The sequence below is a fragment of the Erythrobacter sp. QSSC1-22B genome (assembly GCF_001678665.1).
Taxonomy (GTDB): Bacteria; Pseudomonadota; Alphaproteobacteria; order Sphingomonadales; family Sphingomonadaceae; genus Qipengyuania.
This window is the reverse complement of sequence record NZ_LZRP01000010.1, coordinates 1-57,671: the sequence shown is the minus strand read 5'-3', so window position 1 is coordinate 57,671 and position 57,671 is coordinate 1. Positions and strand designations below refer to the sequence as shown.

Annotated in this window: 53 protein-coding genes and 1 pseudogene (1 of these 54 running past the window's edge); 23 read left to right on the top strand and 31 right to left on the bottom strand. The window is 58.5% G+C overall.

Translation table 11 applies throughout. From position 1 onward, the window contains the following. The 7 genes from A9995_RS16185 to A9995_RS14210 all read right to left on the bottom strand — a co-directional run. Positions 1 to 109 carry the 5' end (the start) of an alpha-hydroxy acid oxidase gene (locus A9995_RS16185; RefSeq protein WP_082992756.1) on the bottom strand. 1,028 nt of this gene lie to the left of the window's left edge, so the window shows 109 of its 1,137 coding nt (coding positions 1–109); it begins with the start codon at positions 107 to 109; the stop codon falls past the left edge of the window. After that, complete coding sequence (locus A9995_RS14235; protein ID WP_082992755.1) at positions 106 to 1,440, bottom strand: MFS transporter; 1,335 nt, start codon at positions 1,438 to 1,440, stop codon at positions 106 to 108. The genes A9995_RS16185 and A9995_RS14235 overlap by 4 nt, the downstream gene beginning before the upstream one ends. A 4-nt stretch (positions 1,441 to 1,444) precedes the next feature. Beyond that, positions 1,445 to 3,820 (bottom strand): TonB-dependent receptor, encoded by a 2,376-nt coding sequence (locus tag A9995_RS14230; RefSeq protein ID WP_145916975.1) that lies wholly within the window; start codon positions 3,818 to 3,820, stop codon positions 1,445 to 1,447. A 103-nt stretch (positions 3,821 to 3,923) separates the two neighbouring features. After that, positions 3,924 to 4,691 (bottom strand): DeoR/GlpR family DNA-binding transcription regulator, encoded by a 768-nt coding sequence (locus tag A9995_RS14225; protein WP_067614187.1) that lies wholly within the window; start codon positions 4,689 to 4,691, stop codon positions 3,924 to 3,926. Positions 4,692 to 4,716: 25 nt separating this feature from the next. Then, complete coding sequence (locus A9995_RS14220) at positions 4,717 to 7,341, bottom strand: alpha-L-rhamnosidase N-terminal domain-containing protein (RefSeq protein ID WP_233998228.1); 2,625 nt, start codon at positions 7,339 to 7,341, stop codon at positions 4,717 to 4,719. After that, positions 7,278 to 8,564 (bottom strand): L-rhamnose isomerase, encoded by a 1,287-nt coding sequence (locus A9995_RS14215; RefSeq protein ID WP_067614183.1) that lies wholly within the window; start codon positions 8,562 to 8,564, stop codon positions 7,278 to 7,280. Before A9995_RS14215 ends, A9995_RS14220 begins: the two co-directional genes overlap by 64 nt. Beyond that, positions 8,561 to 10,636, bottom strand: coding sequence for a bifunctional rhamnulose-1-phosphate aldolase/short-chain dehydrogenase (locus tag A9995_RS14210; protein WP_233998227.1), 2,076 nt, complete (start codon positions 10,634 to 10,636; stop codon positions 8,561 to 8,563). Before A9995_RS14210 ends, A9995_RS14215 begins: the two co-directional genes overlap by 4 nt. Positions 10,637 to 10,691: 55 nt before the next feature. Between A9995_RS14210 and A9995_RS14205 the strand changes: the two genes are divergently transcribed. The 3 genes and pseudogenes from A9995_RS14205 to A9995_RS14195 all read left to right on the top strand — a co-directional run bounded on the left by A9995_RS14205 (position 10,692) and on the right by A9995_RS14195 (position 14,228). After that, the gene (locus A9995_RS14205) at positions 10,692 to 12,077 is read left to right on the top strand and encodes an FGGY-family carbohydrate kinase (RefSeq protein ID WP_168157408.1); all 1,386 of its coding nucleotides are present in this window, start codon (positions 10,692 to 10,694) and stop codon (positions 12,075 to 12,077) included. Between the two features lie 554 nt (positions 12,078 to 12,631). After that, a pseudogene (locus A9995_RS14200) lies at positions 12,632 to 12,898 on the top strand (transposase); the annotation flags it as partial. Between the two features lie 88 nt (positions 12,899 to 12,986). Next, the gene (locus A9995_RS14195; RefSeq protein WP_067614177.1) at positions 12,987 to 14,228 is read left to right on the top strand and encodes an IS701 family transposase; all 1,242 of its coding nucleotides are present in this window, start codon (positions 12,987 to 12,989) and stop codon (positions 14,226 to 14,228) included. Positions 14,229 to 14,330: 102 nt separating this feature from the next. Here A9995_RS14195 and A9995_RS14190 read toward each other — a convergent pair whose 3' ends face one another. The 5 genes from A9995_RS14190 to A9995_RS14175 all read right to left on the bottom strand — a co-directional run bounded on the left by A9995_RS14190 (position 14,331) and on the right by A9995_RS14175 (position 18,031). Beyond that, positions 14,331 to 14,621 (bottom strand): type II toxin-antitoxin system RelE/ParE family toxin, encoded by a 291-nt coding sequence (locus tag A9995_RS14190; protein WP_067614175.1) that lies wholly within the window; start codon positions 14,619 to 14,621, stop codon positions 14,331 to 14,333. A gap of 2 nt (positions 14,622 to 14,623) precedes the next feature. Further along, positions 14,624 to 14,863, bottom strand: a complete 240-nt coding sequence (locus A9995_RS16180; RefSeq protein WP_082992751.1) for a type II toxin-antitoxin system ParD family antitoxin — start codon at positions 14,861 to 14,863, stop codon at positions 14,624 to 14,626. Positions 14,864 to 15,004: 141 nt separating this feature from the next. Continuing rightward, a complete protein-coding gene (locus tag A9995_RS14185; protein WP_067614173.1) occupies positions 15,005 to 15,562 on the bottom strand; it encodes a recombinase family protein in 558 nt (185 codons plus the stop codon). A 604-nt stretch (positions 15,563 to 16,166) separates the two neighbouring features. Further along, complete coding sequence (locus tag A9995_RS14180) at positions 16,167 to 16,526, bottom strand: response regulator (protein WP_067614171.1); 360 nt, start codon at positions 16,524 to 16,526, stop codon at positions 16,167 to 16,169. Further along, positions 16,523 to 18,031, bottom strand: a complete 1,509-nt coding sequence (locus tag A9995_RS14175; RefSeq protein ID WP_082992750.1) for a PAS domain S-box protein — start codon at positions 18,029 to 18,031, stop codon at positions 16,523 to 16,525. Before A9995_RS14175 ends, A9995_RS14180 begins: the two co-directional genes overlap by 4 nt. A gap of 664 nt (positions 18,032 to 18,695) precedes the next feature. On the opposite strand from A9995_RS14175, the gene A9995_RS16175 reads away from it, so the two are divergent. After that, a protein-coding gene (locus A9995_RS16175; protein WP_145916979.1) for an IS630 family transposase occupies positions 18,696 to 19,759 on the top strand; the annotation gives its coding sequence in 2 pieces (ribosomal slippage) (positions 18,696 to 19,187 and positions 19,190 to 19,759; 1,062 coding nt in all). A gap of 16 nt (positions 19,760 to 19,775) precedes the next feature. On the opposite strand, the gene A9995_RS14160 is transcribed toward A9995_RS16175, so the two are convergent. The 16 genes from A9995_RS14160 to A9995_RS16790 all read right to left on the bottom strand — a co-directional run bounded on the left by A9995_RS14160 (position 19,776) and on the right by A9995_RS16790 (position 34,243). Beyond that, the gene (locus A9995_RS14160) at positions 19,776 to 20,213 is read right to left on the bottom strand and encodes a MucR family transcriptional regulator (protein WP_067614167.1); all 438 of its coding nucleotides are present in this window, start codon (positions 20,211 to 20,213) and stop codon (positions 19,776 to 19,778) included. A 696-nt stretch (positions 20,214 to 20,909) separates the two neighbouring features. Continuing rightward, on the bottom strand, positions 20,910 to 21,698 hold the full coding sequence (locus A9995_RS14155; protein ID WP_145916973.1) for an LPD7 domain-containing protein: 789 nt from the start codon (positions 21,696 to 21,698) through the stop codon (positions 20,910 to 20,912). Then, the gene (locus A9995_RS14150) at positions 21,688 to 23,565 is read right to left on the bottom strand and encodes a type IV secretory system conjugative DNA transfer family protein (protein ID WP_067614163.1); all 1,878 of its coding nucleotides are present in this window, start codon (positions 23,563 to 23,565) and stop codon (positions 21,688 to 21,690) included. Before A9995_RS14150 ends, A9995_RS14155 begins: the two co-directional genes overlap by 11 nt. After that, positions 23,558 to 24,574: a P-type DNA transfer ATPase VirB11 gene (virB11, locus tag A9995_RS14145; protein ID WP_067614161.1), complete on the bottom strand. Its 1,017-nt coding sequence runs from the start codon at positions 24,572 to 24,574 to the stop codon at positions 23,558 to 23,560. Before virB11 ends, A9995_RS14150 begins: the two co-directional genes overlap by 8 nt. 12 nt (positions 24,575 to 24,586) lie before the next feature. Further along, on the bottom strand, positions 24,587 to 25,765 hold the full coding sequence (gene virB10 / locus A9995_RS14140; RefSeq protein WP_067614210.1) for a type IV secretion system protein VirB10: 1,179 nt from the start codon (positions 25,763 to 25,765) through the stop codon (positions 24,587 to 24,589). Then, positions 25,765 to 26,637, bottom strand: a complete 873-nt coding sequence (gene virB9, locus A9995_RS14135) for a P-type conjugative transfer protein VirB9 (RefSeq protein ID WP_067614159.1) — start codon at positions 26,635 to 26,637, stop codon at positions 25,765 to 25,767. The genes virB10 and virB9 overlap by 1 nt, the downstream gene beginning before the upstream one ends. Then, positions 26,634 to 27,326: a virB8 family protein gene (locus tag A9995_RS14130; RefSeq protein ID WP_067614156.1), complete on the bottom strand. Its 693-nt coding sequence runs from the start codon at positions 27,324 to 27,326 to the stop codon at positions 26,634 to 26,636. The genes virB9 and A9995_RS14130 overlap by 4 nt, the downstream gene beginning before the upstream one ends. 6 nt (positions 27,327 to 27,332) lie before the next feature. Beyond that, positions 27,333 to 27,662, bottom strand: a complete 330-nt coding sequence (locus A9995_RS16800) for a hypothetical protein (RefSeq protein WP_145916972.1) — start codon at positions 27,660 to 27,662, stop codon at positions 27,333 to 27,335. Between the two features lie 34 nt (positions 27,663 to 27,696). Further along, positions 27,697 to 28,725: a type IV secretion system protein gene (locus tag A9995_RS14125; protein WP_067614154.1), complete on the bottom strand. Its 1,029-nt coding sequence runs from the start codon at positions 28,723 to 28,725 to the stop codon at positions 27,697 to 27,699. An 8-nt stretch (positions 28,726 to 28,733) separates the two neighbouring features. Beyond that, positions 28,734 to 28,970 carry a hypothetical protein gene (locus A9995_RS14120; protein WP_067614152.1) on the bottom strand — a complete coding sequence of 79 codons (237 nt, stop codon included), beginning with the start codon at positions 28,968 to 28,970 and terminating at the stop codon, positions 28,734 to 28,736. Then, a complete protein-coding gene (locus A9995_RS14115; protein ID WP_067614150.1) occupies positions 28,967 to 29,701 on the bottom strand; it encodes a type IV secretion system protein in 735 nt (244 codons plus the stop codon). The genes A9995_RS14120 and A9995_RS14115 overlap by 4 nt, the downstream gene beginning before the upstream one ends. Before the next feature lie 11 nt (positions 29,702 to 29,712). Beyond that, complete coding sequence (locus tag A9995_RS14110) at positions 29,713 to 32,103, bottom strand: VirB4 family type IV secretion/conjugal transfer ATPase (protein WP_067614148.1); 2,391 nt, start codon at positions 32,101 to 32,103, stop codon at positions 29,713 to 29,715. Further along, complete coding sequence (locus tag A9995_RS14105) at positions 32,093 to 32,437, bottom strand: type IV secretion system protein VirB3 (RefSeq protein WP_067614146.1); 345 nt, start codon at positions 32,435 to 32,437, stop codon at positions 32,093 to 32,095. Before A9995_RS14105 ends, A9995_RS14110 begins: the two co-directional genes overlap by 11 nt. After that, positions 32,434 to 32,790: a TrbC/VirB2 family protein gene (locus tag A9995_RS17420; protein ID WP_067614144.1), complete on the bottom strand. Its 357-nt coding sequence runs from the start codon at positions 32,788 to 32,790 to the stop codon at positions 32,434 to 32,436. The genes A9995_RS14105 and A9995_RS17420 overlap by 4 nt, the downstream gene beginning before the upstream one ends. A gap of 1 nt (position 32,791) precedes the next feature. After that, positions 32,792 to 33,496 carry a lytic transglycosylase domain-containing protein gene (locus A9995_RS14095; protein WP_067614142.1) on the bottom strand — a complete coding sequence of 235 codons (705 nt, stop codon included), beginning with the start codon at positions 33,494 to 33,496 and terminating at the stop codon, positions 32,792 to 32,794. Positions 33,497 to 33,946: 450 nt separating this feature from the next. Further along, entirely contained in the window at positions 33,947 to 34,243 is a 297-nt protein-coding gene (locus A9995_RS16790; RefSeq protein ID WP_145916970.1) for a hypothetical protein, read from the bottom strand. A gap of 157 nt (positions 34,244 to 34,400) precedes the next feature. Between A9995_RS16790 and A9995_RS14085 the strand changes: the two genes are divergently transcribed. The 13 genes from A9995_RS14085 (at position 34,401) to A9995_RS14025 (ending at position 46,775) form a co-directional block, all read left to right on the top strand. After that, the gene (locus A9995_RS14085; RefSeq protein ID WP_067614138.1) at positions 34,401 to 35,267 is read left to right on the top strand and encodes a toprim domain-containing protein; all 867 of its coding nucleotides are present in this window, start codon (positions 34,401 to 34,403) and stop codon (positions 35,265 to 35,267) included. 578 nt (positions 35,268 to 35,845) lie between these two features. Beyond that, complete coding sequence (locus A9995_RS14080) at positions 35,846 to 36,250, top strand: DUF3768 domain-containing protein (RefSeq protein ID WP_067614136.1); 405 nt, start codon at positions 35,846 to 35,848, stop codon at positions 36,248 to 36,250. Positions 36,251 to 36,323: 73 nt separating this feature from the next. Further along, the gene (locus tag A9995_RS14075) at positions 36,324 to 36,518 is read left to right on the top strand and encodes a hypothetical protein (protein ID WP_067614134.1); all 195 of its coding nucleotides are present in this window, start codon (positions 36,324 to 36,326) and stop codon (positions 36,516 to 36,518) included. Further along, positions 36,518 to 36,709 (top strand): hypothetical protein, encoded by a 192-nt coding sequence (locus A9995_RS14070; RefSeq protein ID WP_145916969.1) that lies wholly within the window; start codon positions 36,518 to 36,520, stop codon positions 36,707 to 36,709. The genes A9995_RS14075 and A9995_RS14070 overlap by 1 nt, the downstream gene beginning before the upstream one ends. Before the next feature lie 33 nt (positions 36,710 to 36,742). Further along, positions 36,743 to 38,560 carry a ParB/RepB/Spo0J family partition protein gene (locus A9995_RS14065; protein ID WP_067614130.1) on the top strand — a complete coding sequence of 606 codons (1,818 nt, stop codon included), beginning with the start codon at positions 36,743 to 36,745 and terminating at the stop codon, positions 38,558 to 38,560. A gap of 242 nt (positions 38,561 to 38,802) precedes the next feature. Continuing rightward, a complete protein-coding gene (locus tag A9995_RS14060) occupies positions 38,803 to 39,999 on the top strand; it encodes an AAA family ATPase (RefSeq protein ID WP_067614128.1) in 1,197 nt (398 codons plus the stop codon). A 72-nt stretch (positions 40,000 to 40,071) separates the two neighbouring features. Continuing rightward, positions 40,072 to 41,154, top strand: a complete 1,083-nt coding sequence (locus A9995_RS14055) for a ParB/RepB/Spo0J family partition protein (RefSeq protein WP_067614126.1) — start codon at positions 40,072 to 40,074, stop codon at positions 41,152 to 41,154. 112 nt (positions 41,155 to 41,266) lie between these two features. Then, positions 41,267 to 42,502, top strand: coding sequence for a replication initiator protein A (locus tag A9995_RS14050; RefSeq protein ID WP_067614124.1), 1,236 nt, complete (start codon positions 41,267 to 41,269; stop codon positions 42,500 to 42,502). A gap of 1,012 nt (positions 42,503 to 43,514) precedes the next feature. Then, entirely contained in the window at positions 43,515 to 43,847 is a 333-nt protein-coding gene (locus A9995_RS14045; RefSeq protein ID WP_067614208.1) for a single-stranded DNA-binding protein, read from the top strand. A 163-nt stretch (positions 43,848 to 44,010) separates the two neighbouring features. Further along, positions 44,011 to 44,385 carry an antitoxin Xre/MbcA/ParS toxin-binding domain-containing protein gene (locus tag A9995_RS14040; protein ID WP_233998224.1) on the top strand — a complete coding sequence of 125 codons (375 nt, stop codon included), beginning with the start codon at positions 44,011 to 44,013 and terminating at the stop codon, positions 44,383 to 44,385. Further along, complete coding sequence (locus A9995_RS14035) at positions 44,382 to 44,918, top strand: RES family NAD+ phosphorylase (RefSeq protein WP_067614120.1); 537 nt, start codon at positions 44,382 to 44,384, stop codon at positions 44,916 to 44,918. The genes A9995_RS14040 and A9995_RS14035 overlap by 4 nt, the downstream gene beginning before the upstream one ends. Positions 44,919 to 45,126: 208 nt before the next feature. Then, positions 45,127 to 45,711: a plasmid mobilization relaxosome protein MobC gene (gene mobC / locus A9995_RS14030; RefSeq protein WP_082992749.1), complete on the top strand. Its 585-nt coding sequence runs from the start codon at positions 45,127 to 45,129 to the stop codon at positions 45,709 to 45,711. Positions 45,712 to 45,872: 161 nt separating this feature from the next. Further along, complete coding sequence (locus A9995_RS14025) at positions 45,873 to 46,775, top strand: relaxase/mobilization nuclease domain-containing protein (RefSeq protein WP_168157407.1); 903 nt, start codon at positions 45,873 to 45,875, stop codon at positions 46,773 to 46,775. Positions 46,776 to 46,837: 62 nt separating this feature from the next. On the opposite strand, the gene A9995_RS14020 is transcribed toward A9995_RS14025, so the two are convergent. Further along, a complete protein-coding gene (locus A9995_RS14020) occupies positions 46,838 to 47,413 on the bottom strand; it encodes an SOS response-associated peptidase (protein WP_067614116.1) in 576 nt (191 codons plus the stop codon). Between the two features lie 185 nt (positions 47,414 to 47,598). Here A9995_RS14020 and A9995_RS14015 point away from each other — a divergent pair, with 185 nt between their 5' ends. From A9995_RS14015 to A9995_RS16170, 6 genes are all read left to right on the top strand, one after another. Further along, the gene (locus tag A9995_RS14015; protein WP_067614114.1) at positions 47,599 to 48,219 is read left to right on the top strand and encodes an ImuA family protein; all 621 of its coding nucleotides are present in this window, start codon (positions 47,599 to 47,601) and stop codon (positions 48,217 to 48,219) included. Then, the gene (locus tag A9995_RS14010; protein WP_067614112.1) at positions 48,122 to 49,681 is read left to right on the top strand and encodes a DUF6504 family protein; all 1,560 of its coding nucleotides are present in this window, start codon (positions 48,122 to 48,124) and stop codon (positions 49,679 to 49,681) included. The genes A9995_RS14015 and A9995_RS14010 overlap by 98 nt, the downstream gene beginning before the upstream one ends. After that, positions 49,681 to 53,109 carry an error-prone DNA polymerase gene (locus A9995_RS14005; RefSeq protein WP_067614110.1) on the top strand — a complete coding sequence of 1,143 codons (3,429 nt, stop codon included), beginning with the start codon at positions 49,681 to 49,683 and terminating at the stop codon, positions 53,107 to 53,109. The genes A9995_RS14010 and A9995_RS14005 overlap by 1 nt, the downstream gene beginning before the upstream one ends. A gap of 452 nt (positions 53,110 to 53,561) precedes the next feature. Continuing rightward, positions 53,562 to 55,160, top strand: a complete 1,599-nt coding sequence (locus A9995_RS14000) for a patatin-like phospholipase family protein (RefSeq protein WP_082992747.1) — start codon at positions 53,562 to 53,564, stop codon at positions 55,158 to 55,160. Further along, a complete protein-coding gene (locus A9995_RS13995; protein WP_067614106.1) occupies positions 55,150 to 55,347 on the top strand; it encodes a hypothetical protein in 198 nt (65 codons plus the stop codon). The genes A9995_RS14000 and A9995_RS13995 overlap by 11 nt, the downstream gene beginning before the upstream one ends. Positions 55,348 to 55,404: 57 nt before the next feature. Further along, entirely contained in the window at positions 55,405 to 55,788 is a 384-nt protein-coding gene (locus A9995_RS16170; protein ID WP_082992746.1) for a holo-ACP synthase, read from the top strand. Here the strand turns inward: A9995_RS16170 and A9995_RS13990 are convergent. Together A9995_RS13990 and A9995_RS13985 are read right to left on the bottom strand one after the other, a co-directional pair. Then, positions 55,734 to 56,651, bottom strand: coding sequence for a nucleoside triphosphate pyrophosphohydrolase family protein (locus A9995_RS13990; protein WP_067614104.1), 918 nt, complete (start codon positions 56,649 to 56,651; stop codon positions 55,734 to 55,736). The genes A9995_RS16170 and A9995_RS13990 overlap by 55 nt on opposite strands. After that, the coding region (locus A9995_RS13985) for a nucleotide kinase domain-containing protein (protein WP_199797276.1) at positions 56,648 to 57,671 on the bottom strand (1,024 nt) is incomplete at its 5' end. The genes A9995_RS13990 and A9995_RS13985, both read right to left, overlap by 4 nt.

Here is a 57,671-nt window from a genome sequence, read left to right as displayed (position 1 = left end):
TCTTCTCATCATCGGCACCCCCATCTATGTAATCGAAAACCATTTTGTGAGCCCGCTTCTTCGCAAGCATGCGCAGATCTTCGATCGACTGGCAATCCTGTAGCTTCATGCAGTGATATCGGGTGTCATCGCCAGTCGATGGCGATCATCGGGGTGCGCGAACATGATCGCAGCGATCGCAAGGTGGCCGAGAATCGGCGGAGTGAACGTCAGGAACGCCATTCGCAATGGCACACCATCGATCTGCTCGATGGCACCGGGGACGAACCCGATCTCGGAATAGATCCAGAACCCGATACCGACGGCTGCTGCCTGACCCAGTTTTGTAGACAGTGTGACGAGAGCGAATGCGCTACCGGTTTGGATAAAGCCGCTCTGTCGGCGTTCCAGTTCGTCGATATCTGCGACGATCGCGCGGGTTAGGAAGATCCAAACACCCATTGTTGAGCCGAAGCCGATAATTGCAAGTAAAGCACCTGAGAGACTACCTGGCGTGACGAAGAAAAGTGCTGCGACGAAAGGAATCGTGAACAGGGACGACCACATGATCGTCATGCTCTTGCCTAGACGTTTCGCGACAATTCCCCATAGGGGAACGAAGACCAGCCCAGAGGCCATGAATGCGAGCAGCAGCAGACCTGCGCGGTTACCCAGATCGAGATAGCTGTCCATCGTAAAGACGAAGCCGCTGAGCAACATGCCGCCGGCGATGCCTTGTATGAAGTCTGCTGCAAGCAATCTACGGAACTCAGGCCGCATGAACAGTCGGCGCATAGCGTCTGTAAATTTGCTTTCTCGGTGTGCAGAAGCATTTCCTGTAGGAGCAGCCCAGACCGCGATTGCGATCGCAGGGATCGTCAGCGCCAGAACATACCATCCCAGCGCTTCCACTCGTGCCCGTGCCGGGTCGACAGCACCGACCTCTACGATCGCGGGCAGTAGCATCGCGGTGAGCAGACCTGCGATGCTGGCGAGCAGAACACCTCCCTGCAACCTAGATCGTTCGTCGTAGGTTTGTCCGAGATCGGCAGCCCACGCGAGCTGCGTGATTGTCAGCATCGTGTAGCCAAGATAGGTTATGAATAATGCGATCAGCAGCATGGCAATGCTGGGCGACGCCGAAGGAAAGAAAAGCAGGTATGTGCCAAGCAGCAGGATGGGCGCAGCCGCTACGATCCAAGGTTTCCTTCGCCCCCAACTGGATTTCGTGCGATCCGTCAGCGACCCCATCAACGGGTCGGTGAAGATGTCCCACAGCCGTGCCAACATGAATATCAGCCCGATCGTCGCGAGGTCCACGCCCATGCGTTCTGCGTAGTAGGGCGGCAGGTATGCACCGATCGGAAAACTGAGCGCCGCCGCCGGTAATGCCGGCAGAGCGAACAGCATCAGCCGTCCAGTCGACAGGCGGCCGGCTGATGATAGGCTTTGCGGAAGCATAATCTTAGAAGCTTGCGCGGACTTCGACACCCAATCGCCTGTCGTTTGCGATAAACTGTGAGTACCCGCCTAGGACAGGGGTTGAGAATATGCTTTCCGCATAATCAACATCGAACAAATTACGCCCGAACACCGCAACTGAATAGCGTTTACCTGGGGCGGTCAATTGAAGGCGACCGTTCACCAGCGCGTATCCGTCCTGGATTGTGTTGGGATCCTGCGTCAACGAGTACAGCGTATCAGACTGGAAACTTACCTCTCCGCGCAAGGATGCTTCCCAACCGCTGTTACTGAGCGGCACAAAGACAGTGCTGTAAACGAAGCCGGACAGTTCGGGAGAGTTGGCCGCACGAGCTCCGGACAGATCCTGCGTTCCGCCGATCCCACAGCTGGCTGGTCGCCCTGCCAACGTTGCCGGACCGCATTCTGCATTTGGGAAGTCGACATAGCGTGCATCGACATAGGACAGATTGAAGCCTGTTTCGAATACACGATCTGGCCGAATTGTGACTTCCAATTCCGCGCCCTTAGTTCGGAACTTGCCGACATTGCTGAGCACGAACCCTGGAATGCCGTCCGTCCGCTGTGATGCCGCTTGAAAATCATCGACCGTCGTGTGGAACCCAGTCAGCGCCGCCTGGAGACGTCCATCCAAAAGACGGCCGCGCAAGCCGACTTCGAAATGATTGACGGTTTCGTTTTCCAGCGGTTCGTAGATCGCCGAACCATTGGCATCGAACACGATAGGGCTACCGGCGTTGAGATCATAGGCGCGCCCCTTGTACCCGCGGCTGTATGTCGCATAGGCGCTTACATCGGCCGTGAACTCGTAACGTACGCTCGCCATTCCGGTGAGCGCGGTATCGCTGACATCGTCTTCGATGCCGGCGATGAATTGACCGAAGGCACCAAGTGGCAGACCTCCTGAGCGATCGAACGCCACGTCGAGGGTTTCGTGTATGATCCGCGCACCCGCAGTAACCGAAAGCGCATCCGTCACTTCCAGAGTGGCCTGACCGAAGGCCGCATAATTCCAAGTCTCCTGCGATTGGTTCTGGATGTTGACCAAAGTCTCGGGCGGAAAGAGCGGGAGCGCAGCTGGTGGAAGGAAGAACGGTGCTAGCGGTGCAGGTATGTTCAGACCGGGTGCCGGCCGAACGAATGAAGCCTCCTGTCGCTGTACGCTGTCGACCTTGAGGTTGAACAGGTAAAGGCCAAGAACATACTCGAACGGCCCATCAGGCGAGATCAACTGAATCTCCTGACTAAACTGTTCAATCTCGGAATCTGTTGCGGCCAGATCGAAGAACGAGATCGGCAACTGATCGGTCTTGTTGCCTTCCGAGATGTCGAATGTGCGATAGCCGCTGATGGAACGCAGCGTGTGATCGCCCAATACTACGTCGATGTCGAGCGTAGCCGCGATCGTTTCGCTCTCCTGGAAGTTGGAACGGATGGTCAGCGCGACATCACGGTTTCCTTCGCCTGGCGTTACGAAAGCGCCCGCAGTCGCTCTTTGCAATGCCGCGAACGGGCCTGCCGTGGCAAATTGGCGTGTTGTCCAGTTGCAGCACAGCGTGTCCTGCTTCTGATATTCTCCGGTCAGCAGGATATTGACCGCTTCACCAGCGTCGAAGGACAGCTTGCCGCGAACACCCCATTCATCTTCATCGTTCACTTCATCGATGGGAAAACTTGGATTAAGCTGGTTGAGTATGCCGTCACGCTGGTTGACGAAACCGGTAATCCTGGCAGCCAAGCCGCTTTCGCCTATCGGACCGGAAACCGAGCCACCAAGACGGACTTCATTGTCGCTTCCATAAAGGGCGCGAAAGTCTGCTTCAAACGTATCCGTCGGACGTTTCGTGATGACGCTAACGACACCGGCAGAAGCGTTTTTCCCAAACAGGGTGCCTTGTGGTCCGCGCAACACTTCGATGCGCTCGATGTCAACCAGATCGAGCAGGCCGGCAGCCTGCCGGCCAAGCACGACGCCATCGATCACAATACCCACCGCGCCTTCGGAAGCGTCTGAGAAACTCGTTGTGCCAAAGCCTCTAATGACCAAGCCTTCACCGCGTGCTGTCGATGATGATCCGAACGTCAACGACGGAATGATATCGACGAGGTCGTCGATGGAATCGAGCCCCTGATCTTCGAACGCTTCGCCGCCGATAGCAGTGATGGCCATTGGGACTTCACTGATGACCTGCTCACGTTTCTGAGCCGTAACGATGATCTCGGCGATGCCCTGATTATCAGACTGGGAAGCAGCGCCTTCAATATCTTGAGCTTGACCCGCGCTTTGCGCAATTGCGGCAGTTGGTATGACCATGGCAAGAGCCACAAGGGCGGCACCGGCAAGCAGTTCGTTACGCAAAGTTTCTCTCCCAGATTATATCTCTGTTTCGTCATGTAGACGAGTAGTTCGGAAAGAAATCAATCAAAAACGAAAGCAAACGATCATAAACTTGCCTGTGAGCTCATTTTGCGACGACGAGTCGCGTGCCTGCCTGTTGTAGCGCTTCCCGCATCGCCGGTTCGACGGATCGATCCGTGATTACCGTATGGATCCTAGAAAGCGGGCAAAGCAGAATACCAGCCTGAGCTTTGAATTTGGTGGCATCGACGAGCACAATTAGTCGTTCCGCAAGCGATAGAAGCCGTTTTTCCGAATGAACCAGCAACGAATCCGACTGACGCAATCCATCGGTGCGTAGTGCCTCCGCTCCGATAAACATCGTGCCAGCTCTGAAGTTTGCCAATCCATCATCGCCAGTAGTCGACAAGACGATGTTCTGTTCGGGAAACACTTCACCGCCCGGCACGACCAGACGGGTTGCGGGATCCGCAATCATCGACTGAACGATGTGCAGGCTGTTGGTCAGCACCTGCATTCCCCGGCCGACCAGATGGGGGCTCATCTGGTAAGTTGTCGTTCCGCCATCCACGATGATAACCTCGCCATCGTTACACATCGTTGCCGCCTCGGCGGCTATGCGTTTCTTCGCGTCGATGTTGCGATCGACGTTACGCTCAAAACTGCGCCCGACCAGCACATGTCTTTCCCCTGAAGCCAGCTCCGCGCCGCCATGGACACGAATGAGCGAACCTGCCGAAGCAAGTTCGGCCAGATCGCGCCGTATGGTAACTTGAGACGTTTCCAGCTTCGCTGCGACTTCCTCCACCCCGACGAACTGCCGTTCATTGAGTGCAGACAGGATCAATCGATGGCGTTCGGTCTTTCGCATACCGGCAGGCTATACGCAGCAACGTTCATATTGGCGAAGGCTTTAGTTTCAGGCGCAGCTCGTGCTTTCCAGCCCCGAAGGTCAGCTTGGACGACCCGCTTTCAAACCGGTCAGTGTCCGCTTCGATGGTAGTTCCACTGGGCACGACAAGCGTGCCGGTCAGACTATATCCATCACGCTTCACAGCTATCTCGATCGCGCCGTTCACGATTGCCAGGGTGCCTTGTGCGGACATGCCGTCTGGCATCTGCGGCGAAAATCTAAGCTGATCAGCACCGTTCGTAATTGGCTGAAGTCCCAGATATTCGTGCGTCAGCTGATAGGTCGGAGATGCGCTGAAACCGTGGCACAGGCTGGCGGTAGGCTCCAGGCTCTCCCATAATGTGTCAGCGCCACGATCCAGCATTGGCTTGAGCCGCTCCCGGAATAGACCTATGGCACGATTGAAATGCCCTGCTTTGGCGAGCGCGCAGTAGACGAAATGGCTGTAGAACGTATTCGCCAAAACGACACCTTCGCGTTCGTCGAGCGTCTCCCCCTCGGGCGCGATCGGTGGCCCGGCCGTAAACGTTAGCCGTTCGCTATCCGTGATGCGATTGACCATGCGCTGCCAACGCTTCCGAGGCGCATCGCCCCAAAGGATCATCGCAGCATTAGCGTGCTGGCTAGTGCGTGCTTCCTGTTTGCCTGTCACAGGGTCGACAACATCAACATAGATGCCGCGCGCTTCATCCCAATGCCGCTCGTCCAATGCCGCATTGAGCTCAGCCGAAATGGCAAGAAGCCGTTTCGCTGCCCGTGGATTCTCCAATGCGGTAGCCATGCGCGCGGCGGCTTGAAGCGCGCCAGAATACTGGGCGTTGAGAGTGCAGGCCTCGCCATGCCGACCGACACCGGACCAGTCCATGAAATGCCAGTATGGCAGGTCGACAACGAGCCCGGATGGCCCGCGCTGCAGGTCGAACCATTGCAAAGCGCGCTCAATTGCAGGGTAGATATCTTCGATGGTTTCTTCATCGCCGGTCCACAGCAGATAATCCGCCGCCGTTAGGATCCATTGTAGCGTCCAGTCGGGGATCAGCAGACCATTCACCTCGTGATCGCCCGGAGCGAACATCTGGGTAAGACCATCTGGACGCTGGCTGCTCGCAACATCGCACAGATATTTGGCGGTCAGCGCATGGGAAGCAGGCCCGAATGCTGCCTGTGAAACCAAATGTTCGACGGTGACATCGCCAAGCCATTGACGCTGTTCGCGGCTCGGACAGTCTTCCCAGCCATCATGCATGCATAGCTGGACGGTTCGCTGTCCAACTTTCCAAAGCTCGTTAAGAAAAGGATCGTCGCAGGAGAACGACCCCGCATTGCCGGCAGGATAGCGCATGAAGTTCATGCCGACGGTTCGCACCTTCAATCCGGCGGGAGCGTTGCGGATGGTAACCTGCATCCATTTGATTGCTGACCATTCGAAGCGTTCGAATGTCTGATGGCCTGGCCGTGCTATGTATCGGGCAATATGCGTGTCATTTCCGAGCACCGGCGTTGCGACGACCCGAGCATCCGCCGCCATACCGTCATCGGTGAATTCGCCAGGAAGGCGTTCGTTTACAGCGATATCGATAATTTCGCCGCCCGCCGCTTCGATCTTAATCGATGGAAAGCCGGTGAACAGTTTCCCGAAGCCGAACAACAGGGTCACCCCCTCGCCACCAAGGGTGGTGATCGTTGTATGGCCCTCACCTTGATCGAGCATAGCTTCGGGCTGAGTTATCGAAAGCTCTGCGTCGAGGAACTCTTCTTCGTAAAGCGCTCGATGGACCGGCAGTTCAACCTGTGCCCTTACGCGTTTAACGAGGCGCAATTGCTCGGGCGCAACGAACGTCTCCGTCATTTCGGGCAGAGGGTTCGGCAACAGGGTCGGGAAGGGCTCCGTTACCAATCCACCGAAGAAACTTTCCGGCCCGCCGCCGCCGCTGTGCATGATCTGCACGGCATCCCACTCGCTGTCATCGAACCCGGCGGTATTCCAATCCTGTGGCAATGAACGCGCGTCGAGGCTTTCGATGAAGCCCAGCCCCTTGTTCATCCGTTCGGTGTCTTGATCCCACGCCGGACTTTCGATGCAGCGCCATTCGGCATCCGTTGCTACCGTTACCGTGCCGCCATCCACCTGCGCCGAACCGTCCAGCCACAGCCCGCCGTCACCGAAGGTAGGCTGCCACATTCCGCGCACCCGTTCATGCCAGGCCGTGTCGACACCATAGACATGCACGATCACTGCGATGCAGTTGACGCCCTTGGTCAGATGTTTGGTGAGGTCGTAGCTATCGTATTTCTGGTGATGCACATCGCTGCGCACGGGCCCCCGGCCGATCCGTTTGCCGTTCACGAATAGCTGATAGCGACCGTCGACGGTAATGTTGACTTCAGCTGATTCAGGTGACTGATCGAGAGTGAACTCTCGCCGGAACAGGTACCAGCGATTGGGTTTTTCGGCGCGCGCAGGAGCGTCCTGCATTGCTGCCAGAAAGCCCATCGGATCGATCGCCTGCTTCGCAGACCAAATGAAAGGTGCTCGAACTGTCATCACACTATCCCCGTTGAGCCGACTGCGACTAACTTGCGCGTCTTTGCCACTTCGTTTCTGTATCCACTGGCCCTGTAGGCTGCGATCGGATCGATGGCTCCGCCCCGCCGTCTTCGTGTTTCTGCGACCAATGGGCGCACGTCTGTTTGATATGCATCCTGCAGCAACGCACGGGCGGTTATCACGTCATTTGCATCCTGTGCTTCATGCAAGCTGGCGCGATCCACCAATAATGCGCGCGCGCAAGCGCATTGCAGCGCGTCCGCGCTCACCGCCAGGCTTTCGATCGGATCGGTGACGTTGTGCGATTGATCGAGCATGTAAGCGGGAGCAAAAGGCACCGTGTCCTTCCCGCTGGCCCGAGCCGACGCCTCGACCAGTTCGTTGAACACGAGAAACAGCTGGAACGGTTGGATGCTCCCGCTGTCGAGGTCGTCATCCCCATATTTGCTGTCGTTGAAGTGAAACCCACCCAGCTTTCCAGCCCATGCTAAGCGCGCAACAATCATCTCGATGTTCACGCTCGGCGCATGATGACCCAGATCGACCAAACAAGCCGCTTTCGGCCCCATAGCCGTTGCGGCAAGGTAGCTCGAACCCCAATCCTGAATGACGGTCGAATAGAACGCCGGTTCGAACAGCTTGTGCTCGATGAGCATGGTCCAGTCATCCGGCAAAGCTGCGTAGATTTCGCGGGCGCTATTTAAATACCGGTCGAAGCTGCGGGCCATATCGCTCTGTCCCGGATAATTGCTGCCGTCACCGATCCACACCGTCAGCGCGCTGCTTCCCAACGCCTTGCCGACTTCGATGCAATCGATATTGTGGGCGATTGCCTGATCGCGAACTGCCGCTTCGCTATGAGTCAGGCTGCCATGGCGATAGCTATGTTGCTGCTTCGCTTGGTCCTGAAAGGTGTTGGAGTTGACCGCATCGAAGCCAAGATTGCGGGCGGTGGCGTGATCGCGCAGTTCGCTGTAATCCCTCACGTCGTCCCATGGGAAATGGGGAGACACGCGCGGACAGCAGGTCACGAGTTCCTGTATGACCCCACAATCGTCGATCTTGTCGAATATGCTGGTCGGCTCGCCAGGGATTGGAAAACGGGCGAACCGCGTTCCTCCGGTGCCGACGCCCCAAGTCGGCACAGCAACCTCGAATGCAGCAAGTTTGTCGATAGTATCGTTGACGTCGACGAATTTGCGTAATCCGTCCAACCGAACTTCATGATCTGCCGCAGCAGATGCATTCGTTCTGGAGATTGCTTCGGATATTGCGTTGTTCATCGCGTAAATGCTCCTGCATTGCCGGCATCGACGTTCAGGATGTTGCCGGTCGACTTGGCCGACCGTTCACCAGCAAAGAAAGATACGGCCTCGGCAATATCGGAAGGGAGCACCGATCGCTTCAGAAGCGAACGGTCACGGTAATGGCCTTCTAGCTCGTTATCTTCGAGCCCGTATGCCGCTGCCCGTTCTTGCCGCCATGCACCGTCCCAGATCTGCGATCCTTTCAGCACCGCGTCCGGATTGACGGTGTTCACCCTGATGCCGTGCTCTGCTCCTTCTAGCGCCAGATTGCGCGCAAGATGAAGCGCGGCAGCTTTGGCAGACGCATAAGCCGAGGCACCTTTAGAAGGCACGAGCGCATTCTTCGAACCAACGAACACGATGCTGCCGCCTCCCATTTGTCTTAACAGGGGAAACGCTGCTCTTGCTGTCAGAAAATACCCTTCAGCCAGAACCAACTGGTTCCGACGCCACAATTCGACGGTGGTTTCTTCGAAGGGAGCGGCTGATGCGATCCCGGCATTTGCCACGACGATATCTACTCCCCCAAACGTCAGCGCTGTGTGATCGAATGCTGACTGCACCGATCTTTCATCTGTTACATCCATGAGAGTTGCTCGGATGGCATCTTCGCTATGGTTTGCAGTCAGCGCAGCCCGCGCCGCCTCCAAACGCTCGGCATCGATATCGGCCAGCATGATACATACGCCGTCTGCAGCGAGCCGCTGCGCAATGGCGAAACCGATTCCACCCGCCGCACCGGTAACGAGGGCTATGCGCCCTGCCAGTTTCTTGGGCGTAGGCATACGCTGTAACTTGGCTTCCTCGAGCGCCCAGTATTCGATCGCGAACGCTTCGTTTTCAGGCAGCGCGGCATATGTGCCGATGGCTTCCGCGCCGCGCATCACATTGATCGCGTTGCGGTAGAACTCGCCGGCGATCCGGGCGGTAGTCTTATTCTTGGCAAAACTCATCATGCCCAAACCCGGCTTAAGCACGATGACCGGTTCCGCTCCACGCATTGCCGGACTACTTTCGACACGATTGCGCTCGTAATATCCTGAATAGTCTTTACGATATGCTGCCAGTGCCTGATCGATGTCCGCGCCGTCCGATAGAACCAGTGGTTTGATCTTGGTTCGCAGGAAGTGGTCAGGGCATGAAGTGCCGAGATCCGCCAGTTCTGCCAGTCGCTCGGACGAAACGAACTCCATTGCTTCATCGCTGCGATCGAGATGTCCCACCTTCGGGACGCCGTCGGATGACAACGCTGCGCGTAGAGCGGGCATCAAGGTTGCTGCCTCAGCTATTGCTGCTTCGTCGGACAGGGCGCCGTGCATCGGCTTTCCGAATGGCGTGGTTTGTTCGAGATGAGAATTCACATAGCGGGCGGCCTTCGCCACCAGCTCGATGGTAAGAGCATAGCAGTCCTTCGCGTTGTCCGCCCAACTGAACATTCCATGCCCTGCAAGCACGACGCCACGAATATTAGGTTTGCCCCTTGCGAGATCGCGCAACCGCAATCCCAAATCGAAGCCCGGTCGCTGCCATGGCAACCACCCTACCTCGTCGCCGAAAACTTCGTGCGTCAATCGTTCGCTGTCATCCGTCGCAGCGATCGCGATTACCGCATCGGGATGCACGTGGTCGATATGTTTGGCTGCTAGGAAGGTATGAAGCGGTGTATCGATGCTGGCAGCACGCGTATTGAGTCCGAAGGTGCAATGCGGCAACATCGCTACCATCTCATCCTCGCGGTCTAGACCATGATAAGCCTGTTCAAGCTGACCCAGGCGATTCAGATAGAGAGTGGAGAACCCATCCAGCTTCATCGAGCCGAGATCGCCGCCTGATCCTTTCACCCACAGCACATCGACCGGTTCATTTGTGAGTGGATCTGTTTCGGTGAGTTTCGCCGATGTATTGCCGCCCCCGAAATTAGTGATCCCGAGATCGGACCCGAGCAGATTAGAGCGATAGAGAAGTAGCTCCGCGTCGCCGAGCGACCGGGCAAAATCGTCATCCCACTGATTGTGTGGAAGGAAGAGGGGGGTGGGATGATAAGGCACGCTGGGTCTGTCCCTTCGGATTGACAAAACTGATTTTGATCGTTGTTGTATGGTTATGAGCGAAAATGATCAATATGCTTGTGCAGGTGATTTGCTGAAGCTCGATATCGGCAAGACACACACCAAGCTTGTTCGCATGATAAACGGCGGTGAGGATGAGCTAGTTGCACAGATCTCCAGTCCTACATGTGCGAGCCTTTCCTACCCTGCGATCGACGTCGCACGGATATTCGAATGGTTTGTCGAAACCGCTGCACAGCTTCAAGACAAGGGCAGCATTGCGGCGGTTCTGCCTGTTGCTCACGGCGCTGCATTCGCAACACTGAAGGCTGAAGAACTTTTTTTCCCGGTGATGGATTATGAGTTTGTTCCTCCACCAGCGATCGAAGAAGCTTATTCAATCATTCGGCCACAATTTTTGGAAACCGGCAGCCCCGAGTTGCCGGGAATGCTCAATGCTGCGAAACAATTGTTCTATTTGCAGGAAACGCACTTTAGCAAATTCATGCAAATCGACGCTATTATCCCCATCGCGCAATATTTCTCATTCCGATTGTCAGGTAAAATGTGCAGCGAAGTAAGTGCGCTCGGGTGTCATACCGATCTCTGGAACCCCGGAGCTAGTCGCTTCTCGGCTCTGGTCGAAGAGCGTGGATGGCTGGCGCTTTTCCCTGCACTTGCTAAGGCTAGCAGTGCGATAGGGCGCATCAAACCGGACTTGGCGCGATTTATCGGACTCAGCGAAGATGTGGCAATTCTGGCCGGCGGGCACGACAGCAGCATCGAGGTAGCCCCTCATCTTGGAGCGGCGGAACAAAATACCGTCGCGCTGACGACCGGAACATGGTTTGTACTGACGAAGAACTGCTGCAATGTAACCCCGTTTAAACGAAGCGAACATGCTGCACGAACCATGGGTGTGGATGGAAGTGAACTGATAGCAGCTCGTTTTATGGGCGGGCGAATGGTCGAAGACGCCATTTCGAACGGGGCGCACCTCGGAATTGATGATCTGAGTTCGGCGCTCGAAAACAAGGTTCTTTTTGCATCAGCCGGACATGATAGGGGCTCTGTTGTCGTAAACGATATAATATCAGCGTCCTTAATGGAGCCTACCGATCGGGAAGCTAGAGCTGCAGCGATCTGCCATCTCGTATTGTCGACGCTTGCTTCTCTGCGACAAATTGGTGGCGCACAGCGGATAATCGTGCTCGGCAGGTTTGCGGAAGATCCGTTTTTCCTACTCGCAATGTGGCTGTTCAATCCCGCTGTCGTGGTGATGGTCAAACGACCCGAAAGTACCGGAAATCCCCTAGAACGTGTTTTCAAAAAGGGTAAATATGTCATACCTAATAAATTGGATTTTGGGCGTGAACAAGAACTCCGTTCTTTAATACCGGACTATACGGATGCTTGGATAGAATTACAGACTGGCTGTTGATAATTGACGAAGTTAAGAATATCCGGCTAAAGCGCCGCCTCGTCCAACTCGCTGACAGGGCCGGGTTCGCCCGAGCAAGCATTCACAACGGCAGATCGAATACCCGCTCTGGCTAAAACTTAGAAAGTTGTGACGTCTAGGATTTCCCAATTTCTAGCCAACCAGATTTCGAACGGCCGCACGCAAAAACGCCCCACAGTTCGATGTCTTCATCGAAGATACGGGATCACTCCGGAGCGCGCTATTCGATGCCTCGATTTTGGGGCCACAGTGCTTAAACTACATCTGGCGAGTCACAAAGCCGACCTGAACGATCGCGATTACAATGGAGCCGATGATCGGATCGCTATCTTGGTCAACCACGTTGACATCGCGGTCATACCGCCCGGTGTCTCGCATTTAGTTGCTGGAGACGCGAAAGATATAGCATGCAGCATAAGCGAGCCGAATAAGGCCGCAAATGTTATGTTAAGAGGTGGTTCGGCAAAACTGCACAGCAGGATAAGTGGATTTTCTGTCTTACGGCGGCCAGTGCGGCCGCATGACAGGAGCGTAAGGGTTATGATGCTGATTTCATTCGCCAAGATATGGAGAGGCGCGGCGGCACTGCGATGATCCCGACCAAGCGCAACCGGCTCATCCAACTGCCGGTCGATTCCGACATCTACGCCCTGCGCAATATGATCGAACGATGCTTTAACAAGCTCAAGAACGCACGATGGCTGGCCACCCGATACGATAAAACCGCCGACAACTATCTCGGCTTCATCCACACCGTCTCAATCCGCCTGTGGATGCGTGAATTTGTCAACAGGTCCTAGCACTACTTTGGTAGATTTTTTAATTTTGGAGATTCCCATTCGTTGATTTTGGTGATTCATAGGGAGCCAGCTTTAGTGGAGGCTGGTGATGGATTGGGATTGGCGGAGCGAACTTGATACGTGGCTTGCACCGTTTCTGGCGGCTTTGCGGCACAAGACGCGCAGCCGGATGTGTCCAGCGTATATCGCTGGATTGATGGGTCCGGGTGATCGCAAGAGCATCCAGCCCATGGCGGCCCGCACCGGGGAAGCAAGTTACGACCAGCTTCACCATTTCGTAGCGAGCGGTGCCTGGGATGCTGCGCCGCTTGAGACGGTGCTTCTTACCGAAGCAGACCGTATAGTGGGCGGGAACGATGCCTGGCTGATCATCGATGACACTTCCTTGCCGAAGAAGGGGACCCATTCGGTGGGCGTTGCCCCTCAATACGCGTCAACGCTGGGCAAGAACGCCAACTGCCAGACGCTCGTATCGTTGACGCTTGCATCTCGCGAAGTGCCGGTCATGGTCGGTTTGCGGCTGTTTCTGCCCGGGATCTGGACCAGCGATCCAACCCGGCTTGATGATGCCGGTGTGCCGCTGGATTGCTGGGACTACCGGACCAAGCCCGAGATCGCGCTAGCCGAGATCGACCGCGTCCGCAGTGCCGGTGCACGCTTCGGCTGCGTGTTGGCGGACGCTGGCTATGGGATGAGCGCCTCGTTCCGGCAGGGTCTGAGTGGACGCGGCCTCACCTGGGCCGTCGGCATCCCTTACAAGCAGAAAATCTATCCCGCCGACGTGGCGATGATCTTTCCTGTCACCGGGCGTGGTCGTCCCCGCAAGCGGCACATCCCTGATGTCAAATCAGTATCGGCGAAGGCGATGCTGGAGACGGCAAAGTGGCGCAAGGTCAGCTGGCGCCGTGGGACCAAGGGGCCACTCTCGGCCAGCTTCGCCGCTGTTCGCGTGCGTGTCGCCGATGGCCCGCCTCAACGCATTCGGGATATGGGCGCGCAACATCTGCCCGGCGAGGAAGTGTGGCTTGTTGGTGAATATCGCTCGACCGGCGAACGCAAATACTACCTTTCCAATCTCCCTGCCGATACGCCGATCAGGCAGCTTGCCGGGGCGATCAAGGCCCGCTGGGTCTGCGAACAGGGGCATCAGCAATTAAAAGAAGAGCTCGGCCTTGATCACTTCGAAGGCCGATCATGGAAGGGGCTTCACCGACATGCGCTGATGTCGATGATCGCCTTGGCCTTCCTGCAAACACAGCGCCTCAAGCAGGCCCAAGGGAAAAAAAAGAATCGCCGGACCACCGCCACAGCCGACTTTGCCAGCGATTAGGCAGGCCATCATTGAATGCTTCGCCAAACCTCCAGATCAGACTTGCCCACATTGCGGATACAGCATCTCTGACCCGCCGCCCAAGAATCTGCCAAAGTAGTGCTAGTCATTGAGCCAGTCGGTTTTCGCATGCGGAACGCGCAATATCAAAACGTCACCATTTTCAGCGATTTCATAGACGACCAAATGCGACTGATAACGATGCGCGCGGACCGGAGGATCAATCTCCGTTCTTTCGCGGGCGGCTGCGGGATTGCTTGCCAAAAAGTCGAATGTCTTGTGCAGGCCCGCGTGATAAATCTCGGCCTGTTGGGCGCCAAACGTGGCGATTGTATAGCGCGCGATCGAAAGAATATCTTCATCCGCGCGCTGTGATATCTTGTAAGAAGACACGCCTATCCATTAGCCGCAGCTAGCGCTTCGTCCCAGATATCGTCCATTGATCGCGTGCTGACGCCACTGGAGCGACCATCGTCAACGAGTTTTTGGAACGCAGCTATTTTGGCGGATCGTTTCTGGTCACGCCGGATAAGATCGCGAACATAATCGCTCACATTGCTGTAAGTGCCTAAATCAGTCTGATTCTCGACCCATTTTTTCATCGGATCAGGTAATGAAACATTCATCGTCGCCATTTGATTGCCTCCAGTAATTTACGCCGAGTATGGCAGAGTTTGCCAATCCTTGCCAACGCTTTTTCGCATAACTGAACTGGCCGCGATATGATGGTTAGGAGGTCCCATTTGCACGTCCATCATCGACAGCGATCTTTCGGATCATCTTGCAGAAGCAGCGTTACGCAACGCTCGCCAGACAGTCGACCGGCTCACTTTTAGCTGCTTTGCGATCTCGGTTGGCTTCAAGCCTTCATCCTGCATTCTTCTGACATCTTTGCGGTCCACGCTTGGCTTACGCCCGCGATAAACCCCATTTGCTTTTGCTTTCGCAATTCCTTCCATCTGCCGCTCCCGCCGCAGATTGGTTTCGAACTCGGCAAACACGCCCAGCATGTCGAGAAAGGCTTTTCCTGCGGCCGTCGACGTATCGATGGGCTGCTCGGTTGCACGCAGCGATGCGCCCTTCGCCTTCAGCTCACGCACCACGTCCTGAAGGTCGCCGATCGATCGCGCGAGCCGATCGATCCTGGTAACTACCAGTTCGTCACCATCTTGAATGAAGTCGAGGATTGTGCGCAGTTCATCACGGCCCTTCGTGGATGTTCCGGAAACTTTCTCGGCCCGGATCGTCACGCAGCCTGCGACGGTCAACGCATCTTGTTGTAAGCTCAAATCCTGATCGGCCGTAGAAACACGGGCGTATCCATAAGCAGGCATGGTTTGTGGCTTTGCGTTGCAATAGGGTCTAGACCCACTCCTGCTAACGTCTCATTTTGCGGAAAGCAACCCTATTGCAACGCTAATAGCGTTTCGTTTGCTTGGTTCGCTAGGGTGTACCCAAGTGCTACAGAGTAATGCGCCGTCTGCAATTCGGTGTATTGTGTTGAAAAACTCTGAAGGCCATTCTGGCGGGTCATAATCGAACACTTACATGACAAAACAGGTAATAATAAATCGCGCATGACAGCTCATTTGAATCATTGTTGCTTAAACTCAGTGGAGCGAGGCCTGGCACCGACTTTTTCAACACAATACGGTGGAAAGCGGTCATTCAAGATTTCAAATTTCAACGGCGGCTCTGGGCCGGTAGCCGTCGGTCGGCTTTACGGCGGCGAAAAATCATAGCGGAAAGATAAAGCGGACAGTTATCGCGCCTGCGCGGCCTCGCCGCTGAGCGCGCCTCGGCTGGTTAAGTGGCCTTCCAAGGCACCTATCCAATCGTAAAGTGGTCCTCATTCCCTTCACCTGATTCGAACGGTAAATGCGCTGATCTGAGCTTGCTTGAACAAAGGGTGTAGGGGAGGCTAAGCTGTCGTCTATTTCACTTGCACAGGAAATCAATAACGTGATGCAGCACAGCCAAGCCCGGCGGCTTTCGCATCACCGTCTCGTCTTCGTTGGCAAACGCGATCTGCTCGCGGTCGTAGGCTGTGAGAAAGGCGAGACGTACGCCTTGTTGCCGAAGGGCTTCGGCGATCGGCTGCGAGGTTTGGCCGTGACCGAGATTGACGTCGAGGAGTGCGCAGTCAATCGATTCACTGCGGGCCAGCCGCATTCCCTCGTCGAGCGAAAGAGCGGGACCGATAATATGGTAGCCAAGCTCAGCGACCGCATCGCTGAAGTCAAGAGCCAGAATGACCTCGTCCTCGACAATGAGTACACGGCGGACGGGCAAGCTCATGCCGCGCTTCCGGTGCTTTCGTTTTGAGGAAGCGGCGCATCGAGCGCCCACCTGTAACCCTCTGGGTCATATTTCATTGATACTTTTCCGCTCATCTCTGCTGCCAACGCACGGTCGATGATAAATGTCCCGAACCCTTTGGAATTCGGAGCAGAAACCGGGGGGCCATGAAGTTCGCGCCACTCAACATTTATTCGGGGCCCGTTCGTTTCACCAATGGCCCAGGTGAGATCGACTCGACCTTTGGGAGCAGCCAGCGCACCATGCTTGAACGCGTTGGTCATCAATTCATAGAAGGCCATCGAGATGGCAATGGCCTGGCGCGCCGGCAACATGACTGGCGGTCCATCGATCCTGACGCGGCCTTCGTGCGCATGATGGCCCAGAATCTCGTCGGCAAGTTCGTGAAGCGAAGCTTGGTCCCATTGGCCGGCCATTAGCCGCGAATGCGCATTGGCATAGGCTTGAAGCCGCTCGTCGATCTTCGTCTGAACCTCGACGGGCACTTCGTGGCGCTTCAGTGACTGGCTAACAATCGATTTCACCACTGCGAAGGCATTCTTCACCCGGTGATTGAGTTCGGCGATCAGCAGTTCCTGGGTGCGCACGCCTTCGGCCAGTTGCTGCTCGGCCGCGTGCCGCTCAGTGTCGTCATGGATGGTCAGCACTGCGCCAATGAGCGCTCCATCGTCTGCATATACGGGACTGGCATCGCCTAGAGCGTGCACCTCGCTGCCGTCGGGGCGACGGATTTTCCAGCGTGCCCCAGAAACCGTTTCGCGGTTGTTTAGCGCGCGATAAATCGGGAGCAGGTCGAGGGGGTATGGCTCACCCTCCATGGTGAACAGTCCATAGGCCTGCACGTAATCCTTAGGCTCGACATCGAGCTTGATTACCCCGTGAATTCGTTCTGCCGCTGCGTTCACAAAGGTGATCCGGCCCGTCTCATCGGTTACGATGACACCTTCCTGCAATTGGCGCAGCGTTGCATCGCGCTCGGCCGCAAGAGTCTTCAGCTCGTCGTTGGTATTTTGAAGCGCTTCTTCCACCGCACGTTGCGCGGTGACCTCAATGTTGGTGCCGAACCAACGGACCACTTGCCCATCCCTGCCACGCAGCGGTTCAATTTGGGTGAGGAAGGGCCGGAACACGCCATCCGCGCCTTTCAGCGGGAACTCCATCTCAAAGCGCTGACCCATCGCGATTGCGGCCTTCCAGCGCTCCAGAACGCTCGGCAGCATCTCCGGCTCGTGAACCGACTGCCACCCCCAGCCTTCCATCTCCTGCGGCGTGGTTCCACAGTAGTCATGCCAGCGCTTGTTGTACCAAAAGATGTAGCCGTCGGCCTTCGCCATCCAGCACGGAGAAGGCAGATTCTCAGCAAGCAGGCGGAACTCGTCGTTATCAATTTGATTTTCCGCGAAACCGCTAGTCGTCTGCGGAGTAACCGCCGTTGCCGCGCGGTGGTCTGACCTGGTCTGCTGGTCCTTATTGTTGCTAGTCATTTGCGACGGCCCCCCGCATTCGCGATTACAGCAGGCAACAGGTACGTCCAACGGAAAAGCTGTGTTGAGCGGAGTGTGCGACCAATAGTAGATCGAATTGTCGTTTTTGCCGCAGATTCGCTCAGCTGGCGTGATCCCCTAATTTCCCTCCTCCACGAATGACGAGACCCCGCCTCAGACGGTTGCGGAACGACAATCGAGGGTTACCTATGAGCAGATAGGGGGTTGGTGACAGGCGGGGCTAGGCTTGAACACCGACGATCTTACCCCAAAGTATGCTGTATCGGAGGCGACCCTTCATTACCTTTCCTTACTCTGAGCCCAGCTCGATCGAGATCTATCTACACAGCAAATGAACGGCAGCTTCCGGGTGCCTTCTCCAACCTGCCGGACGTCTTTAATGAGGGCGCTAAGCCGCCTTCGCTCGAATCGTCTCAATCCGAAGTTTGCTTCTTTAATTGGTAGAGATAATTACTCCACCAATGCAAAGTCTGCCCGCGTTCAATTCCAGAGCAGGCATAAGGAAAGGCGCGGGGATTCTCGACCGCGCCCTTCAATCTGGGGCAACGAATTATACCAATCGGCTGTGAGTTTGACTCACGCGGGGGATTCCCAAGAGGCGAAAAGTCTGAATCTATGGCGCCCGGTGTTGGAGGGCGTGACCATGGGCTCAGCGATAGGCTTGCGGGATGATTTTGACGGATCGGCATTGCGGCGACTGGCGCGATTGTCGAAGAGCGCGAACCAGGCGCGGCGGTTGTTGGCGTTGGCTCAGATTTACGACGGCGGCAGTCGAAGCGAGGCAGCCAAGACCGGGGGTGTGACCCTTCAGATCGTGCGCGACTGGGTCATCCGGTTCAATGCCCGTGGCCCTGATGGCCTGCTTGACGGCAAGGCTCCCGGCAAGTCCTCCATCCTCAACGATGCCCAACGCCGGGCGCTTATGGAAATCGTCGAGCAAGGTCCGATCCCGGCCGTCCACGGCGTTGTTCGCTGGCGGCTGATCGACCTGGTCCAGTGGCTCCATGAGGAGTTTGCGGTCTCGCTCGACGTAACAACCGTGGGACGCGAACTGAGGAGACTGGGCTACGTCAAGCTTACCGCGCGGCCTCGTCATCATGCCCAGAACGCACAGGTCTTGGAGGCCTTTAAAAAGGGGGCTTTGCAGCCAAGCTGGCAAAGGTCAAAGCCACACTTCCGAAGAGCACGCCCATAGAAATCTGGTTCCAGGACGAGGCTCGCGTCGGCCAGAAAACCAAGATCACGCGGCGCTGGGCCAGGCGAGGGACGCGGCCGTCGGCACCGAAGGACCAGCGGACCAGGTCGGCCTATATCTTCGGTGCAATCTGTCCGGAACAGGGAAAGGCCGCTGGGCTGATCCTGCCCTTCTGCAATACCGAAACCATGACGTTGCATCTTGCCGAGATATCGATCGCCGTCGCGCGCGGCGCTCACGCGGTTGTGCTGATGGACCAAGCAGGATGGCACATGACCAGCAAACTCGTCGTGCCCGAGAACATCAGTATCATCGCGTTGCCGGCCAAATGCCCAGAGCTCAACCCGGTCGAGAACATCTGGCAGTTCATGCGCGACAACTGGCTCTCGAACCGCGTCTTCACATCCCACGACAACATCGTCGACCACTGCTGCGAGGCCTGGAACAAGCTTGTCGATCAGCCATGGCACATCATGACCATCGGCCGTCGCAAATGGGCGCGTGGGTCGTGATCAATGCAGGTTGGTATTAGGCCGTGGCTTCGGCTTTTGTCGCCCGCTTGCTTTTCTGTCCCTTCGTGTTGCCCAAACCGATCCGTTTAGCCATCTCCGAGCGGCGGGCGCTGTAGGAGGGCGCGACCATCGGATAATTGGCGGAGAGCCCGAACGTCTCGCGATAGCTTTCCGGTGTAAAACCATGATTGCTAATGTGCCGCTTAAGCGTCTTGTAGGGCTTTCCGTCGATCATCGAGAGAATTTGGTCCGGATTTGCGAGGCTCTTGCGCGCTGTGACCGCGCGCTCTGGTTTGGCCTCTTCCGCAGGCTTGGCGTCCTTCCCCAGCCCGGCCAGTGCGGTATAGGTTTCCCGAATCAACGCGGGAATTGCCTCATGATCCACCTGATTCCCTTCGACGTAGGCTTCGACAACCCGTGTGGTAAGTTCGATTAGATAATTCTGCTCTTGCATAGTCACTCCTCTGAGTGCGTAGTTGTTTTGCCAAGACAGAAAAGAAAAGCGAAAATCAGGCTCTCTGTCGTGTATAGCGCGTAATTCTCGCGCCGGACCATCCGCGGTTTATTGCGCTGGTTGCTCTGTCATTAGACTAAGAGTAAGCGTCGCCTTGCTCTACACCTGAATGGCTGAACCTGAACCATACAGTTATATCGAGCGGGCCGCAATCGCCTAGTCGAGCCCAGCACTTGTCAAATTGACCGTGCGTGTCGAGATCTGGGCGACGGGCCAACCTTGAGCGCAAGTGGGAGCACCACCGGTGGACCTTATCGAACGACCGCTCTCGGCATTGGCCACCCAATCAACGAATGACTGTCTTTGGGCGCGAAGCTGACATCAGAAGTAGGCAATGCGTATGTCCACTATTGGGTGGTCAATTCAACCAGCCGGAAGCGGACCTTGCGCGGCCTCATTTCACTTCAATACGTACCGCGCGTAAAGGCGACGCAGCGGCTCTAAATCGCGACACCCGATGCAGAGCTTCGCGAAGATATTCTCGGATACAAGCCTGAGCACATCATTGCCGAAGACGAGATCAAAATGCTCTATCGCGGGGTGCTGACGTTCCTGCCCGGCTCAGATTCCAGGCCCTGCTGGTGAAGCTCGCCATTCACCATTCACCGTTCGGTGAAACTGTGCGCTATAGTGAACCTATCGCTCGCGCACCTTGGATTTATCCTTGGTAAACGGTGTCTGCCGGATACGTTCCTGTATGGTTTCGCGCTGAGCGGCCTGGGGTTGCAGACCCTCGAGCTTTTTGCCGGCTGCGATCGCCCCGGCGAGCTGTATTTTTGTTTCATCGACGAATTTCTGTCGGCGTATGGGGCGGTCCGGATAGCGGTCGCGAGCTACGATAACGGATGCGGCGACAAGCGACTGCGCATTGCGCAATTCCGGGTCGGTGCGATTCCTGTCGTGCGATTGCGCGAGAAATCTTTCGGCTAATGCTGCGTTGCGAGCTTTTTCCGCAGGAGCTTTCGGTTTCGTGCCGGATGACACTTTCGCTTGTATCTGGTCCTGGTGCGCCGCCGCCTTGCTCGCGGCGCGTTCGGCGTCGAGCTTTTCGAGGCTGGTGGGGAGGTAGCCTTTGACGGCCATGCCCTGCTTCGCAGCGACCATATAGGCTTTCTGCCGGAAGGCCTTGCTTCCCTTTACCGTGATCGACGACCAGTCATTGGCTTTGGCGATCCGGACGGCATCGTGGAGCGCGCTCTGGTCGTCTATTCTTATCGTTTCTCCCTTGATCGAAAAGGCGGGCTTGTCGCGCGGTGTACGGTGAAACTTATCTCCCCGGCGAAGATATTTGCCGGTCAGCGCGTCGGGAACTCTTAGATTGCCGGTATCGCTCGCCTGCATTGCATTCGGCGCATTCTTTGATGTTTTCGGGCCAGCCTGCTTCGGCGAGCCAGGCAAGTCAGGTATGGCAGGCTCATCGTTCATTGAGCAATCCTTCCTCGATCACACCGGCAACTTCCCGCTGTCTGGATACGGAACGGATGTTCTCCAGCTCGGCAGCCTGAGCGGGCAAGCCGTCGATCGCCGCCTCGCAATCTGCGAACGAAATACCGAGGAAAGGAATGTCGGTGGCTATGTTTTCATCGCGGATGATGGTGCGCTCTTCCTCGGTGGTGTCGCCGTCCTCGCAATCGATCACAACCTTCAACCGAGGATCGACCTTGTCCGGCGTCTGACTTCCCGCCGTTCGGACCTCTATGTCGGGCGCCGGAAGCACCCGCGACTTGAAGATGCGTTCGCGATAATATTTGATCTTGGTTCCGCGCACCGCCGGGATGCCGCCGCGAAGCAGCAGCAACTGATCGCGAGGGAATTGCATGAGTTCCTGAGGAAGCAGCAGCGCCCGCTGCATCTGCGACACGGATTTTGAGCGGTTGGCGAGCATTCCGTGGATGGTCAGGGATTTGGTCGTCGCGTCCTGCCCGACATAACCCAAACGCTCCGACAGTTCCTTGGCAACTTTTAGTTCCTTGGGGGTGAAGGCGACTTCGACGCCGCAATTGGCGACGATCTCGTCGGCAACGTCATGACCGTAAACGGCCCTGAGCTGCGAGCGGGACTGGATCACCGGCAGCAGGCGAATGCCGTAGCCTGCGACATAGGCAAATCCGCCTGCGATCACCGAAGCGCGGCCAAGCCGGGCAAATTCATCGAGTATGAGCAGGACCTGGTGGTTTTCGCCCTCTTTTGGCAGATCGCGGGTGTTGAGATCGATCAATTGCTGAAAGAACAAATTGTAGAGCGGAGCGACCCGGTCCATCTCGTCGGGCGAGACCCCCAGATAGATTGAAATCTTTCGACTGCGCAAATCGCGCAGGTCGAAATCGGAGTGCGCGGTCGCTGCGCAAACCAGCGGATTGAGCCACAAGCTCATCTTGGACGTGATCGACTGCAATATGCTCGAAAAGGTCTTGTCCGCGCCCGACGTGAAATCCGCCAATGCCTGGCGCGCCGGACCGGACAGGCTGCTATCGTGTTGCGCGATCTCGAGAAAATAGCGCTGGATATCGGGCTGGGTGAACTGCCGGTAGATCTCTCCGATCGTGAAGGGCAAATCGGCAGCATTGGCAACATGGGCACCGACGCCGACGAACCCCGTCTTGGCCGATTCCATCCAGAAGCTGTCGCCCTTGTCGGGAACGGTGAACAGCATCGTGGCGACCTTCTGCAGTTCCACGATTACGGCGTCGGGATTGCCGCGCTCGATGTAGCCCAGCGGATTGTAGCGCGCGGTGCGGCCATCTCTGGCGGTCGGGTTGAACAGGAACACTTGCTGGCCGTGAGCCGCACGAAAGCCTGCCGAAGCATCGAAATTCTCGCGTTTGACGTCGAGTACGACCACCGAATCCTCCCACGTCAACAAATTGGGAATAACGATCCCTACGCCCTTGCCCGAACGTGTCGGCGCTTCGACGATGACATGCTCGCTGCCCGCGAAGATCAGAAACTTGCGGCCCTTGCGGCCGAGCACGATGCCGCGCGACGCGCGCAAGCCTTCGCGGCGCAGTTCTCGTTCCTTGGCAAAACGGGCGTCGCCGTGCAGCGACGGGTCGCGGTTGAGCGCGAAATAGACGATCGCTCCCACGAGAATTCCCGAACCCGCTGCCCCCAGCAACAGCCCTTTCACGGCCAGCGGATCGCCGCGATAATACCAGAAGAATTGCGGCATCTTGAGCGGGTCGAAGCTGGCGAGTGGCAAACCCAGAATGATCCATGCGGCCATCGCCGCGAGCATGAACCAGCACAGCAGCAGGAGCGGCGCGCCGACCAGCAGTCCGCCCGGCCTATGCACCGGCTGCCAGTCCGTTCGCCGGATCGAAATATATTTCGGTCACGCGGTATTTTCCGCCGATCTTCTTGGTTTGCACCACGATGTCGACGAGCAGCGTCAGGAGCGCCCGGATGTCGCCGCGCGACAGATCCGAGCCACCCTCGCTCTCCTTCACCAGCAAGGTCAGCTGCTCGAAGGCGAGCTGCGCTGAATCGGCATGGATCGTCGTGATCGAGCCGGGATGGCCCGAATTGACGTTGCGCAGGTAAAAGAACGCCGTTCCGTCGCGCAGTTCCTGCAATAGAATTCTGTCGGGGCGCATTCGCAGTGCCGATTCCAGCAACTGCTTGGCCGTTATCTTGGCCAGTCCCTGTCCGTCCTTGGCATAGATCATGTGGACGACGTTGCGGTGCGGCACGGTGAGTTCGCGCGTATCCTCGATCGTCAGCAACCGCTCCTCTTCGGGAATGAGCTGGATCAGGCCCTTGGACAAGGTGGTTTTGCCCGAGCCGGTCGCGCCCGATATCAGGATATTCTGCCGCGAACGCACCGCGAGATTGAAAAATTGCAAATGTTCGCCGGCTAGCAGCAACTCGCGCATCCGCACTTGTTCCGGCGAGATCGCGTTCTCGGCGATTTTGGTGTCTTCGAACATGCCGCCGCGTTCGAAATCCACCATCGTCATGGTGACCCTGGAGGGCTTGCGGATCGTAATCGATACCGTCCCGTCCGGCACTGCGGGCGGCACCAGCAGCTGAACCCGTTCGCCGGTCGGGAAGATGGTCGAACAGATCGGCGTCTCGCTATCGACGTCCTGATTGGTGTAGGCGGCCGCAGCGGTTGCAATGGTCCGGAGAGCGGCTTCGGTCAGACCGGGTTCGTCATACCAGACCCATCCGCTGCTGCCTTCCACGGCGACTTCGCCGGGCCGGTTGATAACCACTTCGGTGGCATCGTCATCGTCGAGATACTTGCGCAGCCGGGCGATATTGCTATCGAGGACCGCCGTGTTGCGGGTATTGCCGCGCATGCCGTCAATTCCTCATTTGATGCGCAGACCGTAGACATCGGCGAAATCGAAATCCTGAGCGACGAAAATGCCGACATCCTCGCCCTGGTTCTTGCGCAGAACCGGGCGGATTTGCTGCGAATCCTGCACGATGGTCGAGGCTGTGTCGGATGGCACGCGGGTGACATTGTCCCCGCCACCGCCGATCCGTTCGCTGGCAATGACCGATGCGTCTTCGACCAGGCTAAACAGCAAAGCCGTGCCGAACCGCTCCCAGAAAAACGTATCGACGCCTCCGCTCAGCCCCGCCCGGCCCAAGGCGTCACTGGCAGGCGATGCCAGATCGATGGCGATCCCGCGCGGCGTAAGCGCGCGGTTCCACAGGACGAACAGCCGGTATTGGCCCCGGTTGAGTCCGCCCTGATATTCGCCCAGCACTCTGGTGCCTTTTTCCAGCAGAATGACCCGGCCATTGTCCGAATAGATATGGCGAGGAACGATGCAGCTGACGTATCCCGGTACGCTCGAATCCATCGCCGTTTGCAACACGCAGGGGATATGCGTGCCCGCCGTGAGGAGATAATTGCGATCGCCGATCGCGCGGGCCGACTGGCGGCCAATGGCTGACGCGCGCCGCGCGCTGTCGAGCACGGTAGGCTCGCGCGAATTAGCGGCTTGCATGTCGTTGCGCTGACCGCTGGTAGCGCCGCCGCCCAGCCGGTTGCCGATGGCGCCTGCTAGACCACTTTGCCCGCCATAGGCGATCAGGCCCGATCGCCGCGATGCCTCTGCCAGAAGCTGCCGCTCGGATTTGGGTGGCGGTCCGTCCCTGACCGGCGGACCTGGCGAAGGCGGCGCTTCGGCGAAGCCCGGCACCTGCTCGCCATCGAAAGCTATCGGCGCGTTGGGGTCAGCCGCCGCGCCGCCGAGCGTCGGCGCAATGATCGTGCCGGGATCGATCTGGCTATCGGCGCGCCGCGAAGGCGGCGTTTCAGGCAGATCGGCGTCGCTGCGCACGCCGTCGATCAACGCGAAGAACATGAAAATCGCGGCGGCGAATATGGCCAAAGTGAGCACCAGCTTTTTGGGGTCGGCACCGGCGCGCTGAATGCTGGCCATCGCCCCTTCGCGTTCGCTTTCGGGCTTGCGATCGATTTCATCGGGATCGGGCGCGGCATCGCGGATTTCGTTCTCGCGGGAATCGTCCGCCATCATGGTTCTCCTTCGCTGCCATCCACGGTCGTGCGCTCGATCAGCGTGGAGGCAGTGCCGGTTTCAGGGTCGCGGCCGTAATAGACGGGATCATCGTTATAGACGCACAGCACGGTCTGACCGCGGCGCAGCCGGAGGCGCTCGTAGACGCCGTGAACGATCACGAATTCGCCGCGGACGTCGAACGGAACGATCGCTTCGCTGCCATCTGCACTGACGGCGAAAAAGGCGGGCAGCTCGCGCTGCGCGGGAAAGCGCAAGGCGGTAAACTGGCCATTGTCCGATATTTCGCTGGGCTGGATACGGCTGTCGCCTTGCACGCTGTAACGAATATTGCGAACGCCCTCGACCACGCCGATGGCCAGCGCGCTGGTAATGGTCCGACTTTCCAGCGCGCGAATTTCCGCCGCAGCGACCTGCGCCGCCGCGCGTTCAGCTTCCGCGCGTTCCTGTGCCGGATAGCGGAAGCGAACCTTGAAGAACGTATCGCCGCCGCGCTGCGCGATCGATCCTTTGCGCGATTTCAAATGAAACGTGTAGGAGCGCGGGCCGTAAGGCGAGTTCGTGAGCACCACCAGATTGGTCGCGGAGGCGAATTCGCGCGGCTTGATGAACAGCGAATTGTCTGCCGGTGCCACCTCCCAACTCACCGTATCGCCAAGCGCGACGTGTTCGATCGTTTCGCCGGGCGCGAACACGATCTGCGTGGCGGCGCGAAACACGCCGGTGACCTCGTAAACCTGGCTGTCGCTATAGGTGACTTCGCGGATCCGGTCGTCGAGTGCGGTCCGGGCGGGAATCTCACCCGCCAGCGCCGGGAACGGCACCAGGACTGCGGCGAGCATCGCCGCCATGAAAACTCTGATCGTCATGTGCCTTCCTCGACCTCCACATCGGCGCGGTAGGTCTTGACCTGATATCCGAGCGGGTTGGAAAATATGCCGGATTCCGCGCTGGGTTTTCCGGTCACGTCATATTCGATCGTCGCGATCGCTTCGGTATCGACGTCGGTGCTGCCGCGCCGCAAGGTTTTGGTGAAGCGCACCTGGGCTACTTCCGGCGCGATGAACGAGACGCTTTTGATCGCGACAAATATGGTTGTTTCCTTGTCGTAGATGTTTTGCGGCGACCCTGGATTTTCCTGCCGGTAAAACGCTGCCCAGCGCTCCTGTTCGACGCGGTCCGACATGCCGGTAACGGCGGTGAAATACTGGGTTCGGGCCGCAGGTATCCAGCCTTCGCGGTAGCGCACATATTGGGCGAGAAAATATTTGGCGACCGCTTCATCATAGGTGATGTCATCTGCGCCGCTGAGTTTGCGGGTGATTTCGGCCGCGCCCGTCGCCTTGTCGACGGTAATTACATAGGGCGTGGCCGTCTTTAGCGGCGCGAGCATGGCGACCGCCAGAACCCCGGCAATCGCCAGTCCGCCCGCGACGGCGGCCACTGTCCACGCAATGCGTTTAGACCTGTTGGCGACCAGCAGCCGCTCATAGTCCCAGCTACGCGCCTCGCTGAAATACTGATCCAGTTCCTGCTTGTTTCTGATTCCGCCTGCCATGATCTCCTAGCACCTCCGATAAGTGGCTGGAGAATAGGCTGACAGGTCCGGCTGCCGCAGCGCCGGGACGGTTTCGCCCGATGGTTCGCGGCTATCGCCGTCGTCGTCGCCAGCCCCGCCGAACACGTTGATGTTTGTCCGTGCCGCTGCGCTTGGCGGACTAGCTTGCGGCCTGGCCGTCTCAGGTACGCCGGGCAAGGTGACCCCGTAAGGATTGGCGGTGCGGCGATCCTTGCCGTCGCAGACCGGCAGCTTGGCCAATTGCGGGGTCGAGCAGCCGGTCAGCGTCGTAGCTAGCAGGAAACCGAGTGCGGCGCTGCCATATTTGGGTTTCATTGCGTTCTCCGTTCAGGTGCCTGTCGGTTAGGGGTCATGTGCGGCTGAGCCGATTGTGTCCGCGTATCTGCCGGGCAGCCGCGCGCGCTCCCGCCGCGCCGGTGCTGCCCGCACCAATCGCGAGCCGTCCCCCTGCCCTTCCGCTGCGCAAGGCGCCGACGATCGAGGTCGCTCCAAGCGAGCGCGACAGGGCCGCGCCAAACTGGGTAACGATGGCCGCCGACCCACCGCCCAGTCCCGCCGCGATCGCCGGGATTTGGAAATAGAAGATCGCGGTCACCGTATAAAAGGCAACGACGATCAGCGTGGGCTTGAGGAAATTGGCATTCTCGACTTCGACCAGCGCCAGCGCGGTCGCCGAGGCATTGGTGGCAATCACAGTCAGCAGCAGCGCGAACACGATCAGCATGATGTAGTTGATGACCGAGCCGAGCCAGGCGAAGAAATATCCGCGCGTGGAATCGAACAGCAATGCGGCGATGAACAGCGGGCCGACGACCGCCAGCAGAGCGAGCGCGAACGTCGCGAAAATGACGATGACAAAACCGACCGCCGAGGCGACGATGGTTGCCGCGACGACTAGCAGGATCAAGATCGGTCCCAGTATGGCGGTTGACCAGTCGGTCGGCTGTCCGAAAGTCCCGGCGGTCTCTTCGAGATAGAGTTCGAGTTCGGTTGCCATCTTGCTGGCAATCTCCAGCCCCAGCCCCGAAAGCCGGTCGAAAAATTCGCCTGCCCCGTCCACGCCCGGACCGCCCAGCGCGGAAGAAAACTCGTTCGGCAGACCGGTGACGATCATATTTGCGACGGTCGCGCCATAGAGGCTGGTCACGGCAAAATAGAGTGCAGCCAGCAGACAGCCGCGATAGACATATTCGCGGAACGGAAAGCTGACCGCACCGCGCATGATCGCGTAGCCGAGCAGGATGATGTAGATGACCATGCCGACCCGCAGCGGTCCGCTAATTATGCCGACGAACGCCGCATAATTGCCGATAATCACCGAATTCAGCGTATCGACGAACACCTGATACATCGAACTGAAAATATGGTCATCGAACATCGCGGCGGCTATTTCGTGCGGGCGACCGCGATCCGCGCGGCGATGCAGTTCTTGGAGAAAGTGGCCGGATATTCGGAGACCGGCACCGCGCTCGCCTCGACTTGCTCGCACATTGCCAGCATTTCTCGCGCTTCATCGATATGTTCGGAATAATAACTGCGCGTGCGCGCTTCCATAGTTTCGGGGAACGGGCTTTCCGGCGCGCAGCCCGCCAGCAGGACGGCTAGCCCGGTTAGCCGCTTCATCGTTCGCCCCTGAAATAGGCCTGTTCCTCGCGCGCGCCCTTCTGGCGGGCGGCGCGGGCTTTGGCTGCGCGTGCGTCTTGCGCCGCCTGTGCGGCGCGGTCGATCGCTTCCAGACGCATCCGGTCATTGGCCATAAGCGCGCTTTCGGCCTGCAGGCGCGCGGACAGATCCTGCACTTCCTTGGCGGTGTCAGCGCTCGCGAGCCGGTCGCGTAACTGTTCGAGCCCCGTCTGGCGCGATTGCACCGCCGCGCCGATATTCTCCGCAACCGCAATATCGGTAGCGATCCGCCGTGCGGAATAGTCGAACGCTCCGTCATAACGGCGCTCGTTGTCATTGGCACCCTGCCCCAGCGATCCGATGATGTCGCGATAGGCTTCATCCGCCCGCGCCCGCACCGCGCCGATCCCTTCGAAATCACCCGAGGCATGGCTGCCAAGCGCATCCGCGCTGGTATCCAGCTGACGCAACGCATCGGCCTTGAGCTGCTGCGCCAGCTGCGCAATATCCGTAAGGCCGTTAAGGTCGTTATAGAGCTTCTTGGCTTCGGCAATCTGCCGCTTGCCTTGCTCGATGACCTCGACGGCCTGCTTGACCTGCTGGATTTGTTGGATGAGCGAGGCGTTGTCATGCACCGGGATGCCCTGCGCCAGCGCGGGCGCGGCATAGGAGAGATACAGGACCGTGCCGAGGATGCCGGCCTTTCTGCTTTGGTTGGCGATGTTTCCCATGGTTTTTCCTTTCAGCTGGGACGCCGCCGCGCGTGGAATTGCGGCAGCCATAAAGAGGGATCGGAACCGGTCTCGGTGATCGCTTCCTCCATAATTGCGGTAGTTTCCGAGCGTCCCGACAACACGGCCAGCTCGTCGTCGAGACCCGACAGGTCGAGTTCGACCACGACCGAGTCGTGGCCTTGCTTGACGAGAAATTTATGACTTTCCGGCGCAAGTTCCTCACGCACGAGCGCGAATTCGGCGGCCGAAAGCGCGAAGCCGTCGCGGTAATCCTTGGCCTGCCCGAACGGGTTGGGCAGCAATATCTTGGTCGCCACCTGTTCGAGGATCGAATGGCTGATATCGCTCTTGAGCGCATCGGCGGGCGACTGGGTGGCGAATACCAGAAACGCATTGCGCTTGCGGTAGGTTTTTAGCCCGTCCTGCGCGAAGCGCATGAAGGCGGGGTCGTCCAGCGCCTTCCAGAATTCATCGATGCAGATGACCATGCGTTCGCCGGTCAGCAGCTTGTCGATACGCCGGAACAGATAGAGCATGACCGGCGTGCGGATAGCGGCATTTTCGAGAAAGTCGGTCATGTCGAAACCGATGAAGCGTGCGTCCATCGTCACGGCGTCGGCGTCATTGTCGAACACCCACCCCAGTGCGCCCTCGGCGGTCCATTTTTCGAGCCGCGCCCCGACCCCGCTGGCGCTTTTCATACCGAGCAATTGCCGCAAGGCCGAGAGTGACCGGTCTTCGGGGGCCAATGCTATGACTGACTTGATTCCCTCTTCGATGCTGCGTTCTTCCTGCACTGTGAAGGGGTGACCATCCGCCTGGACAAGCTGGCGAACGAATGTCGAGAGAAACGCGCGGTCTTCGGGCGTGTCCTGCAGCGCTCTCAGCGGCGCGAAGCCGGTCGGTTCGCCGTTTTTAAGCGTCAGGTAGGTGCCGCCCGAAGCACGCACGAAAATCTCCGCACCGCGGTCCTTGTCGATGAATATTTGCCGCGCGCCGGTCTTTTCGAGTTGCGCCATCAGGAAATTGAGCAACACCGTCTTGCCGCCGCCCGAAGGGCCGATGATCATCGTATGGCCCAGATCGCCCTTGTGAAAGTTGAAGAAATACGGGCTGCGCGCGCTCGTCTTGAGCAGCGCGATCGCATCGCCCCAGTGGTTCCCGCTGGCCTGACCCGCTGGATAGGTATGGAACGGGCTGAAGGCCGAAAAATTGCGCGAGGTGATTGGCGCTGGCCGCGCCCGCCAGACGAAATTGCCGACCAGCTGCGACCAGTAAGCCGCTTCCAGCGCTGCCTGTTCGCGTGCAGCGACCATGCCGGTATCGGCAAGCGCCGCGCGGGCGACCGCCATATAGTCGCGCAGGCGTTTCAGGCTATGCGCGTAGATCGCGAGCGTGAAATGATGGTCGCCAAGCACGAAGCGGTTGGACTGGAGATCGTCCGCCGCGTCGATCAGATCGTCGGCTTGGCTGACCGCCTTGTCTTCGGCATTGATCATCTGCTGCATGCGTAGGCGAAATTTCTCGGTTGCCTGAGCGCGACCTAGAAACGTGAACGACTGGGTGAGGACGAACGCGAAATCGACCGACAGCAGCGGTTCGAACTGGCGCGGCGTGGTCACGGCGGGATATTCGCGAATACCGAAGATACCGCCGAACACTGACTGGTCGGCTTCGCGCAGTTCGATCGTTTCCGATCCGAATATGGCCCGGTGCGCATAGAGCGCGCCGCCGAGATGCCCGCGAACCACCGGCACGCGCTTATTCCGACCGGTCATGACCGTGTTCATGACTTCCAGCGGCTCGGAAAAATACAGTCCGCGATGTTCGTAAATCGTGCAGCGCCGGGGCAGGCAGCGCGCGAGCAGTTTTTCGAGATCGCGAACCTTGTCGTCGAGCAGGTCTAGAAATTCAGCGTCGATACCTGCGAAACGCGTATCGTCTGCCTTGACGCGTTTGCGCATCAGCTGCGCAACCTTGTCGGTGCCGCCCATCGAGGGCTTCATCAGCAGACTCACGTAGAAGCGGTTGATAAACATTCGCGTGCCGCGCATCCGCGCGGCATATTTGGCATCGAGACTGCGCGCGAAATGCGAGCGGAAGGTGCCGCCGGGATAATCGTCGATCCGCATCCGGACCAGATGCGTCCAGATGGACAGGCGCTCGTCGTGCAAATTGCGCCAGATGCCGTTCAATTTGGTGTGCCAGTCGTTGAGATCGCGCGGATCGCTGGTTTCGAACGCCCTGCCCTGCAGTTCCAGCGTGAGCATGATGTCGCCCGAATCGAGCATCACCACTTCATCGTTTACGTGCCGGGCATAGGGCAGGAACTTGCCGGGGCCTTCTTCCTTGAGCGCGATCTTCATCGGCACGGGGTCTTTTACGCCGCTAGCGAACATTTCGCGCGAACCCCTTTCGCCGCAATCCCGCCAGTGGCAACGGCGAGTAGGACGACCCGCCCCAGAAAGCGCGGTTGCGATTACCGGCCTTGGTCCGGCCCCAGAGAAACAGCAGTCGAAACGCATTGACGTCGTGGCGTACGATCAGGCGTGCGACAGCAAATCCCGAGCCCGCAACCAGCGCGGCATAAAGCGGATTGCCCGAAGCGATCAGCGTGCAGGCCGACGCGATCAGCAGCAGCACGCCCGCTTCGATCGGTATCCCCGCCCACAACGCAGGCCGCGTTACCGCAAGGAACAGCGGATCCTTTTCGAGGGGTTCGTCTTCGGTCATCCGCCCGCGATCGCGCCGACAATAGCGTCGGCGGAAAAGACGATGGCGATGCCAATAATCACGGTCACGAGGATTTGCGTCGAGGCCCGCCCCAAAAACCACAGCAGGCCCGTGACGATAACCGCAATGACCGCCAGCGTTCGCAGCAAGGTCGAGGACAAGATTCCACGCACGTTTTGCGCAAAGGATTCCAGATTTTGCGCGTGTGCCGGTTCGGGCGCGACCATGGCGAGAGCTAGCACTGCGGTAACCGCTACCCCGTAGAACAGGGCGCGCTGCCGCAGAGGCGGCCATTCGTCGAAGCGGGATGACAGATGATCTCGTAAGGTATGTGCGACGCTCCATGGCTGCATGTCAGTTTTCCTCGTTCGGTTTTGCGGTGGCCGCGAATCGTGCGCGGGCGAAAACATCCCATTCGGGTGGCCGCTGCCTGACGGCGACCGGCTGAACAGGCGGTGCGGTTAGGTTCTGGCGCGCAATCTCCGGCAGCGAGAGAGACGAAAGTGTTTCGCGCTCTCCCCAGTCCGTCGCTGGGCTTGGGACCGCAGACGGCAAATATGCGACGGTCACGGAGGTCGGAACTTGCTGGCCGGCTAGCGCGTATCCGGCGCGTTCGACCTTGCGCACGTAGCCGTTGCGGAAACCGCGTTCGCTGTGACCGGTGTTGTAAAGCGAAAGGGCGATGCGCAGCGCGACTTGGGGGTGGCGGCCATCGCGGACCGAGCGGTAATTGGTTGCAAGGACCGTCCCGGCGGCGGCGACGTTCGTGCAGGGGTCGAACACGCTGTCCCATGACAGGCCAAGCCAGCGCATGTTGCGCGAATTGATCTGCCCGAGACCCAGATCGACCGAATGCCCGCGCGCAATGTAATATTGCGCTACACGCGTTGCTTCCGCCGACGAGCGCGGCGGGCTGGGTTGGCGCGATAGCCGGTTGACGTTGATCGCAAAGACGTACCCCTTGGATTCGACATCGACGATCGCCGCGATGACCTGCGGCGAAACCGCAGGCGCGCATTGCGCCGCAAGTGCGAGAATCGCGGAGGGACCGAGCGTCATCTACCGCACCGCCTCGCGTGCATCGGCAGTCCGCCCCAATTCGACGTGCCACCTGTCGCCGCCGTCAGAGCGCGCGAAAATTGGATTTATTACATAGGTTTTCGTCGAACCGTCCGCGAATCGCATCTCGATGAGGCCGGACTGACCGGATCGGGACGGCGGCGCGTACCGCGCAGTAGAAACGCCTCCTGCCGTGCAGACCGGAAACGGTTTGAGCGAAGCAATATGCGTAGCAAGCTTGCGGATAGGCGGCAGGCATTCGGCAAATTCCGTCGCGCCGCCAGGGTTGGATAAGCACAGGAGAACTTCGCAGGGCCAGCTGCCATCGTCGGCGCTGGCCGGTGAGGGAGAGATAGCGAGCGCCGCACCGGCTGCTACAAAGTTTATCGTCTTTAGCAATTCACGACCTCCGTTATTCATACATAAATAACGGAGTGCAAAAAATCTACCCTAAAATGATTTTTCGTGCGATTTGCCGACAAATGGCACCACGATTATCGGACCTTCATAGTGATAGTCGAGCACGATATGACGCAATGCGCTGGAAATTCTCTTATAGGTTTTCAGTCGATTATGATTGTAATGGTTGACCTGATACTCGCGATCATCGCCCCAGTTTTTGCGCACGGAGATATGCCAAATCCCTGTTTTTCCTTGAATTACGTGGACATGGGTAAGCTTGCCCCCTTTCGGGCGGCGCGTCGTTATCTCATACTCGCGTAAGCTGGTTTCCTCACGTTCTTCCAATTTTCACCCCGATATACTTTTCGAACGCCAGACGACTTCCGCGAAATTAACGTCAAAAAATATTCAATGGCAACGCGTCAGTTTCAACCCGCTTTATTGTTGCCGAAAACGCGTCTGTTATTTATATATAAATAGCAAGGTAGTTAGGAGAGGTGACATGGGATTGAGTGTGATTGATCGTGCCCGACAGATCGTTCGGCAGCTCGGTGGGACTTGGCACGGGAACTATGCGATGTGCCGGTGTCCCGCCCATGAAGATCACACGCCCAGTCTTTCGGTAAAGGCCGGTGAGACCGCCGTTCTGTTTCACTGTTTTGCCGGTTGCGCCGGCGCAGCGGTGACGGCGGCTTTGCGCGACAACAAAATCCCGGTTCATAGCGACGCTATCCGGGCATTGCCGCTTAGTGAAAGTAATTTTACGCAACTAGCGAGGAAGATTTGGGACGATGCCCAGCCAATCAGCGGAACTCTCGCCGAACGCTATCTGAAATCGCGCGCCATTGATCCCTCCGGTCTCAATGCGCGGTTTATCGCTCACGCGCAGATCGGGCCGAAGCGGGATCATAGATTTGCGCCAGCGTTGATTACGCCGATCGAGGATGATCATGGGATCGTATCGATCCAGCGGACCTTTTTATCGGCGTCTCCGGTGGGAAAGGCCGAGATGGACGAACCCAAGCGCTGTCTCGGGAAGATCGGCGGCGGAGCCATTCGCAAGGGCGGTGTCCCATCCGACGGTGTTCTCAATCTGGCAGAGGGGTACGAGGAGGCATGCAGCGTTTCCCAGCTTTTCGGAATCAATTGCTGGGGGGCATGCGGCATCGAGCGCTATGCGCTGATCGACATTCCGGCCTCGATCCGGCTGATTTTCATTTTTTCGCAACACGGGGCCGAAGCGGACCGGGCGATCGAAAAGGCCCGCGAGCATCTCGAAACCGGCGGCAGGGCTTTGGGGGTTATTCTTCCGCAACTGCACGACTGTGACTGGAACGACCTGTCGATGCAAAAGGCAGGAATGGTCTGAAACGACAAATCACAGGCGAGTCAGCGAGGGGCGATCTCCAGATTGGCAGTGGGTTTCTCCAGGATCCTTTTTATTCCGGGTAACTTTTTCTAGTCGTTTTGGCGTTGCCTTCGGCGCGCGCTCTATCCGCGTTGCGGACCAAGCCGTTCCGTCTCGGCCAGAGGTTGCGATCGCTAACGTGGGTAGCAAGCGGGAATAAGGACGGGGCCTGCGGACGTGCTCTGCTACGCGCCAGCGCTGGCAGGGTCCGGTTGTTCCTGTTCTGGCCCCGACGCGCTCTTGCCCGGCTTCGGAGGCGAGCATTGGCTGGACCACGGCAGGCGCTCGCACAATGCTCCCCTGGCTTGCCTTGCCAAGGGCGCGGTCTTTGTGGCGGCTGATGCCGCAGAGGGACACACCAAGGGCTTCGCCCTTTCGTTTCCACAAGCGGAAGTAGATCGCACCCGTGGCTCGCTGCGCTGCGCCCGCACCAGTGCGACGATTCCGCTTGCCCTTCCCCATCCCAGACTTCGCCAGTCGGTCAGAAGCCGCAGGGCCGCAGGCCGCGGCTTTCAGCCCACGGAAGGGGAGAGAAGACAATGAACGACAGCAGCGAACGGATAGCGGCGTTGAACGATGCCGCCAGAGCGAATTTGGGGGGCATGGCGGATGCGGGATGCAGGCTCATTTGCACCGCTGGCATAGCCGCGCTGCCCGACGATGACCGGAGCGCGGTGCTGACCTTGGTGCGCAATTACGAAGCGTTCGACGACGACAACGATCCGCACGGCGAACATGATTTCGGGACGATCTGCCAGTTTGCCGATGGCCGCTGGACCGGAGCGAAGCAGCCGCGCGGCACGGACGGAACCGATAGCGTCAGACGGCATGTGCTCTGGAAGTTCGATTATTACGATCTGGCCTGCGAATTTGGCAGCGAAGCGCCCGACGATGCTGCGCTGACCACGCGTGTTCTCACCATCATGCTGGCCGAAGAATATTGAACGGCGCGGGGGAGAATATGCGCCCTCCCCCGCTGGTGATGCAGCTTTACCCGAACGAAGAAAGGACCCCGACATGACATTCCAGACCCGCGACGATCCCTACTGGACCACCGCACGATATGACGGTGTAAGCGCCAACGGCCAGCGCGTCGAGCGCGGCGAGGCGATCTTCTATTACCCGCTTTCGCGGTCGGTTTATTCCGGCGATCTGGCGCTTGCCGCCAGCGACGAGTTCGACCGTTTCATGCGCCGCGAGAGGACGGGATGATGGCCAGGAAACATGCCCATCTCGTGCCCGCCGACGATCCCGATCAGATGATGATGCCCGACGTCAGGCCGATCACGCTGCGCGACCGCCTGCAATGGCAGATGGCGCAGCCGCTTGCATCGCAGCGCGAACAGAAGCCGCTCGATACCGGCTTTTGGGACCCGATGCGCCAGCAACTCGACCTGTTCTGACACCGCGACCACTTAACCCAAGGAGAAACTATCATGACCCATACGACCGTAAAACTAAGCCAGCTTCGCCTCTCCCCGCTCAACGTGCGCAAGGTGAAGCCGCAGCAGATCGACCAGCTTGCTGCCGACATTGCCGCACATGGCCTCTTGCAGAACCTGATCGTCTATCGGGAGGACCGCAAATATTACGTGGCCGCAGGCGGACGGCGCTACCGCGCGCTTAAAGCCTTGCAAAAGGCCAAGACACTTTGCGGCACCCATGCGGTTCCGATGGACGAGCGCGGGAAGGACGAGGCGGTGGAACTGTCGCTGGCGGAGAACGCCCAGCGCGAGGATATGCACCCTGCCGATGCCGTTCGCGCCTATGGCAAATTGCTGGACGACGGGATGGAGCCGGGCGATATCGCCGCACGGTTCGGGGTGGCAATCTCCTACGTGAGGAAGGTGCTGCGGCTTGCCGCATTGCATGAAGATGCGCTTGCCGCCTTTGCCAAAGACAAGATCGGCATGGAGACGGCGCAGGCGCTGACCCTGACCGAAAATGGTGCCAAGCAGATCGAGGCGCTCAATCAATATGGTAACAGCGCGCATCAGATACGCCGGTTCCTCACGCAGGAGACAATCGCCAGCGATCACCGCTATTTCGTATTCGTCGGGCATGAAAGCTATGCCGAAGCGGGCGGGAGCATGACGGCGGACCTGTTTGCCGATGACGGCGAAGGCTATGCCAACGACCCCGAACTGGTGCTGTCGCTGGCAGATGCCAAGCTGCAACATTTGGCCGAGGACTTGCGCAGTGCAGGCTGGCCGCGCGTGGAAACGGGAACCGAGAAGCCGGAGGATTTCTACAATCTCAACCGGATGCATGAAGCGGGCAGCCGCGCGATGACCGGCGCGGAGGATGTGCAGCGAACCAAGCTAGAGGAAGCGCGCGAGGCGCGGATTGCCGAACCGGGCGAGGATGGCCAGTGGAATGACGCGGTGGTCCGCGATCTCGACCGCCAGCTTCGCGACCTTGAAACCGGCCTGCAATTCTTCACCGAAGAGCAACGGCAGGAAGGCTACATGCTCGTGACCATCGGCCATAATGGCCACGCCGACATGAGCGCGATACGCACCAAGAAAACCGCCACGGCGCAGACAGGCGCGGACGGGGTTGAGCAAGCCAAACCCGATTATTCGGGCGCGCTGGTCGAGACGCTCTCGAAGATCAAGACGCTGGCCGTGCAGGAGGCGGTTTCGCATGACCCCGCCCTCGCTCTCGATATCGTGCTCGACTGCCTCGCCGGTCAGCTGGTCCACGATGAACCCAGCTATCATTCGCCGCTCGCACTGCGCACCGAAGGGTTCAATGCGTTCGTGCCCGACGAGTTCATAGCCGTCAGCACCATCGAGCCGGTCGAAAGGCTCGGCGCGGCGCAGTTGGCGGCGATACCGGCAGAGGATCGCCTCGCTTATTTGCGGACGCTGCCGGCCGACGAAAAGGAGGCGCTACTGGCGTTGCTGGTCGCGGGCCAGATCAACGGCACCATGCCGAGCAACGGCGGGACCGATCAGCGCAATGTCCGCTTCGAGCAAATCGCCATGTATTCGCGTCCCGACATGGCTGAAAAGTGGGAAGCGCCGCTCGCTTTCTACGAGAAGCTGCGCAAGCCCGTTTTGCTGAAATTGCTGGAGGAAAATGTCGGCGAGGGAGCAGCCGAGAACTGTGCAAAGATGACGAAGGCCGATCTCGCCGCCGAGGTCGCACAGCGAATGAGCGGAAGGGGCTGGATTCCCGCACCGCTGGCCATTGCCGCCATGCAGGCCGACGAACCGGAAGCGGAGAGGCCGGAAGCTCTGGCAGCCTAGACCATGTGGGCGGGGGGGACGCTCCCCCGCCCCGCTTTTGATGGCGATCAAGTGCATTTTCGCCAGCGCCCTTCCCCAAGGACAGGACGCTGGCGAATTTTTCCGTTCGTGCAGACTGCGGTATGTAAAATCGGCGTCAGCGCCGAACCAATCTGCGTCAGTTTAATGCTGAAATTGCTCGACTGAACCCTTTTATGGCATTAGAGCCGCAATATCGTTCAATTAGGCAGGTGCGGAGTCGTATGGATTCTGAAGTCGATCGTATAGCAGAAATGGCCGCGTCGGGCGAGCGCATGATTGAGCGCCTGCGCAAGAAAGCTTTTTTGCCCGAGGACCGCAAGGGACTTGCCGTGCGCTATGGCATCGCCGAAGCCGCGCAGCTTCTGGGCTGTTCGACCAACCGCATCCGCATGGCCGAGAAAGATGGCCGTCTCCCGGCACCGGCGCCGACCGAAAACGGCCGCAGGCCTGGTTACAGTATCGAAGATATGCTCAATATGCGGCAGGTCTTGGATGCCTCCCCCGCCCGCGCGCCGAGCGACCCACCGGCGATCATCGCGGTCCAGAATTTCAAAGGCGGCGTCGGCAAATCGACCGTTACCACCCATCTTGCGCATTATTTCGGAGTGCTCGGCTACCGCGTTCTAGTGGTCGATTGCGACAGCCAAGCAACCACGACGACGCTGTTCGGCTTTAATCCGCATTTCAACATCACCCGCGAGCAGACGCTCTATCCCTATCTGTCGATCGATCCGACCCAGACCGACCTTCTTTACGCCGTGCAGCACACGCCTTGGCCCAATGTCGATCTGATCCCGTCCAACCTCGAACTGTTCGATGTAGAATACGAGCTTGCGGCAGCCGGGGCCGACGGCGGTTCCGTGCTCGCCGCGCGCTTTCGCAAGCTGAAAAGCGGTTTGCTCGACCTCGCGCAGCATTATGACGTAGTGCTGCTTGATCCTCCCCCTGCCCTCGGCACGATCAGCCTCGCAGTGATGCAGGCGGCCAATGCGCTCTTGATACCGATGGCCGCGACCACGCCCGATTTCTGCTCTACCGTGCAGTTTCTTTCGATGATGGAGCAGGTTACCGAGCAGATCAAACAGGCGGGCATCGAGGTATCCTATGATTTCGTGAGGCTGATCTGTTCAAAGTTCGATTCCAACGATCCTAGCCATGCCATGGTCCAGCAAATCATGGAGCAAAGCTTCGGACCCGCCCTGCTGCCGGTGCCCATATTGGAAAGCGCCGAGATCAGCCATGCGGCGCTTCGCATGATGACGATCTACGAACTGGAAAAGCCGATCGGAACTCCGCGCACCCACAAACGCTGCCGGACCAATCTGGACGCGGCGCTGGGGCAGGTCGAACAGCTCGTGCGTCGCAATTGGGGCGTTACCGCGCCCGCTACCGCCGAGGAAATCGTCAATGCTGCTTGATGACCTTCCGCTCCGAGCGCCGCCCGCCGCCTACCGCATGCCTTTTGCCTCGATACGGTTTGGGGGCGCTAAATGACTGGAAAGAAACAGAAAGACTATCTCGCAGACTTGCTTGCGGACGATGACGCTGGAAAAACCGGCACGGCTTCGTCGGCGCAGACCCCCTCCTCTGCGCCCGCCAGTCAAAGCCCTCGCCCCGCGCGCGGCAGCGGAATGACGCTCTTGGGCCGCGAATCCGCCCTCGCCCGCGTCGCGTCGGGCGAAGTGAGTCAGGTTACCCGTCTCAAGCTCGATCCGGCGCGGGTGCGTATCTGGCCGGGCAACGCACGCATACAGGCGCGCCTCAACGAAGAGAATGTCCGCGATTTGATCGACGCCATTCTCGCCGAGGGCGGTCAGAAGATGCCCGCCATCGTGCGGCGCGTTCCTGACGATCCGGCCTACGATTACGAGGTTATCGCCGGTACGCGGCGTCATTTTGCGATCAGCTGGCTGCGCGCCAACAGCTATCCCGAAATGACCCTGCTTGCCGAAGCCAGGGATCTCGACGACGAAGCGGCCTTCCGCCTTGCCGACATCGAGAATCGCGCGCGGCAGGATGTCAGCGAGACCGAACGCGCGCGCAACTATGCCGCCGCGCTCAAAGATCATTATGGCGGCAAGCAGCGACGCATGGCCGAGCGGCTGAAATTGTCCGAGGGCTGGCTGTCCAAGATGCTCAAAGTTGCGACGCTGCCCGACCGGATACTAGCCGCCTTCCCCGATCTGGGGGAACTAACGCTCAATCCGGCCTATAAATTGTCGCAGGCACTGGCGGACGACAAGCGGCGCAAGACCATTCTTAGCGAAGCTGACCGCATCGCCAATGACAATGCCCAGCGATCGGGTGATGGCCAAACACAATTTGGAGGCACCGCTATCTTAAATCGGCTGCTTGCATCGGGCGAAACCGAAAGCGTTAAGCCGGACCTCTTCGCGGGCCTGTCCCGGCACGACCGCCCTGCCCTTTCGGTCACCAGCACGAACCGTCAGGGTCTCACGATCAAGGTGCATGCGGCATCGGGAGCGGACGAAGACGAAATGGTCGCGCTTTTTCGTGCCGCACTCGCTAAACACGAATACCGTCCCGATGCGGAGAAGCCGGGGAACGAATGACTATCCGCATCCGTCCGGTCTGGCGTCTTTGCGACCTAAACTTTCCTCGAGGAAAGTTTTCTACCCTGCCCGCATCTTCGTTTCAAAAAACTTTCCTCGAGGAAAGTTTCGCATGAGCGGCGAGCGCAAACGTAGGACAGTCGGCGAACAGTTTGACCTGTTCCTGCCGTATATCGCCGATCTTAATTTTCGCGATCAGCGCGAGATGATGGAACGTCCGTTCTTCTCGCTTGCGAAGACCCGGCGCATGAAACCAATCGACTATAATTCGCCGGACGGGAAGCTCTGGGTGCATGTTTCGGCCAATCCCGATTACGGCATGGCGACGATCTGGGACGCGGATATATTGATCTATTGCGCTAGCATGCTCGCGGACATGGCACGGCGCGGCCAGAACGACATTCCGCGCACCTTGCACATCATGCCCTACGATCTGCTACGCGCGATCGGCAGGCCAACCACCGGGCGCGCCTATGAATTGCTGGGACAGGCGCTCGACCGGCTCGTCTCTACCACCGTCAAAACCAACATCCGCGCCGAGAACCGCCGCGAGGCGACTTTCAGCTGGCTCGATGGCTGGACGCAGCTCGTGGACGAAAAGACCGAACGCTCGCGCGGCATGACGCTGGAAATCAGCAACTGGTTCTGGGAAGGCGTGCTAATGAAGGGCGGCGTCCTGTCGATCGACCGAGCCTATTTTGACATTTCGGGGGGCCGCGAACGCTGGCTCTACAAAGTCGCCCGCAAACATGCGGGCGGAATGGGGGAGGGCGGCTTCGCGATTTCCATGCCGACGCTGTTCGAGAAGTCGGGCGCGGAGGGACAGTATCGCCGTTTCAAGTTTGAGATACTGAAACTTGCCGAAAAGAACGCGTTGCCTGGCTACGATCTCATCATCGAGGAAAGCGAGCGCGGAGAGCCCAAACTGCGCATGCGCAGGCAAGATGGTCATCTGGCTGAAAAACTGCCCAAGACGGGGCGGGGGAGGGGACCGGCCCAAAAACTTTCCTCGAAGAAAGTTTCTACCCCTTCTTCATCGCTTGCGCCCAAGGGTCAAGCTGAACGTATCGCTGGCACAAGTCTGCCAGAACCGAAGGTCGATGCGCGCAACCTCATCAGCAAAACCCTTGCGGGTCTCAGCACGGCAGCGACCCGCGGCTTCATGACCGACAAAACGATGGAGCTGCTGCGCAGTGAATGCGGTGGATGGGACTTGTATACGCTCCACGCCGATTTCGAGCGATGGGTGAGCGCCGACGAAGAGCGCACGCCGGTAGACTGGCAGAAGGCATTTATCGGCTTCGTGCGGCGCCATCACAAGAAGCACGGCCACGAACTGCGGCGCTAGAGCGGCATCCGTTTCCGCCTTTTACGCCGCCGCTCTCATCGCCAGCGTTCCTGTTGTGTCGTGCTTTCACAGCCCGCGCGGTTCGATTGATCTAATTCCAAGCGGATTTGAACCTCTTTACGATCCCGTTGCCGCAAAGTGATGCAAACGATCCCGTCAAATGACGCTCCCGGCCAGCCTTTCGACACATTGGGAACGCCGCACGATCCTTCGGGAACGGATATCCGACACTCCGGGAACGCTCGTTCGACATATCGGGAACTCATCGTCGACACTCCGGGAACGGCTATTTGACGCGACTCGGCGGCAAGAGCGCGGTTGCGAGCGCCATCTGGCCCCTTAACCTCATAACCCTGTTATAACCATCTAACATGGCATGATATTTATAGCGATTTGGGATTCAAGGAAAAAGGACGCATGCTCGTTCTACTTCTTAATTGCTGTAACCAGACGCACCGGAGCAGGCATTGAGGGGGCCAGGCGGCAGAACCGCACCCGTCTCGATCGTAGCGCATTCGGCACAGTCGGTCTGTTCCATGTCAACTCTCTTGCCACGTCAGATCATTTGTATTGCACCGCGTCCGCCTATGATCTGCAAGCATCCCCCGGCCAACGTGAGACTGTGACCCGTGCAGGCATTGGCGTGTCGATCCATTTGCCCAAAGTGTTGCCGCTCCGTGGCGTGTTGCATTCCATGTGTTCGTCAGCGCGATTTGTCAGTTAGAGGGGCAGGGGGTGCCGTTCCGCCTGTCGTGCAACTTTGCGGTTCGATCTTATGGCAGAGTTTACAGGCCATTGGTTCCCTCGACCGATCAAGCGATTTCCTTGTTTGACGGACACATGACCGGTTGCGCGGCTTGTACGCACAAGCGAAAAACCGGCCTGCGGCCTACGGTTTCCCCCCTTATTGCATTGGGCGGAGCCTCCGTTTTTTGGCTTGTGCGCGCCGCTACCCCGGACAGTCTTAATCCGTCAGAAAATCGCTTTTGACGATCGATTGAGGAAAATGACCATGCAAAACATCGCACAATTTGAAATTATCGCCCGCGTCGGCAGCATCGATATCAAGGAGAAAGTCACCTATCTGTCCATCGCCGCCAATTACAATCGCAGAGTCGACGATAAGTGGGAATCGGATACGCACTGGAACCGCGTTTCCTTTTTCGGCAAGCTCCAGGACAAGGTTGCCAAGGCTGCGAAGGGGGATCTGGTTCGCGTCACCGGACGGGTTCGCCAGAATTCATACGAGAAGGATGGCGAGACGCAATATACCGTCGATCTGATCGCTGAGGTATTCGGCATCCTGGCAAAGCCAAGCGACAAGTCCGACGACGAAAGCGAGTAATTTCATCGCAACCGAGAGCGGGCGGCCTCGAACGGCCGCCCGGTTTCCGCTCGCAGAATACCTTCATTGCAATTTAATACAGTTTGGCCCATATATCGTCCAGATACTAGACGGAGAAACGGACATGACGGCAGCAGCAACGAAGCGCGACGGACGTATGGCAATGACCGATGGCGGCTACGGGAGCTTTGCGACGCGCTTCATAGGGAAGGGCGGTTTGGTCGATATAGACCATGTTGCAGATGTTTTTCACATGACCAAATCGCAGCTGGCTGAAACGGCGGGTCTGGGCGCCGCGACCCTTAGCAAGGCCGATCGCAGAAAGTCGCCCAAGACGCAGCGCCGGGTTACGGAGATGCTGGAGATCATCAGCCGGGTTCGTGACTGGGCTGGAGGCGAGGCGCATGCCATGGCCTGGTATCGATCGCAGCCGATCCCGGCGCTCGATGGCCGGACGCCCGAAGCCTTGGTCAAATCGGGCAAGGCGAATTCGGTGCGCGACTATCTCGACCACATCGCACTTGGCGGCTTTGCTTGAAATTTGAAGGCCGGGCCTATCGCGGACACGATCCCGCATGGTCCTTTTCGCCTTTGTCGGGAGCGGGCGCTGCGACGACTGGCGGACGGTTCAATCGGACAGGGGAGCCGACGCTCTATCTCGCGCTCGATATCATGACGGCAATCAGCGAATGTGCTCAAGGCTTCGGCAACCGACTGCAGCCGCTGACAATGTGCGAATACGATATCGACTGCGAGGACATCGCCGACCTTCGGAGTGAAGCCGCGCGCGACAAGCATGAGGTTGCTCTCGACGAGTTGGCATGCGGGTGGCTGACTTATCGATATGGCTCGGGTGATGCGCCGTCCTGGCTCATCGCGGACAGATTACGCGAGGAGGGGTTTGTCGGGATTCTCGTGCCAAGCTTCGTCTCCAGTGCGAACGACAAGAACGAGAACTTGGTCCTGTGGCGGTGGGGTTCGGACAAGCCGCATCGGGTAACCGTTTACGACCCGAGCGGGCGACTGCCTGAGAACCAATTGTCATGGCCGGACCAAGGTAAAAAGAGCTGACCGAGTGGGCGGGCTATAGCCAGTCGCAGGCGCGCCGCTCGCTCTTTCATCGTACCCTCCGATGTAAACCCTTCCTTCCGCGAACTACGATTATTTGGACTGAGCGAAAGAGAACGTAGCGAGGGCAGCAATTGAGATTTAGTGGGGATTATAGTGATTGCAGGATAGGGCTTGTTAGCACGATTGTCATACGCTATGCGTTTTCCTCGTGGAAACCGATAGCGCCGCCAATGCAATAATCCCCACCAAGCAGACCCGGATCACCCTTCGCGTCCATGCCGGATTACTGGCCGAGCTCGATATGCTGGCCGAAGGGCGAGGTGGCCGCAGCGCCTATCTGCGAACGCTGGTTTCGAAAGCGGTCGAGGCCGAGGCCAACGTGCCCAAAATCGATCTCGTGCATGAGAAAAGCGTGAAGCGCGTCGCGCCGGGATTCAGCGAAGCCGAACTTGCGGTGATCGCGTTTCAGGCGGCGAAATCATCGACCGATCCGTCCAACTGGATACGGCAACTGGTCCGCCGCTGGTGCGGCCTCAAAGGTCATGTCGAACGTCCGTTGATGGAACGGTTGCTTAGCGTCAGGCAGGAACTTCGCCGGATCGGCCGCAACGTAAATCAGATCGCCAGAGCGGCGAACAAACTTGCGCTCGACAGCGATGCACGAACGGGAAAGAGAGCACTCGGCGCCGAGCTGGAAAAGCTGCACGCGCTGCGCGGCGACGTGATGACACAGTTTGACGTGTTGGACGGAGCGATGCGCGCCGACATGGATTACTGGAAGGTGGCGGACTGATGGGTTTTGAATCGTCAGTTTGGGAAGCTTCGAGGCCGCCGCTGAAACCGCGCCTTCTGGCCGATCCTCAAAATGACGCGCTTTCTCGCCGGCTTGGCCGGTTTGGAGGCGGGGCAGGGGGGCTGGGCCGCGATGGTGCGCGCGCGAAGCTCGCAAGGATCGTGAAAGGCACGCCCGAGGTCATGGTGAAGGTGACCGGGCGGCAAAAAGGGGCCCGCCACGTGCAGGCCCATCTCGATTACATCGGCCGCAAGGGCAAGCTGGCGCTCGACACGCGCGACGGCGAGGTGCTCGACACGACCGAAGACATTGCCGATCGCCGCAAGGAATGGACGGAGATGACGCCCTATTGGCGGCAGAAGACTACCGTTAGCTCGGTGTCGATGGTCTTTTCCATGCCCGAAGGAACGGATCCCGAAATCGTGAAGGCTTCGGTTCATGCAATGGCGCAAACCGAGATCGCCGATTCGCATGATTACGTCATGGCGCTTCACACCGATACGCCGCGACCGCATGTGCATTTGGCGGTGAGGGCGCGGGGAGATGACGGGCAACGTTTCGATCCGCGCAAGGCCGATCTCTTTCATTTTAGGGAGAGATTTGCCGAGGAATTGCGGGCGAGGGGGGTCGAGGCCGAGGCAACCCCGCGCCGCGCGCGGGCGGTCGGACCCAAAGGACGGAGCATGGCGCTGGCGAAAATCCGGTTACGCGCCAAGGTGAGTTCGGGTGCTGTTTCGCTGTCCGACATCCGCCTCAATCAGCATGCCGCTTCGGTCGCGACCGGCGTGGCGCAAATGCCTGACTTTATCGGGCGAGCAAAGGAGAAGTGGTTCGAAATCAGCGATAATTATCGCGCTGCGGCAGCCGAACTGGCGAAAAGCCCGGAGAGGGCGGACCGGCAGCTTGCGGCAGAGGTGCAAGCTTTTCTAAAGGATCGCAGCTCGATCTCGATGGGTCCGGAGTTACTAGCGCAGCGTTACCGTGAGGCGGCGGAAAGCAGTAAGGAGGATGACATGAACAAGCCCGTCGTCCGACCTGGCCCCGACCGAACCCGCACGCGTTAAAGACGGCTCAGACGATTGGGATACCATGTAGCCGACAGCGCTGTTGCCCAATTGCTGGAGCTTTATCCCGTAAGTTTCATTTCTTCGGAGCGGTAGGGGAGCGCCAGCTCGACTGCAGTTCGGTAATCTGATTGAAGCCAGCTGGCATAATCTGATTGCCTGATGATGACAGGCATCGCTTTGGGATGAACGGGCGCGACCAGCGAATTCGGTTCGGTAGTGAGAAACGCATATCGCATACCTTCTCCGGTTTTTCGGAAAATTCCGGCGAATGCGAATAATGGTTCGTCTTTCATCCCGAACCAGACTTTGGTTTTGGCTCCCTTCTCCCCGGCCCATTCGCAAAATTGCGATACGGGAACCAGTACCTTGGCATCTGAACTGGAGAGCATCGGTTTCCAGAAGCCGCTTTCCAGATTGCGGACATTGGTGATGGGCCGCTGTTTCTCGCTCCAGCCCGGTATGCCCCAGATCATGTTTTCCATGGTCAGTTCGTCGCCGACCCGGCGGATTACGGGTGCAGTCTGATCCGGATAAATTGCGTCTCGGGTCTGCAGATTGGTTCGGTCACCGGCGAAGCTACCGAACAGGCCCTTCATCTCGTCAACCGTCGCCGTCATTCGGTACAAATTACACATATTCTTCTCCAGTGTTTAATCTGGGGTTGCAAATCGCGTCTGTAAAGCGGAACATATAAGGAACACTGATTCGGCATTAAGGCATCAAGCGACACATGGGAAATTCTACCTTCCGAGCCTCGCAACTAGCCAGCATGCGCCGGTCATTGACCAATTTATGGACGCCGGAAGCCGAACATGCAGCTATGAAGACGGAGATATTTTGCAGCGCCGACGATGCCAGCGGGGGCGGGTTCGCCATGGCTCTGGCGCGGCGGCACGGGGCAGGGCGGCCATGGCTGTGGGTGCAGGACGAGCGCTCGCGCAAACGCTGCGGCGTACCCTATTTTCATGGAATGCCCGAAGCGCTCCGCCATGAATGCCATTACGTCGCTGCAGGCAAGGTCGAGGACGTTCTGTTCGCACTGGAAGAAGGGCTGAGATGTCCTGCGCTCGGCTTTGTTATCGGCGAGATTGCGGGCGATCCCAAAGCGCTGGGATTTACCCAGTCGCGCAGATTAGCGGTCGCCAGCGAACAGCACGGCGTCCCGCTCTATTTGCTGCGCAGCGATGCGGCGCGTTCGCTCAGTGCAGCGCGGATGCGCTGGCAAATCGAAGCGGAGACCTCTCAGGCGCCGTCGACCAATTCCAAGGCGCCCGGTGCCCCCGCATGGGGGGCAGAGCTGTTCCGGTCCCGGCTTTATCAGCCTTCGCGCTGGACGCTCGTGCATGACCGAGACCGGCTTTCTAATGCCGCGCCGGGAGATCGTGTCGATCTGGCTACCGTTTCTGGCGATCGATCGCTGGGAGCATCAAGTAACGTCTGACATTGCCGCTCATGCCACCGTCCTGACGATCGAAAGCGCGCATGGACCGCGTATCACTGCCGCCAATGAGGCGGCACGGCAAGCAGGTGCCAGGGCAGGGCAGAGACTGGTCGATGCACGAGCGCTCCATCCTGGCATAAACACCGTGAGCGCCGATATTGAGGGCGACCGCAAAATGCTGGAGCGCATGACCTTGTGGACCCAGCGCTGGGGACCGTGGAGCATGACCGATGGCCTCGACGCGATGCTGCTGGACGTGACCGGAGCGAGTCATTTGCGCGGCGGAGCCAAGGCCCTGTTACGGGAGATTGCCCAAAGCTGCGAACGGCGCGGATTTCAGGCGCGGCCCGCCATGGCAGCGACAGCGGGCGCTGCCTGGGCCTTGTCTCACTACGGCGAGCTTTATGCCATCGCCGACAATGACAATCCGCTGCTGACATTGGGTACGCTTCCGGTTTCCGCGCTGCGTTTGGACGCGGCCATAGAGACTGTGTTGAGACGGCTCGGTTTGAAGCGCATAGGCGACCTGCAGCGTGTCCCGCGACAGGATTTGGCGCGCCGGTTTCGGGGCCACCGTAATCCGCAAACGAACCCGCTGATCCGTCTGGATCAATTGCTCGGCAAGGTTCCTGAACCGATGGTTCCGCTTAACCGCGAAGATCCGCCGCGGGTCACCCGCAGGCTAATGGAGCCGATCCTGCATCGCAGTTTGCTGGACCAGATCATGCGCGACCTGGCGGATGACATGGTCCGCGAGCTTGAAGCCAAGCGTCTTGGAACACGGCGTCTGGAAATGCGCGCCTACCGCGTGGATGGCGAAGTCGCGGTCCGGCATCTCGAAATGAGCGAGGCCGCGCGCAATGCCTCCCATATTTGCCGCCTGTTCGCGTCGAAACTCGATGACGTGCAGGCGGGGTTCGGGATCGATCAGGTCGATCTCATCTCAACGTGGTCTCTGCCGGTAGCGCTTTCCCAAGCCGAGATCGGCGATGAACAGCAGATAGAAGGCACGAGCTTGCCGCAAATGCTCGACCGCATCTGCGCGCGGCTTGGCAAAGGAGCCGTCCGGATACCGGCAGCCGCGAACAGTCATGTCCCCGAGCGGTCCTACCGCCTGTCCATACCGGGCGAGGTTATCGGTCCGGGGCAGGGCGAGATGCAATTTTATTCGCGGCCGTTAAAGCTGCTGGAGCGCGCCGAGCGGATCGCCGTCGTCTACGCCACGCCCGAAGGCGTCCCGCGCAAGTTCCGCTGGCGCGGCCGCCTTCACGACATCGCCCGCAGCGAAGGCCCAGAGCGCGTTGCGCCGGAATGGTGGAAGGAACGCTCGCACGTCCGGCTGCGCGACTATTACAGGATCGAGGATGACGGCGGACGGCGATACTGGATTTACCGCGACGGAATTGCAGGCGACGGCCGAGGCGGCGCACCCGACTGGTATCTGCACGGGATGTTTCCCTGATGCCGGAGGCAGCGCTCACTCCCGACAAGAGGACGTTGAAGCGGATCGGCGGCGATTTCACGCGCAATTCGCCAGCGCCCTATGTCGAGCTCGGTCTGACCAGTTGCTTTTCGTTTTTGCGCGGTGCCTCCGATGCGGTCGATATTGTCTTGCAGGCACAGACGCTCGGATACGATGCCATCGGCATCGCCGATCGCAACACTTTAGCGGGCGTGGTGCGCATGCACACCGAAGCCAGGGAAGCGATGCTGCGTCCGGTCATTGGCGCACGGCTCGATCTTGTCGATGCGCCGTCTTTTCTCGCCTATCCAAAGAACCGCGCCGCCTATGGGCGGCTGAGCCGCCTGTTGTCGGACGGCAAGATGCAAACGCTCGACCAGCAATGGCAGAAGAAGGGCGAATGCCATTTGACGTTAGCGATGCTGGCAGCGGCACAGGAGGATCTTCAGCTCATCGTCATTCCGCCAGATGATCTGGATCGGCAGAACTATTCCGTGCCGACCTCGACACCGAAGGAGGGTACGACACATCTCAGGCTTGTTGCATCCCGTGACCGGCTGACATTCGAAAAAACGCTGCCTTTGCTGAAGGCAGCGTTACCCAGTCTTGGCCATGTCGGCGTCAGTTACCTTTATCGCGGTGACGACGTATCGCGGATCAATAGGCTTGAAATTGCTGCCCGCACTGCCGGTCTTGGCATATTAGCGACCAACGACGTTCGCTATCATGCACCGGGCCGTCGTCCCCTGCACGACGTCATGACCTGTATTCGTCACAAGACGACTCTTGCCAAGGCTGCGTCGCTTTTAAAAGCCAATGGCGAGAGGTATCTCAAACCTCCCGAAGAAATGATACGGCTTTTCGCCGTTTGGCCGCACGCCATTTCCGCAACGCGGTCCGTTGCCGATGCCTGCAACTTTTCGCTGGACGAACTCCGCTACGAATATCCCGAAGAAATCGTGCCCGAGGGAACGACGGCGCAGGAGCAGCTCGCCGGGCTTACGAGGGCAGGGGGCAAGGGCCGGTATCCCGACGGCATGCCGGAGAAAGTTCGCGACACCATACAGCGCGAGCTGGCGCTGATCGAGAAGCTCGACCTCGCGCGCTATTTTTTGACCATCAAGGATATCGTCGATTTCGCTCGTGGCCAGGAGCCGCCGATCCTGTGTCAGGGGCGCGGGTCGGCTGCCAACAGTGCGGTTTGCTATTGTCTGGAAATTACGTCGGTCGATCCGGCGCAGCACGCTCTCCTGTTCGACCGGTTTATTTCCGAAGAGCGCAAGGAGCCGCCCGATATCGATGTCGATTTCGAGCATGAGCGGCGCGAGGAAGTGATCCAGTATATCTACCGTCGCTATGGCCGCAGCCGTGCCGGTCTATGCGCCACGGTCATCCATTACCGCCCGCGCATGGCTATTCGCGAGGTCGGCAAAGCGATGGGGCTTTCGGAAGATGTCACCAGCGCGCTCGCAAAGTCGGTTTGGGGCAGTCATGGCCGCGAGATCAGCGAGAAGAATGTCGCAGAAACCGGTATGCATTTGCGCGATCCCTATCTTCGCCGTGTGCTGGCGCTGACCGACCAGATGATCGGAATGCCGCGTCATCTTTCCCAGCATGTCGGCGGTTTTATTCTCACGCAGGGCGCGCTTACCGAAACCGTGCCGATCGGCAATGGAGCGATGCCCGAGCGCAGCTTCATCGAATGGGACAAGGACGATATCGACGCGCTCGGCATCTTGAAAATCGACGTGCTGGCGCTCGGCATGCTGACCTGCATCCGCAAATGCCTCGATATGCTGCAGGATCATCATGGGCGCGAGTTGACGCTCGCGACAGTCCCGCGCGAGGACGGTGATACCTACGCCATGCTGCGCAAGGGCGACAGCCTCGGTGTGTTTCAGGTCGAAAGCCGCGCGCAGATGAACATGCTGCCGCGATTGAAGCCGCGCGAGTTTTACGATCTCGTGATTCAGGTTGCCATCGTTCGGCCTGGGCCGATTCAGGGCGACATGGTGCATCCTTACCTCAAACGGCGCCGCGGCGAAGAAGCGGTGCAAATCCCGCGCCCCGCACCCGAGCACGGCCCCCCCGACGAGTTGTCGTCTATTTTACAGCGAACGCTTGGTGTGCCGATCTTCCAGGAGCAGGCAATGAAGATCGCGCTCGATGCGGCCAGGTTCACCCCGCTGGAGGCCAATCGGCTGCGCAAAGCGATGGCCACCTTTCGCTCACGCGGCATGGTCGATGCGCTGCAGGACATGATGGTCGGGCGGATGATCGAGCGGGGGTATGATCCTGATTTTTCGGAACGCTGTTTCAACCAAATCAAAGGGTTTGGAGAATATGGCTTCCCTGAAAGCCATGCAGCCAGTTTTGCTCACTTGGTCTACGTTTCCAGTTGGCTAAAATGCCATTATCCGGCAGCGTTTTGCGCCGCGCTCCTGAACTCGCAGCCGATGGGTTTCTATGCGCCCGCCCAGATCGTTCGCGACGCGCGCGAGCACGGGGTGACCGTGCGCCCCGTCGATGTCAATTGCAGCGACTGGAACAACACGCTGGAGGACAGAGGCTTCAATGTGCGCCTCGGCTTGCGCCAGATAGACGGATTTCCAGAATCCGCCGCCGCGCGGCTAATAGCCGCGCGCGATCATGGCGGAGAATTCAGTGACGTCGCTTCGCTCAAGCACCGCGCGATGCTGTCGCCGGCCCTGATCGAAAGACTAGCCGACGCAGATAGCTTTCGCTCGATCGGTTTGGACCGCAGACAAGCGTTATGGGATACGCGCAGCGTAAAAGGCTTGCCAGACCTTCCTCTGTTCGCTGCCGCCGATGCCCGCGATGAAGGGGCTGAAGCCGCTCCGTTCGCACTTCCCGACATGCCGCTTAGTGAGCATGTCGTGGCCGATTATCAGACCATGCGGCTTTCGTTGAAAGCGCATCCGATGGCGTTTCTTCGTATCGATCTGGCAGGGCGTGGATTTATCCCGGCCTCGAACCTGCGCCGCTGCAAAAACGGGTCGCAAATCGACGTGGCTGGTATCGTGTTGATCCGTCAAAGGCCCGGCAGTGCCAAAGGGGTGTGCTTCATCACACTGGAAGACGAAAGCGGGGTCATCAACCTCGTCATATGGCCCGATATGATGGAAAAGTTTCGCAAGACCGTCATGGCGTCCCGGCTGATGGAAGTGCGCGGACGCATCGAGTTCGATGACGAAGTAACGCATGTGATTGCTACGAGCCTAACCGATGCCAGCCATAAGCTGGCTGAGCTATCCGAGGATAACTTTGCGCCAGCGGTTGCAAGGGCCGATCATGTGAACAGTCCGTTGCCATCGAAGCTGGCTGCAGGATCAGCTTCGCTTCCTGCGATGCAAAGCGCTCACCCGCGTAATGCGAAGATCATACCCCGGTCGCGGGATTTTCACTGACTTGCGAAAGATGGCTTTCGGTTCAATAGCGAACGCTCACAGTCAAATCAGTCAATAACAGATATTGGGTCGAAAACATTCTCGCCCCGTGGCAATACACTTCTGGGTCCTCCTAAACTATCTTTACCGAGCCACGCATAGAGAGGGCTGGGTGATGCCAAATTGATCAGCTTTTGAAATTAAGCGACCGAGCGCTGAAAATAGTTCGGCCCGCTGGTTCGGCAGCTGATAGCGAACGGTCTACGGCGAAAGGAATTGATAGCTATGTTTCGAGCGGGATCAAGACGAGAGGAGGGTGAATGGGGTCTTCCCACGGTGAGCGCTAAGACCGGGGAGCCAACTGAAATTTTGGTTAATAATTCCGCGATCACTGACTTGGATAGCTTAACAAAAAGCGATTATCTGCCAAGTCGGAGGGTAGTAGCGCTACCAAGTCGGGCGGGCGGGCGGGTATGACGCGCAGGGCGTTTCTTGCTTTCTCAGGAGGTGGCGCAAAAGGCGTCGTGCATGTGGGAGCGTTGAAAGCGCTCGAGGAACGCGATGTCAGCTTCGCTGGCGTGTCGGGCACCTCAGCAGGAGCGATCATTGCTGCCCTGGTTGCCGCTGGTTTCCGTTCCGATGAGCTCGTGAACACGGAAACCGGCGCGACGATCATGGACCAACTCGGCGTGATCGACCCCAAGCTTCGCCGGGCGACCGACTTGTTCGGCGGCGGCTGGCCCCGCATCTGGCTGTTTCGCATCTTATATCGCCTGCCTCTGCCGCAGACGCCGTTACTCCTGATTGGCTGGGCCATCCCGCTCTTTTCATCCCTGCTGATCTGGTCTTTGGTGCCGACTACCGCATGGCTGTGGATTTCGATCGGGTGGGCGTTAACGGGCGTTGCGCTATGGGCAATTTATCGCTCGCTGATTGGTGGGCTGGCTGATGTCACCCGGTTCCGCAATGCGTTAGGCACGCTACTTCAATGTAAGCTTTTCCCTGATGAACCTGGTCGCGTTGTCACGATGGCCGATTTTGGGGTTGAAGGTCGGCCAGCTCTCAAAATCGTGAGTGCAAATCTCACCCGCCGCACACTTCAACTCTTTTCCGCCGACCGCGAATCCGGCACGGCTGTCGCCGACGCGGTCGCGGCTTCGATTTGCCTCCCGGTTGTCTTCCAGCCTTGGAAAATCGGTAATGAGTTACATGTTGATGGTGGGATTGTTTCGAACCTCCCGGCATGGCCGTTCGACGAAGAACGCGAGCTTGACCCTGGCGTGCTCACGGTTGCTGTGGAGATCGAGAGTCGACCGGATCATCATCCGCTCGGCCGCTTCAACTGGCTATCAGCCGCCATCCCGACAGCGCTATTTGGATCGGGTGAGCTCAACCTGCGGCTTGCAGGACAAGCCGAGCAATTGGCGCTGCCGACAAGTTTTGACCTTCTCGACTTCGACAAGGGAATTCTTGCAGTTCAACAGGAGGTACGCGATGTCGCTTTGGTGGCGGGCCTGCGCCTCGACAAGCGGCTGTTTCGTCTGCCGGAAATCTATCACAATGCCTGCCAAGTTGCGCAGGCGCTGGCTCTCGATGGGCTGGGAGTCCCGCCAGGGGGTCGTGGCACTGCTGCGCGTGTCAGGGTTGCGGTGGGCCGACTCGAACGTGGCTTTGTGCATTCTTTGCGGCTGTCTCATAGCGTTGGCTTCGAAGACGACACGGACGAGCTGATGCTACTACCACTTGCAGGCTCGGTGGCAGGCGCAGCTTGGCGTCAACGTGAGAGCAGGTTTGAAGCCTATCCGCTCGCGCCGGAGTTTGACCTTCCGGGCGACGCAAACCGCCTGCGACGTAAGAGCCGCTGGTCAAAGGTAAAATGGGTTATGTGCATCCCAATATTGGACGAAGCTAATAGCGAGCCTAGGCTGCTTGTTCAGCTTGACGGGAATACACCGCTTCCTTCGGACGCCGAGACAGCGACCGCTCTTGAGGGCGTTGAAGAGGCTATTAAAGACTTCTTCAATCTGGTATTGCATGAGTTGATGGAACTGGAAGACGATCATGGCACTTAGCAGCAGTACCTATTTTCTTTCGAAAGGGAACAGCACCAAGGCGGGCGCGAAAAAGAAGATTCTTCTGAGACGACACCGCAATGAGGTTGAAAAGGTTGTGGCTGACGCCAAATCCTTCTCGGAAGACCGCAAACGCGATCTTGACAAGATTGCTGACGAGAGACTGCGTGAAAGCGCAGCGCGCTGAACAACGATGAATCCATCGAGATGACGCGCGTGCACTCCTTCGGACTGGTCGCTTTGTGTGACTGAAATTCTTGGGCTGGGTCTCGACCTCATCGATCTCCAGCATTTCGCTATTCATTATGGTGACAATGACCCTGAGTTGTTGGCGCGCTGCTTTACCGATCGGGAGATCTTGGAGGCAGGCGATGGCGTTGATCGCATTGCTCGGCTTGCAGGTCGGTTTGCGGTCAAGGAAGCCACCTTCAAGGCGCTCGGCGGCGCGAGTGGCATCTCGCACTGCGACATCGAAAGTGTGTCAGGCCATGACGCCCCGCAGATTTATCTGACCGGGCGGGCACATAAACTTGCCAAAGAGCGCGGGGCGGCGACCTTTCTCGTAAGTATTAGTCACTCGGGGTTATCAGCGGCAGCTGTCGTGATCGCCTGCGGAGAGCCGACATAACGCACCGTGCGAGCGTCGAGGTCTGCATGAACGATGCCGCCGCCATTGGCGACAAGCTTGCGCCATACGGTGAAGCTATCGATCACCGCCTGACGCCAGTGTGAGGCGGGTTGTGACGATACCTCGAGATGTGCACTCATTCCGCGCAAAGTAGAAAGCAGCGATTCATCGACATCTGGGACGCTGGCTAGGAACTTGTGATTGCGTGCATAATCGAATGCAACTGCCGCGATCCCCTCCTCGATCACTGCAGCGCGTCCTCCATCTTCAACTTCGTCGATGAGCGGGCGGCTGCGGCGCTTAAGGCGCATAAGTCGGCGCAACACCGGCGACCACCCTAGGATGGCTGCATAGGCGATGTGGAAGACATCGTGGTACCTATAGCCGTCGTCGTGATAAGCATTATCAGTCAAGGCAGCTCCTACCAAAACACCGTTGATTTCGGTACGAACTTCGATCCGCGATCCCTCCCGAATTTCATGGAAGGTTGCGGTAAACTGGCGGGGAAAGCGTTCGGCTTCGCTGTAGTCGGCGTCGAACCGATGGACAGCGACTGCACGATCGTAAAGCGCAGCGACCTTTTGCAAGTTCTGTTCAGCGATATCTTCGAGATCGAGCTCATATTTGCTGGCGAGATTGGCGACATACCAAAGAATGTCACCGAGTTCCTCGGCGACACGATCAACGAATAAAACGTGACTGGGCCCGTCGCGCAATCGCTTTTTGTACTCGGCGAGCAATTGCCCGGCTTCGCCAGCGAGGCCGAGCAGTGGGATGAGACGGGCGGCATCGGCGGACATGTTGGTCGCGGGAGGCGTCCGGTCCGTGCGGAGTGCCTGTTCTTGATAGTCGGTGAAGTTCATGGCGCACTCGAAAACAGATCGGAAGGATTGAGTTTATAGCGGGGGATCTCGTCATTGATCCCCCATTTTGGCGGGTACCAAGGTTGGGTCGGCGGACCTTGTGTCTTGAACATTTGTTTGATTCGGGTTCGACCTGAAAGTCCCACAATTTCGGGATTTGAGACGCGGGTATATTTGCTGATCTCACAAAACAGGTTCTGGCAGTCGATCAGTTGAAGCCGTCGCCCCCAGAGCGTGCGAAAGCCGAGGCCTAGGCGTGCGAACTCTTCTTCTTGGCGTTCCATCATCATCGCGATGAGGTCTTCAGGGGGTACCGCAGCTGCATCGACAAAGGTCTTGGCCAGCCCATCTCGTGCACCTGGTCCGGCGACGACGAAGCTTGCCTCGTCATGGTCAATGACAGGCGAATAATTGAGATCGATGGCCAGTTGGAATGCCAAAAAATCACCGAGGGACGGAAATTGTTTGAGTAGATCGAAGACTTCGCGCAGGTCACAACTGCTTTCAAGCCGCCCGACAAAGGGCCCTTGCATAATGAGATCGATGAGCTTCAGATGGCCGCGATGTTTCACTTTGGTACGATCAAGCGCTACCGGAGGGATGATGTAGGCGGCCGAATAAAGCCTTGAACCCGCTGCCATCGCGCCACCAAGCACCCGATCATAGGCCTCAGGGTCGAAACTCTGCCAGCTGGGCGGACCGAGTTGCTCTTCAAGCAACTCCCAAGTCGAGATTTTGTTGAACATCTTGAAGAGAAGCGTGCGGAAGACGATTTCCGCAGTCGCAGTGGAATAGCGATCACCATATATGACGTGACGGATAAGATACTGGCTGACACGGTCGGATGCCCGATAGGCGTTGGTAAACTTATAGCCGCACAGGATCGGATCCTCGGTCCATGGAGAGGCTTCGCCTTCGAGCCGACGGAAAAAGATTGCCTGCCGCTCGGCCGCAAAGCGCCAATAGAGATCGTAGGCAGCGGTACGGGGCAGCGTTGCTGCGCCGAATAGCCGGGGCGAT

What these genes read in the sequence shown, in the direction of transcription:
- A9995_RS14040 (WP_233998224.1), top strand. Translation starts at nt 44,011, where the DNA reads ATGACCGATGGCGGCTACGGGAGCTTTGCGACGCGCTTCATAGGGAAG.
- A9995_RS14050 (WP_067614124.1), top strand. Translation starts at nt 41,267, where the DNA reads ATGAGCGGCGAGCGCAAACGTAGGACAGTCGGCGAACAGTTTGACCTG.
- A9995_RS14115 (WP_067614150.1), bottom strand. Translation starts at nt 29,701, where the DNA reads ATGGGAAACATCGCCAACCAAAGCAGAAAGGCCGGCATCCTCGGCACG.
- A9995_RS14045 (WP_067614208.1), top strand. Translation starts at nt 43,515, where the DNA reads ATGCAAAACATCGCACAATTTGAAATTATCGCCCGCGTCGGCAGCATC.
- A9995_RS14195 (WP_067614177.1), top strand. Translation starts at nt 12,987, where the DNA reads ATGGATTGGGATTGGCGGAGCGAACTTGATACGTGGCTTGCACCGTTT.
- A9995_RS14215 (WP_067614183.1), bottom strand. Translation starts at nt 8,564, where the DNA reads ATGAACAACGCAATATCCGAAGCAATCTCCAGAACGAATGCATCTGCT.
- A9995_RS14155 (WP_145916973.1), bottom strand. Translation starts at nt 21,698, where the DNA reads ATGAACGATGAGCCTGCCATACCTGACTTGCCTGGCTCGCCGAAGCAG.
- A9995_RS14225 (WP_067614187.1), bottom strand. Translation starts at nt 4,691, where the DNA reads ATGCGAAAGACCGAACGCCATCGATTGATCCTGTCTGCACTCAATGAA.
- A9995_RS14160 (WP_067614167.1), bottom strand. Translation starts at nt 20,213, where the DNA reads ATGCAAGAGCAGAATTATCTAATCGAACTTACCACACGGGTTGTCGAA.
- A9995_RS16800 (WP_145916972.1), bottom strand. Translation starts at nt 27,662, where the DNA reads ATGAAACCCAAATATGGCAGCGCCGCACTCGGTTTCCTGCTAGCTACG.
- A9995_RS14065 (WP_067614130.1), top strand. Translation starts at nt 36,743, where the DNA reads ATGACCCATACGACCGTAAAACTAAGCCAGCTTCGCCTCTCCCCGCTC.
- A9995_RS14125 (WP_067614154.1), bottom strand. Translation starts at nt 28,725, where the DNA reads ATGTTCGATGACCATATTTTCAGTTCGATGTATCAGGTGTTCGTCGAT.
- A9995_RS14095 (WP_067614142.1), bottom strand. Translation starts at nt 33,496, where the DNA reads ATGACGCTCGGTCCCTCCGCGATTCTCGCACTTGCGGCGCAATGCGCG.
- A9995_RS14130 (WP_067614156.1), bottom strand. Translation starts at nt 27,326, where the DNA reads ATGGCAGGCGGAATCAGAAACAAGCAGGAACTGGATCAGTATTTCAGC.
- A9995_RS14120 (WP_067614152.1), bottom strand. Translation starts at nt 28,970, where the DNA reads ATGAAGCGGCTAACCGGGCTAGCCGTCCTGCTGGCGGGCTGCGCGCCG.
- A9995_RS13990 (WP_067614104.1), bottom strand. Translation starts at nt 56,651, where the DNA reads ATGAACTTCACCGACTATCAAGAACAGGCACTCCGCACGGACCGGACG.
- A9995_RS14010 (WP_067614112.1), top strand. Translation starts at nt 48,122, where the DNA reads ATGACCGAGACCGGCTTTCTAATGCCGCGCCGGGAGATCGTGTCGATC.
- virB10 (WP_067614210.1), bottom strand. Translation starts at nt 25,765, where the DNA reads ATGGCGGACGATTCCCGCGAGAACGAAATCCGCGATGCCGCGCCCGAT.
- A9995_RS14080 (WP_067614136.1), top strand. Translation starts at nt 35,846, where the DNA reads ATGAACGACAGCAGCGAACGGATAGCGGCGTTGAACGATGCCGCCAGA.
- A9995_RS13995 (WP_067614106.1), top strand. Translation starts at nt 55,150, where the DNA reads ATGGCACTTAGCAGCAGTACCTATTTTCTTTCGAAAGGGAACAGCACC.
- A9995_RS14180 (WP_067614171.1), bottom strand. Translation starts at nt 16,526, where the DNA reads ATGAGCTTGCCCGTCCGCCGTGTACTCATTGTCGAGGACGAGGTCATT.
- A9995_RS14175 (WP_082992750.1), bottom strand. Translation starts at nt 18,031, where the DNA reads ATGACTAGCAACAATAAGGACCAGCAGACCAGGTCAGACCACCGCGCG.
- A9995_RS17420 (WP_067614144.1), bottom strand. Translation starts at nt 32,790, where the DNA reads ATGCAGCCATGGAGCGTCGCACATACCTTACGAGATCATCTGTCATCC.
- A9995_RS14055 (WP_067614126.1), top strand. Translation starts at nt 40,072, where the DNA reads ATGACTGGAAAGAAACAGAAAGACTATCTCGCAGACTTGCTTGCGGAC.
- A9995_RS16180 (WP_082992751.1), bottom strand. Translation starts at nt 14,863, where the DNA reads ATGGCGACGATGAATGTTTCATTACCTGATCCGATGAAAAAATGGGTC.
- virB9 (WP_067614159.1), bottom strand. Translation starts at nt 26,637, where the DNA reads ATGACGATCAGAGTTTTCATGGCGGCGATGCTCGCCGCAGTCCTGGTG.
- A9995_RS14020 (WP_067614116.1), bottom strand. Translation starts at nt 47,413, where the DNA reads ATGTGTAATTTGTACCGAATGACGGCGACGGTTGACGAGATGAAGGGC.
- A9995_RS14075 (WP_067614134.1), top strand. Translation starts at nt 36,324, where the DNA reads ATGACATTCCAGACCCGCGACGATCCCTACTGGACCACCGCACGATAT.
- A9995_RS14070 (WP_145916969.1), top strand. Translation starts at nt 36,518, where the DNA reads ATGGCCAGGAAACATGCCCATCTCGTGCCCGCCGACGATCCCGATCAG.
- A9995_RS14005 (WP_067614110.1), top strand. Translation starts at nt 49,681, where the DNA reads ATGCCGGAGGCAGCGCTCACTCCCGACAAGAGGACGTTGAAGCGGATC.
- A9995_RS14235 (WP_082992755.1), bottom strand. Translation starts at nt 1,440, where the DNA reads ATGCTTCCGCAAAGCCTATCATCAGCCGGCCGCCTGTCGACTGGACGG.
- A9995_RS14085 (WP_067614138.1), top strand. Translation starts at nt 34,401, where the DNA reads ATGGGATTGAGTGTGATTGATCGTGCCCGACAGATCGTTCGGCAGCTC.
- A9995_RS14205 (WP_168157408.1), top strand. Translation starts at nt 10,692, where the DNA reads ATGAGCGAAAATGATCAATATGCTTGTGCAGGTGATTTGCTGAAGCTC.
- A9995_RS14000 (WP_082992747.1), top strand. Translation starts at nt 53,562, where the DNA reads ATGACGCGCAGGGCGTTTCTTGCTTTCTCAGGAGGTGGCGCAAAAGGC.
- virB11 (WP_067614161.1), bottom strand. Translation starts at nt 24,574, where the DNA reads ATGCGCGGCAATACCCGCAACACGGCGGTCCTCGATAGCAATATCGCC.
- A9995_RS14110 (WP_067614148.1), bottom strand. Translation starts at nt 32,103, where the DNA reads ATGTTCGCTAGCGGCGTAAAAGACCCCGTGCCGATGAAGATCGCGCTC.
- A9995_RS14185 (WP_067614173.1), bottom strand. Translation starts at nt 15,562, where the DNA reads ATGCCTGCTTATGGATACGCCCGTGTTTCTACGGCCGATCAGGATTTG.
- A9995_RS14060 (WP_067614128.1), top strand. Translation starts at nt 38,803, where the DNA reads ATGGATTCTGAAGTCGATCGTATAGCAGAAATGGCCGCGTCGGGCGAG.
- A9995_RS14015 (WP_067614114.1), top strand. Translation starts at nt 47,599, where the DNA reads ATGAAGACGGAGATATTTTGCAGCGCCGACGATGCCAGCGGGGGCGGG.
- A9995_RS14105 (WP_067614146.1), bottom strand. Translation starts at nt 32,437, where the DNA reads ATGACCGAAGACGAACCCCTCGAAAAGGATCCGCTGTTCCTTGCGGTA.